Raw genomic sequence first — 43,887 nt, 5'->3', positions numbered from 1 at the left:
CGGTGGTGCCCCAGACGCCCGCCTCGGCGACCTGCACATGGAGCTCCGGCACCCGCGGGTGACCGGCCCTCGCCCGACCGCCGTGAGGTCACGCCTTCGCCGGGTCGACCTTGTAGGTCTTGGCGATGTCGTCCAGGACGGAGTTCGCGCCGTACAGACCCACCGCGCTCATCCAGATCTTGTCGTCGACCTCGTGCTTGGCGCCCTTGAGCTGCTTCCACAGCGGGTTCGCCTCGAACTTCTCCTTGGTCTGCTTGGAGAGGCCCGCCTCGTCGGCGTACACGGAGATGAAGATGTCGTTCGCGTCCATCTTCGCGATCTCCTCGTCCGAGATCTCGGTGTTGAAGCCGGTGCCGGTCGCGGCGGCGGGCTTGGCGAAGCCGAGGTCCTTGACGATCACGCCGACGTAGGTGTCCTCCTTGTAGATGCGGGTCGGACCGTCGACGAAACGGACCACCGAGACCGAGGGGTTGGTGCCCTTGGCCTTGCGGACGCTGTCACCGATGGTCTTCGCGCGCTTCTCGAAGGCGGCGATCCGCTCGTCGGCGGCCTTCTCCTGGCCCATGGCCTTGCCGACCAGGCGCAGGTTGTCCTTCCACGTGCCGCCGGTGGTCTCGGAGAAGACGGTGGGCGCGATGGCGCTGAGCTGCTTGTAGAGCTTCTCGTGGCGGACCTTGGCGGAGAGGATGAGGTCCGGCTTGAGCTGGACGATCTTCTCCAGGCTCGGCTCGTCGAGGGTGCCGACCGGCTTGGCGTTCGGGGCGTAGGTCTTGACGTCCTCGCCGAAGTAGGCGGGGAGGGAGCTGCCGCTGCTGGCGATGGTGGTGTAGCCGACCACCTCGCCCTTGAGCGCGAGGGTGGCGTCCACGAAGGTCATGTCCAGGGCGACGATACGCTTGGGTGCCTTCTTCAGCTCGGCCTTGCCCATGGCGTGTTCGACGGTGCGGGGGAAAGCGGAGTCCGAGGCGGCGGGGGTGTTCCCGGCCTTCGTTCCGTCGCCCTTCGCATCGGAGTCGGTGCCGCAGGCGGCGGTGGCGAGCAGACCGGCGGTGACGGCGACGGCTCCGGCGGTACGGCCGAGGCGGCTGAGCCAACGGGCTCTCATCAGGCGGTTCCCTTCTTTCACACGGGGGGTGCGGCTGTAAGGATAGGCTCACCTAACTTGTATGGGTGGGGTTCGGAGGGATCGTGACAGAAACGCTATCTGCGCCGCCTCGGGCGAGCCGGGCGCGGCGGTCCGCCGCGGCGGACCGCGCACGCAGACGCTGGACGGGCCTGCTGGTGCTGGCAGTTGGGCTGATCGTGGTGATGGTGCTGAGCATCGTGTTCGGCACCAAGTCGCTGACCCTGGCCCAGGTGTGGCACGGGGTGTGGAGCCCGTCCGGCACCGAAGGGGACGTCATCGTCCGCAACCTGCGGCTGCCGCGCACCGCGCTCGCCGTCACGGCCGGCGTCGCGCTCGGCGTCGCCGGGGCACTGATGCAGGGCCACACCCGCAACCCGATCGCCGATCCCGTACTGCTCGGAGTCAGCGCGGGAGCTGGCCTGTTCGTCACCGGCGGCATCTTCCTGCTCGGGCTCACGACGCTGTACGGCTACGTCTGGTTCGGCTTCCTGGGCGCGATGCTCGCCAGCGTCGTGGTCTACGTGGTCGGTACGGTGTCGAAGGGCGGCGCCACCCCGGTCACCCTGGCCCTCGCCGGTGCCGCCGTCCACGCCCTGTTCACCGCGCTGACGGCGGGCGTCGTGCTCTTCGACCAACAGGCCCTGGACGTCTACCGGTTCTGGACCGTCGGATCGGTGAGCGGACGCACCCTCGATCTCACGATCCAGATGCTGCCCTTCGTCGGGGCCGGACTGCTCCTCGCCGCCGCCAACGCGCCCGGTCTGAACGCCCTTTCCCTGGGCGAGGACGTGGCCAGGGCGCTCGGCGTCCGGATCGGCCTCACCCGGTTCACCGGCATGGCGGCGATCACCCTCCTGACGGGCGTGGCGGTCGCCGCCTGCGGGCCCATCGGGTTCGTCGGCCTGATGGCCACCCACATCGGCCGGTCCTTCACCGGCCCCGACTACCGCTGGGTGCTCGCGTACGCGGCTCTGCTCGGCGCGGTCCTCATGCTGGGCGCGGACATCCTGGGGCGCCTGGTGGCCCGGCCGGGGGAGCTGCCCGTCGGCATCATGCTGGCGTTCCTCGGCGCCCCGCTCTTCATCTACCTCGTACGCCGTAGGAAGCCGGTGCGACTGTGAGCGTGAGCATGGACGTCAAGAAGTCCGGGGCCGGGACGGCGTCCGCCGGGGCGGGCGCCGGGCGGTCCGTCGTGCCGGGACGCCGGCCCTTCCGGCTCGGCCCGGTCTCCGGGGTGTGGCGGCCCCGCGCGGTCCTCGTGCCCGCGGCCGCGGCCCTCGCGCTCCTCGCCGCCGTCGTCGTCAGCACCGGCCGCGGCGACTTCGCGATCCCGCTGCCGGACGTCGTCCGGGTCCTCCTCGGCGGCGGAACCGAGGCCGACCGGCTCGTCGTCCTCGACTTCCGCCTCCCCCGCGCCGCCACGGGCGCGTTCGTCGGGGCCGCCCTCGGCCTCGCGGGCGCCATCATCCAGGGCGTCGCCCGCAACCCCCTCGCCAGCCCCGACATCCTCGGCGTGACGGCGGGCGCGGGCACGGGCGCCGTGACGGTCATCGTCCTGGGCGGGGAGTACGGCAGCGTCAGCGGCCCGCTCGCCGAGATCGGCGTCCCGGCGGCCTCCGTCGCCGGCGGCCTGCTCGCCGCCGCGGTCGTCTACCTCCTCGCCGTACGGCGGGGCCTCTCCGGCTACCGCATGCTGCTGGTCGGCGTGGGCGTGCAGGCGATCCTGTCCAGCGTGATCTCCTGGCTCCTCGTCAAGGCGTCGATCGTCGACGCCGGCCGGGCGATCCTCTGGCTCACCGGCAGCCTCAACGCCACCACGTGGGACAACGCCCGCGCCGTCGGCTGGGCCCTTGCCGTGCTGCTGCCCCTGGCCCTGGTGCTGTCCTTCCCCTTCGGTGCGCTGAACTTCGACGAGGACACCGCCCGCGGCCTGGGCGTGCGGATGAACGCGAGCCGCGGCGGCCTGCTGCTCGTCGCGGTCCTGCTCACCGCGACCGCGACCGCCGCGGCGGGCCCCGTCGCCTTCATCGCCCTCGCCTGCCCGCAGCTCGCGGTCCGGCTGCTGCGCACCGGCACCCCGCCGCTCCTCGCCTCGACCCTGCTGGGTGCCGCCGTCACCGTCTGGGCGGACGTCCTCGGGCGCACCGCGTTCGGGAGGATCGAGCTTCCCGTGGGCATCCTCACCGCCGCCCTCGGCGCCCCCTACCTGCTCTACCTGCTCGTACGGAGCGGAAAGGCCCGGAGATCATGACCGAGACCGACCTCACGAAGCGGCCCGCGGCGACGGCGGGCGCGGCCATCCGGCTGCGGGCCGAGCGGCTGTCCCTGGCCTACGGCGAGCGGACGGTCGTCCACGACCTGGACCTGGACATTCCCGACGGGTCCGTCACCGCCGTGATCGGACCGAACGGCTGCGGCAAGTCCACCCTGTTGCGGTCCTTCGGCCGGCTGCTGCGCCCCAGGAGCGGCCACGTCCTGCTGGACGGGCGGCCCGTCCACACCATGCCGACCCGGGAGGTGGCCGGCCTGGTCGGGCTGCTGCCCCAGACCCCGGAGGCTCCCGAGGGCATCACGGTCGCCGACCTGGTGGCCAGGGGCCGGCATCCGCATCAGAGCTGGTACCGGCGCTGGTCCTCCGACGACGAGACGGCCGTGGCGGACGCGCTGCGCGCGACGGGGACGTACGACCTGGCCGAGCGCACCCTGGACGAACTCTCGGGCGGCCAGCGGCAGCGCGCCTGGATCGCGATGGCCCTGGCGCAGAACACGGAGATCCTGCTGCTCGACGAGCCGACCAACCACCTCGACCTGGCCCACCAGATCGACGTCCTGGACCTGGTCCGCGAGCTGCACCGGGACACCGGCCGCACGGTGGTGATGGTCCTGCACGAGCTGTCGCTCGCCGCGCGGTACGCGGACCGGCTCGTCGCGATGAAGGAGGGCCGCATCGTGGCTCAGGGCGCGCCCGCCGAGGTGCTGACCGAGGAACTGCTGCGCGAGGTCTTCGACCTGGAGGCCCGGGTCCGTTACGACGAGGAGTGCGAGGCGCCCGTCGTCGTGCCGCTCGGCCGTCATCGCCGGACGGCGGCGGCGGTGGCGGACGCCTGAGCCCACCGACCTGTTCGGTCTTCAACTTGCTTTGCGTGAGCGGCGGTTCCTGCGGGGGCCGCCGCTTCACGTTTTTCAAGATCCCTCTTGTAAAAGGTGAAGGTTAGGCTAACCTAACTGTCGAACCGGCTGGGGCGCAGACCCGGCCGGTGAGTCATGCCGTCGCGCGCACGACCCTCCCGCACCACGATCGAAGGGCACTTCGCCATGCTGCGTGCTCAGCTACTGGAACGTCAGGCGCTTCGCGAGTCCTCCGCCCGCACCTACGCCCGCTCCCTGCCGGTGGCGCCCGTCGCCGCCGCCGGAGCCGTCGTCACCGGCGCCGACGGCCGCACCTACCTCGACTGCCTCTCCGGCGCCGGAACCCTCGCGCTGGGGCACAACCACCCCGAGGTCGTCGCGGCGCTCCAGGCAGCCCTCGCCTCGGGCGCGCCGCTCCACACCCTCGACATGATCACCCCTCAGAAGGACGCCTTCAGCGGCGAGTTGCTCGGCCGTCTGCCGGGGACCCTGCGCGACACGGCCCGGCTCCACTTCTGCGGCCCGGCCGGCACCGACGCCGTCGAGGCCGCGCTCAAACTCGCCCAGCACGCCACCGGCCGCCAGGGCGTCATCGCCTTCACCGGCGCCTACCACGGCATGACCCGCGGCTCCTCCGCCGTCTCCGGGCCCGCCCGGATGCGGGAACTCGGCGCGGACGGCGCCCTTCCGGTGACCCGGCTGCCCTACCCGTACGGCTACCGCTGCCCGTTCGGCGTCGGGGCCGAGCAGGCGGGGGAGCTCTCCGCGCGACTCCTGGAGAGCTTCCTCACCGACCCCAGCAGCGGCGTGGCGACCCCGGCCGCCGTCATCCTCGAAGTCGTCCAGGGCGAGGGCGGCGTCGTGGAAGGGCCGGACACCTGGCTGCGGGAGATCCGCCGCATCACCGCCGAGCACGGCGTCCTCCTGATCATCGACGAGGTGCAGACCGGCATCGGGCGCACCGGGCACTTCTGGGCCTGCGAACGGGCCGGCGTCACCCCCGACATCCTCGTCACCTCCAAGGCCGTCGGCGGCGGCCTGCCGCTCGCCCTCATCGCCTACCGCCCCGACCTCGACACCTGGCGGCCCGGAGACCACACCGGAACCTTCCGCGGCAACACCCTCGCCATGGTCGCCGGAGAGATCACCCTGCGGACCGTCGCCGAGCAGCAGCTCGCCGAGCGGGCGGAGAAGCTCGGCGAGCGCATCCGCCACGGCCTCGACGAACTCGCCCGGGAACACGCCGCCTTCGGCGACGTGCGGGGCCGGGGACTGATGATCGGCGTCGAGATCGTCGACCCGGGCGGCACACCGGACCGCCTCGGCTCCCTGCCCGCCGATCCCGCCTTCGCCCGCGCCCTGCGGTCCGCGTGCCTGGACAACGGCCTGATGCTCGAACTCGGCGGCCGCGACGACACCGTCGTCCGCCTCCTCCCGCCGCTCGTCCTGACGGACGACCAGACCGACTCCGTCCTGGAACGACTGGCCGCGGCCGTGCAGACCGTGGAGCGTGCCGCGTGACACAGCAGTCCCTCGCACCGTCGGGCGGCGGCGTCCCCACGGCCGTGTCCACTGCCCTTTCCGCCGCGGTCCCGGGTGCCGTTTCGCGGGGTGGCCAGGTCTTGGGCGGCGGGGCGCCGGGCGGTGAGGCGCCCGGCGGGCAGGCTCCGACCGGCCAGGAGGCCGCAGGCCAGGCGCCGGCAGCCCAGGGCCCGACCGGCCAGGCACCGACCCGCCGGGCACCGGCCGGTGAGGCGCCCGAAGGGCAGGCGCCCGCGGGCCAGGGCCCGACCGGCCAGGCCCTCGCCGGGGGAGACCGGAACCCGTCCGGTCGGCCACGCGGCATCGAGACCGCCGTCGCCGGGAGCGGTGAAGGCCCGCATGTTCTGCGGTCGTTGACGTGGACCGTGCTGGGCGCGCTCGCCGAGGGGGTGGCCGCGCGCGGTGGGCCGCTGCCCGCCGGTGGCCCGGAGGCGGTCGCCGCCGCCGTCGACGCGACCTGCGGCCCGGTCCTCCCGGAGGAGGGCATCGGGGCCGAAGCCGCCCTCGGCGGCCTGGTCCGCGCGGTCGCCGCGGGCGCCGCCGACCCCTCCGACCCCGCCTGTGTGGCGCACCTGCACTGCCCGCCGCTCGCGGTCGCCGTCGCCGCCGACCTGGCCGCCTCCGCGCTCAACCCGTCGATGGACTCCTGGGACCAGGCACCCGCCGCCGCGGTCGTTGAGCAGCGCGTCACCGAGGCGCTGGCCGCGCTCGTCCACCCCGCCGCCTCCGACCCCGACGCCCTGATCACCAGCGGCGGTACGGAGTCCAACCTCGTCGCCCTGCTGCTCGCCCGGGAACGGGCCCGGGAGCGGGGAGCGCGGCCGGTGCAGGTCCTCGTCGGAGCCAACGCCCACCACAGCGTGCACCGCGCCGCCTGGATGCTCGGACTGCCCACCCCCGTCACCGTCGAGTGCCGTGCGGGCCGCATGCTGCCCGCCGCGCTCGACCGGGCCCTGACCGAACTCGGCACCGGCCCCTGCCTGGTCGTCGCCACCGCCGGCACCACGGACGAGGGCCTGGTCGACCCGCTCCCCGAGATCGCCGAGGTGGCCGCCTGTCACGGCGCGGAACTCCACGTGGACGCGGCCTACGGAGGCCCGCTGCTCTTCAGCGACCGGCTCGCCCCGCGACTCGCGGGCCTGGAGCACGCCGTCTCCGTCACGCTCGACCTGCACAAGCTCGGCTGGCAGCCCGTCGCCGCCGGAGTGCTCGCCGTCCGCGACCGCGCCGCCCTCGACGCGCTGACCCTGCGCGCCGACTACCTCAACGCGGACGACGACACCGAGGCCGGGCTGCCCGACCTGCTCGGCCGGTCGATCCGTACCTCCCGGCGGCCCGACGCGCTCAAGATCGCGGCGACGCTCCAGGCGCTCGGCCGCCGCGGGCTCGGCGCGCTCGTCGAGCACTGCGTCCGTACGGCCGAGGAGTTCGCGCACGCCGTCGACGCCCACCCGGCACTGCGCCGACGGCCCGGCGACATCGGCATCAGCACCGTGCTCTTCCGGCCCACCGCCGCCGACGCACTGCCGGGCGAGGAGGGCGACGCGCTGGTCGCCGCCGTCCGCCGGGATTTGCTCGCCGCGGGGCGCGCCGTCCTCGGCCGGGCCAGGGCCGAGGACGGCGACGGCACCCCGCGCCTGTGGCTCAAGGCCACCCTGCTCCATCCCCGTACCCGCGCCGCCGACCTCGACGGCCTGCTCGAGCTCGTCGTCGAGACCGCCGAGACCGCCGAGACCGCCGAGACCGCCGAGACCGCCGAGACGGCAGAGACGGCAGAGACGGCAGAGACGGCAGAGACGGCAGAGACGGCCGCCACCGCCACCACCGCCGCCACCGCCGCCGCCGCCGAGACCGCCGGCTCCCCGGCGACCGCCGTACCGGCCCGTACCACTGGAGGAACCCGATGACGCCCCCGCCCACCGAAGAGCCCCTGGACCTGCTGGGGGTGGGCGCAGGACCGTTCAACCTCTCGCTCGCCGCCCTCGCCGACGGCATACCGGGACTGCGCGGTGTCTTCTACGAGCAGCGCCCCGCCTTCCACTGGCACCCCGGTCTGCTCATCGAGGGAGCCACCCTGCAAGTCCCCTTCCTCGCCGACCTGGTGAGCCTGGTCGAACCCACCAGCCCCTGGTCCTTCCTCAACTACGTCAAGAACAGCCGCCGGCTCTTCCCCTTCTACTTCGCCGAGCAGTTCCACATCCACCGCGCCGAGTACGACCACTACCTGCGCTGGGCCAGCCGCGAACTGCCCTCCGTCCACTTCGGCCACCAGGTCGACACCGTGCGCTGGGACACCGAACACCGGGCCTTCGCCGTCGACTTCACCCGCGTGGACGCGGACGGCGACGCCCAGGCGGTCGGCCGCACGTACGCACGGAACCTCGCCCTCGGCATCGGCACCGCCCCGCACGTGCCCGAACCCCTGCGGGAGCTCGCCGACGACCCCGGCACCCTCGTGCTGCACTCGGCCGACTACCTCGCCCACCGGGACCGGCTGCTGACCGCCCGCCACATCACCGTGGTCGGCTCCGGGCAGTCCGGCGCCGAGGTCCTGCTCGACCTGATGCGGGCCCGCCCGCAGGGCCGGGAGGGTCTCACCTGGCTGGCCCGCACCCCCGCGTTCGCGCCCATGGAGTACAGCAAGATCGGTCTGGAGCAGTTCACGCCGGACTACACGCGCTACTTCCACGGCCTGCCCGAGGCCACCCGCGACCGGCTGCTGCCCAACCAGTGGCAGCTCTACAAGGGCGTCAGCGGCGAGACGCTCGGCGACATCCACGACGAGCTGTACCGGCGGAGCCTCGGCGGGACCTGGCCCGACGTCACCCTCACACCCGGCGTCGCCGTGCAGCGGGCCACCCGCGCCGGCGGCCGCATCGAGCTCGACGTCGAGCACGGCCTGCAGGAGACCCGCGGACGGCTCGTCACCGACGCCGTCGTCCTCGCCACCGGTTACCGCGAGCGGCCCATGGACGGCCTGCTGGGCGCCCTCGCGCCGTACATCCTGCGGGACGAAGCCGGCCGGCCCGAGGTCGACGAGGAGCAGCGGCTCCGCCTCGCCCCCGAGATCGACGGCGCCGTCTACGTCCAGAACGCCGAACGGCACACGCACGGCGTCGGCACCCCCGACCTCGGACTCGCCGCCTGGCGCTCCGCCGTCATCCTCAACTCGCTCACCGGCAAGGACTTCTACCTGCTGCCCGAGCGCACCGCCTTCACCACCTTCGGCCTCGACGGCCTGGCCGCGCCGGGCCCCGACGCCGCATTCGCCGGCACTACCAGCAACAGCGGCAGCAGCACCAGCAACACCCGCAGCACCCGCAGCACCCGCAGCACCCGCAGTACGACCACCAGCACCAGCATCATCAGCACCGGAGGACGTTCGTGACCGAGCAGATATCCCCGCGGGACCGTGCCCTCGCCTGGCAGCGGGCCGGCACCCTGATCACCGAGAAGATGCTCGGCGAACTCTCCTACGAGTATCTCTTCGAGCCGGTCGCCGACCCCGAGCCCGTCACCGAGGGCACCGAGCCCGCCTGGCGCCTCGATCTCCCCGAGGGCGTGACGTATCGTTTCCGCGCCCGCCACGGCGCCTTCCGCTGCTGGGTCGTCACCCCCGGCTCCGCCACCCGCCACACCGCCGACGGCGCGTCCGGACCCGCGAACGACCCCCGCATCCTCGTCACCGACGCCCGCACGGTCCTCGGCCTCGCCGGCATGCGGCTGGCCGACGTCCTCAGCGAGCTGACCGCGACCGTCTCCAACGAAGCCCTGCGCCTGGCCCGGCCCATCACCGCCGCCGAGCTCGCCGCGCTCCCGTACGACCGCGCCGACGGCCACCTCACCGGCCACCCCCGCATCGTCGTCAACAAGGGCCGGGTCGGCTTCTCCGCCGCCGACCGCGAACGCCTCGCCCCCGAGGCGCGCACCCCCTTCCCGGTGCGCTGGGCCGCCGTCCACCGCGAGCTCGCCAGCTTCCGCTCCGTACCCGGCCTCGACGAGAACACGCTGCTCGCCGAGGAACTGGACCCGGCCACCCGCGAGGCGTTCACCGCCCGAGTCACCGAGGCCGGCGGCGACCCCGCGGAGTACGTGTGGATGCCCATCCACCCCTGGCAGTGGGACGAGGTCGTCGGCACGCTCTACGCCGCCGAGATCGCCACCGGCCGCATCGTCCTCCTCGGCGACTCCGACGACACCTACGTGCCGCACCAGACCGTCCGCACGCTCGCCAACGTCAGCCACCCCAGCCGGCGCGACGTCAAGACGGCCTGCTCCGTCCGCAACACCCTCGTCTACCGCGGCCTCAACTCCGCCGCCACGCTGGCCGGCCCCGCCGTCACCGAGTGGCTCCTGAAGATCCACGAGAACGACGAGCTGCTGCGCGACGAGTACCGCTTCGACCTGCTCGGCGAGGTCGCCGCCGTCTCCGTGCGCCACCCCCTCTTCGGCTCGCTGCCGGACCTGCCCTACCGCTTCCACGAGACCCTCGGCGTGCTGTGGCGCGAACCGCTGCGCACCCGCGTCGGCGACGACGAGCGCGCCATCTCCCTCGCCACGCTTCCCTACCGCGACCAGCAGGGCGAGAGCGTCGTCGCCCACCTCGTCAAGACTTCCGGCATGACCCCGGAGGACTGGTTCGGCACGCTCTACGACCTCATCCTCACCCCGCTCCTGCACTGGCTCTACCGCTACGGCGTCGCCTTCTGCCCGCACAGCCAGAACCTCATCCTCATCACCGACCCGGACGGCCGCCCGCTCCGCGTGATGATCAAGGACTTCGCCCAGGGCGTCGACCTCGTCGACAGCGACCCCGTCCTGCCGATCCACGACACGCTCGGCGAGGAGGCGCGCAAGGACATGCTGCGCTGGCCCGCCCCGCTCATGGCGCAGTCCCTGTTCTCGTCCGTCTTCTCCGGGCAGATCCGTTTCCTCGCGGAGATCGCCCACGACGACTTCGGCTACCCGCGCCCCGCCATGTGGGAGCAGGTCCGCACCATCATCCGGGCCTACGCCGACCGCTTCCCCGAGGACGCCAAGCGCTACCCCGACCTCGACCTCTTCGCCCCCGACGTCGAGCGCGTCTGCCTCAACCGCGAGCACCTCGCCGGCGAGGGCTTCGAACGCGTCGACCGCGACGAGGAGTTCGACGTCCGCTTCGGCCGCGTCCCCAACCCGCTGCACGCCCCCGACCCGGAAGGCCGGTGGTGACCCCCGTGTCCACCCCCTTCTGGAAGCGCCCCGCCGGGCCGCGTACCCTCGCGGCCCGCGCGGCGGCGGGCGCCGGGATCCGCCGGGAGCTGACCGAGCGCGCACCCCGCCGGCTCACCCTCCTCGCCCCCGACCCGCACGCCCGCTTCGCCGCCGTCGACCTCGACGGCGACTTCGCCCTCGCATCCGTGCTCGACGGCGGCTACGGAGCCTGTACGTACCTGTACGCCTGGACGGTCGAGCGCGGCACCTCCGCCGCGCCCGAGCTCCAGCGCTACTACGACACCTTCTCCGACCTCGTCCTGCGCCCCGACCCGGCCACGCTGCTGCCGCAGCCCGGCGAGGACGGCAGTTGGTACGTGGTGTGCGACGCGGCCTGGCCCGACGGCACCCCGGTCGCGGTCGCCCCCCGCAGCGTGCTGCGCGACCGGCTCGCGGCCGCCGAGGCCCTCGGCATCGTCCCCTCGGTCGGCCTGGAGCACGAGGTCACCTTCTACACCGCCGACGGTGCCCCCCTCACCTCCCACGGCATCGACTACGCCCTCGGCGGCACGGAGCCGCTCGCCCCGCTGCTGCGCGACGTGCGCACCACGCTCCACGAGGCCGCGGTGGGCGTGGAGTCGGCGCGCGCCGAGTGCCACCCGGGGCAGTACGAGATCGTCCTGCGCCACCGGGACGCGCTCGCCGCCTGCGACGACGCCATGCTCCAGCAGACGCTCGTCCGCCAGACGGCCGCCCGGCACGGCGTCACGGCCTCCTACCTGGCCGCCGAGGGACCGGGGAAGGGCAGCTCCTGCCACGTCCACCTCTCCCTCAACGATCCCGAGGGCCGCAACCTCGGCCCGGCCGAGGGCGACCCCCGCCGGCCGAGCCCGCTGCTCGCCTCCTTCCTCGCCGGGGTGCTGCGGGCCGCCGCGGATCTCACCCCGCTGTGGGCACCGACCGCCAACGCGTACGTACGCCTGCGCACCGGCGACTTCGCCCCCACCGAGGTCCGCTGGGGCGTGGACGACCGCACCGCCTCCGTACGCCTCGCGGGCAGCGGGCCCTCGCTGCGCCTCGAGTGCCGCTTCCCCGGCGCCGACGCCCAGCCGCACCTGGCCGTGGCCGCCCTCCTCGCCGCCGGCCTCTCCGGCATCGAGGACGGACTGGAGCTCCCGGAGGCGGGGGAGCGCGTCGACCGGCTCGCCACCACGCCCTGGCAGGCGCTGGAACGATTCGCCACGGCCAAGCTCCCGGTCCGGCTCCTCGGCCAGGAGCTCGTCGACCACTACGCGGCGCTGTTCCAGGCCGAACTCGACGCCTGGTGCGAGGGCGTGAGCGACTGGCAGCGCCGCCGTGGAGCCCTGCGCTCATGAGCGCCGCCACCGGCGCACCGGCCGCGGCGAGCCCCCTGAGGGAGCTCGCCGCGGCCCCCGGCCTGCTCTCGCTCCTGGGCTGGAGCCTCGTCGGCCGCCTCCACCTCTCCGCCACCCTCGTGGCGCTGCTCGTGGTCGCGGCCGACACCACCGGCTCCTACGCCACCGCCGGACTGGTCTCCGGCGCCCTCGTGCTCGGCCAGGGACTCACCGCCCCGCTGCGGGGCCGGGCCGTCGACCGGCGCCCCGCCGCCGGCGTCCTCGTCTGGACCTCCCTGGTCTACGGGGCGGGTGTCGCCGCCCTCGCGGCCGTACCGGCGTCCGTGGGCTGGCAGGCACTGGCCGGTGCCGCGTTCCTCGTCGGCCTGGCCTGCCCGCCCTCGACCCAGGTGTCCCGCGCCAAGGTCGCCCAGCTCGCCGAAGGCCCGCTGCGGCAGCGGGCCTTCACCCTCCAGGCCACCGTCAACGAACTGGTCCTCGTGACCGGCCCCGGTGCCGCCTCCCTCGCCATCGCGGGGATGGGAGGACGCGGAGCGGTCGTGATCTGCGGCGTCCTCGCGGCCGTCGGCGGCTTCGGCCTGGCCGCCGCCGTCCGACGGGCGGGCGTCGACGCGCCCCCCGCCACCGGCGGGAAGGCGGCCGAGACGCCGGCGGGCTCCCTCCTCCGCAACCCCGCCGTGGTGCGGGCCGTCGCCGCCGTGACCGCGCTCATCGCCGGCTTCGCCGTCATCGACTTCGTCCTCGTCTCCTGGTCCCATCAGCGCGGCAGCCCCGCCCTCGGAGGCGTCCTCACCGGCGTCTGGGCCGCCGGATCGGCCGCCGGGGGACTCGCCGCCACCCTCTGGAGCAACGGCGCGGCACACCTGTGGCGGCGGCTCGCCCTCGTGGCCCTGGGCGTCGCCCTGCTCCTGCCCGCCCTCGCCCTGCCGCCGGCCGAGGCGACCCCCTGGACGGTCGCCGTGGCCCTCGCCCTCGGCGGCACCGTGATCCCGCCCGCCCTCGCCGCCCTCTACGACCACGTCGCCGACAGCGCCGGGCCGACGCGGCGCGCCGAGGTCTTCGGCTGGATCGCCACGGCCACGACCGCCGCGTCCGCGGCGGCCAACCCCCTGGCCGGAGCCGCGCTCGACCGCTGGGGGCCCCTGGCACCCGTCTGCGTCGCCCTGGCCGTCTGCTGCCTGGCCGCGACGCTCGTCGCCCGAGCCGGAAAGGACCCGGCCTCCCCGTGAACCGGCTCCTCGTACGTCCCCGCCGTGCCGCCCGCCGGTGCGCGCCGGAAGGGCACAGGATGGAACGGCCGGTCCGGGACCGGGAGACCGCCGCGGCGCCCGTGGCGGGCGGGGCGACCGTGGCGGTGGACAGGCCGGCGGGCGGGGCCGGCGGCACGGGTGCGGGGTGGGCACGGGAGGTGCGGCCGGGCACCCCGGTCGCGACGACGCCCGCCAGGGCCGCGGTCCGGGCCGACGACGCCCCGTACGCCGTACGGGCACCCCACCCGCCCCACCCGCCCCACCCGCCCCACGGCGCCGCGGACGAGCCGGAGGCATCCGCATGACCGCCCGGTCCCGCAACATCCTCACCCTCAGCACCTACGTCCTCTCCCGCACCGGCAAGGACGCCCGCGCCCGGCTCGCCGCGTGTCTGGACGCACGAGGGCTCAGGCTCTGGCACGCGACCGTCCTGTCGACGCTCGACATGATCGGCCCCCAGGCCAAGGGCGAACTGTCCGCCCGCCTCGACATCCACAGCACCGACCTGTCCCGCGTCGTCAAGGACCTCACCGCCGCCGGTTACGTCACCTGCTGCCCGCGCCCCGAGGACCGCCGCCTGAACGAGGTCTCCCTCACGGACGAGGGCCGGCGGGCGCTGAACGACATCAGCGCCGAACTGGCCGCCGTCGACGACGCCCTTCTCTCCCCGCTCTCCCGCAGCGAACGGCTGGTCCTGGAGTCGCTGCTGCTCCGTCTCTTCGCCCACATCTGCCGACCGACCTGAACCGCGTACGCGCGCGGCGCCGCCGGCGGTCCCCGACCCCTCAGGAGGGCGGCGGGCTCTCCGGCGAGGTGCGCCCGGGAGCGATGAAGTACCCCATGAGGCGGGCCGCGGTGACGGTGCCGAGCAGCGTCACCCGGGAGCCGTCGCGCTCGATGACCGCGACCAGGGGGCTGTGCGTACGGGCCATCAGCGCCGCGACCTCCATCGGCTGTGCGTCCGGGCCGACCACGGGCGGCGGATACAGCCGGCGCGGCGCCCACTCGGCCACGGTCAGCCCGGCAAGACGCTCGGCGAGCTCGCCGTCGCCCCGCCCGCCGAGGACACCCGCGAGGGCCGGGTCCTCGCTGACGTACGCGGGGATCAGCCGGCCGATGAGCTGCGAGCCGGGGACGATGGCATACGGCTGTCCGTCGGCGTCGAGGACCAGCAGGGCCGACAACGACTGCTCGGCCAGCATCCGGGCCGCGTCGATCGCATCGTCGTCCGTGGTCACGAAGGGATAGGGCTCGGCGAGATCGCATGCGCGCATGACCGCCTCCTTCAGCGTCCGCGCGCGGGCGCCCGGAAGCGGAGCGCGCGTACCCGGCTCGTACGTGCCGCTGAATCGCTTGACGCGTTCTTTACACACTATCCGCCGCGCCGCCGCCAGGACCAGACCATTCCGGAGAGCGCATGAGGGAGCGCGAGGAGCGAGCGGGGCCGTGCGCGGCCGCCCCCGCCCCCGCCTCCGGACGTGCCCACCGGCTCAGGGCCACAGCAGCTCGTGGCGCCAGGGAGCACCGGCGGCGTCCCTGCCGTACACCACGCGGTGATGGACCCGGTCGATGCCGGCCTCCCAGAACTCGACCTCGGTGGGGGAGAGGGCGTAGAGGGTCCAGCTCGGCGGGCAGGGCACCTCCTCCGGGTAGGCCGCGTCGAGCCGCGCGAACTCGTCGAGCGCGGCGCGGCGCCCGGGCATCGGCCCCGGCCGGTGCAGATGGGCCGACAGCCTGGAGCCCCGGCCCCGCTCGGCGAAGTCGCTCTCGGACGCGGCGCGCCCCTGGTCGACCGCGACACCGACGAGGCGGACCTGGCGGCCGACCGCGGGCCAGTAGAAGTGCGCGGCGACCCGCGGGCCGGCGGCGATCTCCAGGCCCTTGCGGCTGTCGGCCGGCGTCGCGAAGAAGACGGAGTCCTCGTCGATGTCCTTCACGAGCAGGACACGGCTGGACGGCACTCCGTCGGCCGAGACCGTGCAGAGGCTCATGGCATGGGGCTCGGCCTGGCCGGCGGCCCCGGCCGAGAAAATCCATTCCGCGATCAGTGGTACGGGATTCTCCGGAAGGTCCTTATCGGTGAACGCCGTCGTGCCGACGTTCGCGAATACCGGAAGGGACCTGAGTCGTTCGCGCACTGTCTCGTTCACCTTCCCGAACCTACCCGTCCGTCTCGGGCTCCGTCTCCGGATCCGGCTCCGGACCCGAGCCGGGTAGCGGCCTTCATCGCTGCCACAGGAACGCGGCCTCGCCGCACGGGCGGCAGCGAAAGACGTAGCCCAGACCGCCTCCGCCGAAGTTGGCCGAGGTCTCGAAATCGGCTCCCTCCTCGAATTCGGCCGTGAAGGTCATCGGCTCGCTGCAGGACGGGCAGGCCGGCGTCTCATCGCCTTGAAGCCAGTCGGGTTCGCCACCCAGCCTCCCCAGGACCGGCTCCGAGGTCGGGGTGTCGGCCGGGTGCGGGCACAGGGCGGTCACGGCGCCGAGCAGTGTCTCGCCCTCGGCCGGGACGGCGGCCGCCGACAGCGGGCCTTCGAAGACGAAGGCGCGATTGGCGCCGCCGGTGGCGTCCCAGTCGTCACACAGGCCCGGATTGTTCTGACAGAGGAAGACCGCGATCACGCCCCCTTCGAGGGGCAGATGAGCGAAGAACATCATGGACCCGCCACATTCGCGGCATCGCGGCCAGACGAACCCCTCCGGAACGAGCGGCACGCCACCCGTACGCAGCTCAGGAGCATCGGCTACGGCTTCCCCGCCGTGTATCAACAGCATGGCCCCAGACTAGGCGCCCCCTCCGCCGCCGAACCGAAGGCCCGTTCCCGCATCGACCGGATCACGCTGGTCTTCCGGCGGACCGCCCGCTCGACGGTCGCCGGTCACTAAGCTGATGCGGGCAACTTCAGAGACATCCGTCCAGGAGACGATCCGGCCCACCGCGTGCTCGGCGAAGGAGCGCACCCTCTCCTCCGGGGCCGCCCCGGGGCCGCCGGGTCCGGGGACCAGAACCAGCCGCTCGGCGGCCGGGGTGTAGGCGATCGGGTCGCCGGGCTCCTCCCGGGTCTCGCGCACCAGAGCCGTGACCACGTCCTCCCATGGACCGTCCAGGAGCCCGCTGACCAGATGCCAGCAGCCCGCCGCGTACACATCGCCGGCCCGCCGGGACAGCAGCACCTCGGGCCCCGCCGCCCCGTCGCGCACGGCGATCAGATGCACGTCGAGCGGCTCGGTGTGCCGCCGGCTGCCGGTCACGCGACACCGCCCGGCCTGCGGGCGAGCTGCACCGAGCCGGGGCTGCGGACGCGGCCCGTGTTCGCAGACTGCCGTCCGGGCCCATGCCCGGCAGGTGTGCTCACGTCGTTCACCAGCCCCACTGGGAGTACGTGCGGCCTTCGGCGATGGCGGTGAGAGCCGTCCGGGTGTAGGGGACGAGCCGCTCCGGGAGTGCGTGCGGCGGCCACCACCGCCAGGTCAGGCACTTGTCGGTTTCGAGGACCTGGGGGACGCCCTGCCAGCGGCGTGCTCGGAACACCAACTGCATCAACGGCTGTCCGCCCGGGGTGTCCACGGCGTGGACGACATGCAGCAGTTCCACGTCCGCCGGGTCGATGACCAGCCCCGCCTCCTCCCGCGCCTCCCACACCAGGCATGTGACCGCGGACTCCTGCTCGCACTTCCCTGCCAGGTAGTGCCACGTGTTCCCCGCGTACGCCGAGTCGGGGTGGCGCAGGCCCAGGAGCACCCGGCCCTCGTCGTCCTCCAGGTGGAGGTGGACGCCGATGCCGTTCAGCACGGTCCGGCTGCCCCCGTCCCATGGAGCGGGGACCGCAGCCGGCGTGCCATCCGGAGCGTGCTCGGCCGCGTGCCGGCGAATGAGGGCGCGCGTCGCGGGGCTCAGGCGCAGCCGGTCCAGACTTTCGTGAGCGTGGTCTTCCCTGACCCGTTCGCCCCTACCAGGGCCGTCACCTTCCCCCGGGGGGACCCGCACGCTCACGCTCCTCAGGGCAGGGGAGTCCGCTCCCGGGTACGTGAACGACACCGCCTCCGTCCGCACCTCCCGCACCGGGGCGGGCAGCGGCGTCCCGGAGTTCGGGATGGCGTTCTCCGCGGCGATCGTGATGGCGTCCTCGGTGTCGGTGAGGTACAGCAGCTCCTCGTACAGCCGGTTGACCTGCTGCACCAGCGACGTGAGCCGCGCCGTCGACGTGCGGATGGCGATCACCGCCGTGCCGCCGACGGCGAGCGGCAGACCACCGGACGCCAGGAGCCACCACAGCACGCCGTAGCAGGCCAGCGACGCCACACCGGCGAACGCCCCCGCGACCAGGTCCGTGGAAGCCTGCGCCCGGGCCAGGCGCCGCTGCTCCGCCTCCATCTGCCGCGACATCTCCTCGTAGCCGGACAGCAGCTTCGTGCCGGCGGCGTGCACACGGATCTCCGCGGCGGCGTGCGGGCGGGTCAGGTAAGCCAGCAGGGACGCGATCGCCCGGCGGTGGTCGACCCAGTGCAGCCGCGAGACGTACTCGCGGCGCGCCGAGCGGACCGCGCCCCACCCCTTGGGCAGGGCGATCGCCAGCAGCATCGGCAGCAGCGCCCAGTGGAGCGACGCCAGTACGACCGCGGCGGCCACCATGCCGATCACCACATTGCCCACGCCCACCGACAGCCGGAGCATGCTGCGGGCCGAGTCCGTGCCGAACTTCCCCGCCTCCAGGACCCGCTGGACCTCCGGCCGCTCGGTCGCCTCCACCTCGACGCGGGTCACGGCCGTGTAGTACCGGGCGGAGACCGCCCGCTCCACCTGCGGCTCCAGCCGACCCGACATCGCCGTCGACCACGCCGACAACACCGCGGTCGCCACCGCCGCGAGCGCCAGCACCACCAGCGACGGCAACGCCTCGCGGAGCTTGTCCCCGGTCGGGCCGTCGGCGAACAGCTCCGTCAGGACACTGTTGACCGCCACCAGCCCCCACCCGGCCGTCACCCCCTGCCCGAGCTGCGCCACCACGACCCCGGCGAGCGCCCGCGGGTCCGTCCGCCACCCGGTGCGCAGCACCATGGCCACCATGCGGGGCAGCGCGGCCGCCATGTGCCCGAACTTCAGCCGCGTCAGCGGGCCTTCATGGCGGACATATGCCTGGTCGTAGCGCAGCCGCCCGCCGTACAGCTCCCGCTCGGCGTCCGAGACGGCAGCCGTGTCCGCCTCCTCCTCCTCTCGTGCGTTCGTGGTCTCGTCGCTGTCCGGTTCGACCTGCGTCAATGTGTTCCCCCTCGAAGGCGTGGCGCTGTGGCGTCGGCCTGTTCAACGACGCCACCCCGATTTCGAACACGTGCTCTTTCGGACGGGTTGCGCACGCCGGGGTTGAGCGGTTCTCCGAAGGTGCGCGATGCACCGACCCTTGCCACGCAAGCGCCCGCGGCCGAGCCCGGATTGGCCGAAACGCCGACGCTCGTCCACGACGCTGTGGCCGTACGCGGTCAGGGGGCGCTCAAGGCGGATCCCTGACCGCGTCCGCCCGAGGCGGCGGGCAGGAACACCCCCCTGACCGCATGGTGAGCCGGTCTTGGTCCACGTTGTGGGCGGCCAGGTGGCGGATCTTGCTGCTCCGGTCGTCGAAAGCGCAGGTCAGAGCGGTGTGTACGGGATGTCAGGTGGCGCAATACTGCGGCAACACCATCGGAGGCGCTCGGCCGCTACGTTCACTGTCATGCCAGCCGAACCCACCCCCGCAGCCCGTCCGGTCGCCGCCGCGCGGCGGCGGCGGCTGCGCGCGGACCGGGCCAGGGAGCTCGCCGACGTGCTTCGCCACCAGGTCCTGGCGGGCGGTTTCCCCGGTGGGGTCCTGCCGCTCGAGGACGTCATCGCCGCCGATTACCGGGTCAGCCGCAACACCGTGCGGCAGGCCCTGGATCTGCTGCGCGGTGAGCGGATCGTCGACCGGCAGCCCGGCGTCGGCACCGTGGTGGTGTGCGAGAAGTACCCGCACGGTCTGGACCGGCTCCAGGGGCTGGCCGAGACCCTGTACGAGCACGGCCGGGTCACCAACGAGGTCCGCACCGTCGGGCCGGTCGCGGCTCCGGGCCCGGTGGCCCACCGGCTGGGCCTGCCCGACCACACCGAGGTGCTGTGTATCGAGCGGCTGCGCCGCCTGAACGGACTGCCGCTGTCCCTGGACCTGTCCTACCTGCCCATGGACGTGGGCGGTGAACTGCTCGGCTGTGACCTGGAGAACACGGATGTCTTCCGGCTCCTGGAGTCGTTGACCGGCGGTCCGCTGGGACACGCCGAGATCACCCTGGAGGCCGTGAACGCCGACGCGCACTCCGCGGCGGTGCTCCAGGCCCCGCGCGGGGCGGCCGTACTGATGCTGGAGCGGCTGACCCATCTGCCCGACGGACGGCCGGTGGACCTGGAGTTCATCCGGTTCCGCGGCGACCGCATCACCATGAGCGGCGTGCTGCGCCGCTCTCCCTGACCCTCCCCACCCCGGGGTCCCGGCCGGCCCCGAAACCCTCCCCCCGTAACCCGTTCCCCCGCCCTTTCCCCGGGCCTTGGAGACAGCCATGCCTCTTGTGCCGCAGCGCGCGGACGTACCCGTGACCATCGACGAGTCCAAGTGCATCGACGGCTGCACGCTCTGCGTCGACATGTGCCCGCTCGACTCGCTCGCGATCCGCGAGGACAACGGCAAGGCGTACATGCACGTCGACGAGTGCTGGTACTGCGGCCCGTGCGCGGCGCGCTGCCCCACCGGCGCGGTGACCGTCAACATGCCCTACCTGCTCCGGTGAAAGGCCCGATCCCCATGACCTCCAGGAGAATCCCGCTCCTTCCGCTGCTCCCGGCCGCACTCCTGCTCTCCCTGACCACCACCGCCTGCGGGGGCGTGGCAGGCGCCGGGGACGACGGCGACCCGTCGACGGTCACGGTGACCGTCGGATACCAGTCCAAGACCATCAACACCGTCACCGCCGGCACCCTGCTGCGGTCCCTCGGCTACTTCGAGGAAGAGCTCGCGGCCCGGGGGAAGAAGGACGGCGTCACCTACCGGGTCGAGTGGCAGGACTACGCCACCGGTGCCCCCATCACCGCCCGGATGACGGCCGGGAAGATCGACATCGGTTCGATGGGCGACTTCCCACTGCTGATCAACGCGGCCCGCGGCGAAGAGCTCAAGCAGCCGACGCGGCTGGTCGCGGTCACCGGCTACAACCTCCGCGGCGGCCTGAACACCGTGGTCACCCGCCCCGGCTCCCCCCTGCGGTCACTGGCCGACCTGCGCGGCAAGAAGGTGTCCACGAGCGTCGGTTCGGCCGCCGACGGCACCCTGGTGAGGGCCCTCCAGCGGGCCGGCGTCGACCCGGGCAAGGACATCCGGAAGCTCAACCAGCAGCCCAGCGTGGGCGCTTCGGCACTGGCGGCGGGCAGCGTCGACGCGCTCTCCCAGTTCGTCGCCTGGCCCGGGCAGTTGGCGTTCGAGGGCAAGGCCACCGCCCTGTACGACGGGGCGGAACTGAACCTGCCGACCTTCCACGGCGTCACCGTCCGGGAGAAGTTCGCCAAGGAACGGGCCGGAATCCTCGACGACTTCCTCCGGGCGCAGCGGCGGGCCACCGACCATCTGCGCGCCCACCCGGTCGCCGCCGCCGAGTCGGTGGCGCAGGCGACCGGGCTGCCGGCAGAGGTGGTCTACCTGTACAACGGCGCCAACGGCATCGCGACCTTCGACCCCGAGCTGCGCCCGGAGCTGATCGCCGCGTTGAAGGAGGACGTGCCGGTACTGAAGGCCGCCGGTCTGGTGCACGACGTCGACGTGGACGGCTTCGTCGACCCGGCGCCGCTGAGGCGGGCCGTCACGTCCCCCGCGTATCCGGTGAGCGCCGCCGCGAAGCCCGAGCTGTGGCTGAAGGGCGCGGCCGGCACCCGTACCTTCGACAGCCCCGAGGAGCTGCTGAGGGCCGTCAAGGGCGCGGACGTGCGGGCCGCGTACGTCCCCGACGCGCTGACCGGCACCCGCTGGTTCGCCGACAAGTCGGTGTGGGTCGCGGACGGCGCTCGGCTGCGCGCGTTCGTCACCCGGGCGAACGCCGAGAAGTACACCGGCACGCGCCCCGGGGCCCGCGTCATCGGTTACGCGGACGCCCTGGAGCTGGCGTCATGAGGGCCGGCCGCTGGCTGGTGCGCGCCGCCTCGCTGGCCGCCGCCCTCGGGCTGTGGCAGGTGCTGACCTCCCTGGACGCCAGCCTGTGGCTGCGGTTCGAGCTGTTCCCCACGGTCGGCGAGGTGGCGTCCGCCTTCGCCGACCGGGTCGGCACCGTTCCCTACTGGCAGGACCTCGGCCACAGCCTGCGCCGGATCCTGGTCGGCTTCGCGCTGGCCGCGGTCCTGGGCGTGGCGGCGGGCACCGCCATCGCCCGGTCCCGGTGGGCCGCCGACCTGCTGGGGCCGCTGGTGGAGGTGGTGCGGCCGGTGCCGGCCATCGCGCTGGTGCCCGTCGCCATCCTGCTGCTGCCCACCAATGAACAGGGCATCGTCTTCATCACCTTCACCGCCGCCTTCTTCCCCGTCGTGGTGTCCACCCGGCACGCGGTCCGGGCGCTCACGCCGGTCTGGGAGGAGGCCGTGCTCACCATGGGCGCCGGCCGGCTGCGGGTGCTGTTCTCGGTGGTGCTGCCGGGTGCCCTGCCGGGCGTCTTCGGCGGCCTGTCGGTGGGCATCGGCGTCTCGTGGATCTGTGTGATCTCCGCCGAGATGATCTCCGGCGAGTACGGGGTGGGCTACCGCACCTGGCAGGACTACACCATCGTCGACTACCCCGGGGTGTTCGTCGGCATGGCCACCATCGGCGCCCTCGGCTGGCTCACCTCGACCGCCGTCGAACTGCTGGGCCGCCGCGCGACCTCCTGGCTGCCCCGGCCCGCCTCGGGGCAGGCCGGCGCCGCCTCGCACGCCCGACCCGCTCCGGGGCGGGCCGGTGCCGCCTCGCGCCGGGCGCCGCGCGGACCCGGCCGCGCCCCCTCGGTCCCCGGCGCGGACACCAGCGCCGATCCCACCGCACCGCACCCGGCGGCGAACGACGCCGCCGACCGGAAGGAGCCGGTCTCATGAGCACCGCCACCCCCTCCACCGCCGCCACCCCCTCCACCGCCGCCACCCCCTCCACCGGGAGCGTCCCGGCCGGCGCCGAACTCGCCCTGCACGACGTGCGGCTCGGCCACCCGGACGGCGCCGCCGTGCCCGGCACCGTCACCCTGCGGATCGCGCCGGGCGAACTGCTGGCCGTCGTCGGGCCGTCCGGCTGCGGCAAGTCCACGCTGCTGCGCACCCTCGCCGGGCTGCTCCCGCCGCTGGGCGGGCGGGTCACGCAGGACGGCGAGCCGGTCGTCCGGCCCGGCGCCGACCGGGCGCTGGTCTTCCAGCACGACGCCCTGCTGCCGTGGCGTACCGTCCGCGCGAACGTGGAACTGCCGCTGGCGATCCGCCGGGTCCCCCGGGACGAGCGGCGGCGGACGGCGGCCGACTGGCTGGAGCGGGTCGGTCTGGCCGAGCACGCCCACAAGCTGCCGTACCAGCTCTCCGGCGGTCAACGCCAGCGGGTGCAACTGGCCCGCGCCCTGGCCGGACGGCCCCGCGCCGTCCTGATGGACGAACCCTTCGGCGCGCTCGACGCGCACACCCGCGCCGGGATGCAGGACCTGCTGGTCGACATCCTGCGGGGCACCGGCGCGACCGTCGTCTTCGTCACCCATGACGTCGACGAGGCCCTCCACCTGGGCGACCGCGTCCTGCTGCTCGGCTCCGGCCGGGTCCTTGACGTCCCGCACCCGCGCCGCCGCGACGCGCAGCACGCCCCCGAGACCGCCGGTGTGCGCCGCAGCGTCCTCGCATCCCTCTGACAGTCACCCTTCTGCAGCCACCCGAAAGGCACCTGACGTGGACACCCTGGTGGACACCCCCCTGGCCATCCCCGATCTCGCCGAGGCCACCGAACTGACCTGCGACGTCCTCGTCATCGGCGGCGGCACCGCCGGCACCATGGCCGCGCTGACCGCGGCCGGGCTCGGCGCCGACGTGCTGCTGCTGGAGAAGGCACACGTCAGGCACTCCGGCGCACTCGCCATGGGCATGGACGGGGTCAACAACGCCATCATCCCGGGCCGGGCGGAGCCCGACGACTACGTCGCCGAGATCACCCGCGCCAACGACGGCATCGTCGACCAGTCCACCGTCCGGCAGACCGCGACGCGCGGCTTCGCGATGGTCAAGCGCCTGGAGTCGTACGGGGTGAAGTTCGAGAAGGACGAGCACGGGGAGTACGCGGTCCGCCAGGTGCACCGGTCCGGCTCGTACGTCCTGCCGATGCCGGAGGGCAAGGACGTCAAGAAGGTGCTCTACCGGCAGATGCGGCGGCGCGAGATGCGGGAGCGCATCCGTATCGAGAACCGTGTTATGCCGGTCCGGGTGCTCACCCACCCGGACGACGGCCGGGCCATCGGTGCCGCCGGATTCCACACCCGCACCGGCGCGTTCGTCACGGTGCGCGCGGGGGCGGTGATCCTCGCGACCGGGGCGTGCGGCCGGCTGGGGCTGCCCGCCTCCGGTTATCTGTACGGGACGTACGAGAACCCCACGAACGCGGGCGACGGCTACGCCATGGCGTACCACGCGGGGGCCGCGCTCACCGGCATCGAGTGCTTCCAGATCAACCCGCTGATCAAGGACTACAACGGTCCCGCCTGCGCGTACGTCGCCAATCCCTTCGGCGGGTACCAGGTGAACCGGCACGGCGAGCGGTTCGTGGAGTCGGACTACTGGTCGGGGCAGATGATGTCCGAGTTCGCGGCCGAACTCGCCTCCGACCGGGGCCCGGTCTACCTCAAGCTCAGCCATCTGCCCGAGGAGACCATCACCGCCGTCGAATCGATCCTGCACACGACGGAGCGGCCCACGCGCGGCACCTTCCACCAGGGCCGGGGCCACGACTACCGCACCCACGACATCGAGATGCACATCTCGGAGATCGGGCTGTGCGGCGGGCACTCCGCCTCCGGGGTACGGGTGGACGCGCACGCCCGCACCACCGTGCCCCGGCTGTACGCGGCCGGTGACCTGGCCTGCGTACCGCACAACTACATGATCGGGGCGTTCGTCTTCGGGGATTTGGCCGGCGAGGACGCGGCGCGGTACCGGGCCTACGAGGGGGAATTGCCCCACGACCAGTTGGCGGCGGCGCACGAGCTCGTCTACCGGCCGCTGCGCAACCCCGACGGGCCTCCGCAGCCGCAGGTGGAGTACAAGCTGCGGCGGTTCGTCAACGACTACGTGGCGCCGCCGAAGAGCGGGGCGAAGCTGTCGCTGGCGGTGGAGGCGTTCATCCGGATGTCGGAGGAGATCGCCGGGATGGGGGCGCGCACCCCGCACGAGCTGATGCGGTGCGCGGAGGTCACCTTCATCCGGGACTGCGCGGAGATGGCCGCCCGGGCCTCGCTGGCCCGCACCGAGTCGCGGTGGGGGCTTTACCACGAGCGGCTCGACCACCCGGGGCGGGACGACGAGGGCTGGCTGCACCACCTCGACCTGCGCAAGTCCGCGTCGGGGGCGATGGAGTTCACCGCGCGGCCCGTGGAGCCGTACGTGGTCCCCGTGCCGGAGTACGCGCCCGCGGCGGGCCCGGAGCGGCGGCTGGGCGAGGTCACGCTGGTTCCGGTGGCCACGGGTGGCCCGCGGGACGCCGCGCCGAGCGCCCGGCCGACCGCGCCCCAGGCGGCCGAGGCCGGGGTCGGGGCGCCGAGGCCGACGGCTCCGGCCGCACCCGAGGCCCCCGAGGGTCACGAGGTCCACGAGGTCCACGAGGTCCCCGAGGTCCACGAGGTCCACGAGGCCCCCGAGGCGTCAGCGCCCAGCCCCGCGCTCCTCCGCCTGCTCTCCCTGGCCGAGGAGTCCCCCGACCTGGAGGCGCTGCGCCCCTATCTCGCCGACACGGACCCGGCGGTACGGGCGGCCGCCGTGGCCGCGCTCGGGGAGACGGTGCCGGCCGGTGCCGGGCCCGCGCTCGCCGAGCGTTTGCGGGACACCGCACCGCAGGTCCGGGGCGCCGCCGCGGCCGCGCTGCGCGAACTCGTCGAAGTCCTGCCCGCCGAGGCCGGGCTGGGGGCCGGGCTGCGCGAGGCGCTGGAGGTCGCCGACCGAACCGTCCGGGCGGCCGCGCTCGACGTGCTGCGCGCCCTGCGGCTGGGCGATGCCGGGGTGTACGCCGCCGCGCTCGACGACACGGAGATCGAGGTGCGGATCACCGCCGTACGGGCCCTGGTCTCGGTGGACGCGGTCGCGGAGCTGGCGGTGGCCGCCGCCGACCCGGCCCGCGAGGTGCGCGTGGCGGTCGCCCGGGGCCTCGCGGCCGTGCACGCCCCGGCCCCCGACCCGCTCGACCCGCTGCTGGACGACCGGGACCCGCTCGTCCGGGGCGCCGCTCTGTCCGCGCTGGCCGCCACCGGCTGCCCGCCCCGGTACGCCGCGCTGGCCGCGGCCGCCCTCGACGACCCGGCCTGGCAGGTCCGTGCGGGCGCCGCGACCGCCCTCCGCGCGGCCCCGCCCGCACCGGCCGTCGCGGCCCTCGCCGGGGCCCTGGCCGACCCCAACGCGGACGTCCGCAAAGCCGCCGTCCTCTCCCTCCTCTCCCACCGCGCCACCCCCGCGGCCCGCACCGCCCTCGCCGCGGCCGCCACCGACCCGGACGCCGACATCCGCGCCTACGCCTCCCGCCGGGACGCGTGACGGCCGGCCGACCCCGCCCGGCGGGTCGACCGTGTCGGCGGCGGGAGCCGATCCGTACCCGCCGGGGCCGGGGACTTCACCGAGCCCGGCGGGCATGGTCGGTCGGCGCCGCCCCGGTGTCATGGACGGCGGCGGCGCCATCGGCGGTGGAGGCTTCCGCGCCTCCACCGCCTTGCCTCAGTGGCGATCGACCGGGACGTACCGGGCATGGGTGTCCACCGTCACCGCCATCGCTCCACCGTCGCGCCGCGGTGGGTCAGGTGCGGGTCCAACGCTGGTTGCTGCCGCCCGAGCAGGAGGAGAGCTGGATCAGGGTGCCGTTGGCCGTGCCGTTGGCGGCGGTGGCGAGGCAGAGGCCGGACTGGACGCCGACGATGGATCCGTCGGAGTCGAGGCGCCACTTCTGGTTGTCGCCGCCCCAGCAGCTATAGATCTGGACCTTGGTGCCGTTTCCGGTGCCGGCGGCGTCCAGGCACTTGTTGCCGTAGACCCTGAGTTCGCCGGCGGCGGTGTACGTCCACTGCTGGTTGGTGCCGTTGTGGCAGTCCCACAGTTGGAGCTGGGTGCCGTCGGCGGTGCCGGCGCCCGGCACGTCCAGGCAGCGGCCCGACCCGACGCCCTTGATCTGTCCGGAACCCGAAGGGGGCGTGGTGGAGCTGCCGTTGAGTGCGTTGAGGACGGAGGTGTAGGCGGGCTTCTTGCTGCCGTCTCCGTTGAACAGCAGCGGCGTCTGCTCCGGTCGCCAGGAGTCGGTGTCGCGCACACCCCAGACGGTGATGCCGAGGCAGCGCGGGACGGCCAGGCAGTCGTTGGTCACGTTGGCGTACGTCGTGGGCGAGGCGCCCTCGATGTCGAGTTCGGTGACGGCCACGTCGACGCCGAGGGCGGCGAAGTTCTGCAGGGTGGTGCGGAAGTTGCTGTGGTAGGGGCTGCCGCTGTTGAAGTGCGCCTGGAAGCCGACGCAGTCGATCGGCACGCCGCGCTGCTTGAAGTCGCGGACCATGGCGTACATGGCCTGGGTCTTTGCCCAGGTCCAGTTCTCCACGTTGTAGTCGTTGTAGCAGAGCTTGGCGGCGGGGTCGGCGGCGCGCGCGGTGCGGAAGGCGACCTCGATCCAGTCCATGCCGGTGCGTTGCAGGTTGGAGTCGCGCCGGGCTCCCGAGCTGCCGTCGGCGAACGCCTCGTTCACGACGTCCCACTGGGCGATCTTGCCCTTGTAGTGGGTCATCACGCCGGTGATGTGGTTCGTCATCGCCTGGCGCAGGGCGCTGCCGCTGAGGTTCTGCATCCAGCCGGGCTGCTGGGAGTGCCAGGCCAGGGTGTGACCGCGCACCTGCTTGCCGTTCTGTACGGCCCAGTTGTAGACGCGGTCACCGGCGGTGAAGTCGAACCGGCCCTGCTGGGGCTCGGTGGCGTCGATCTTCATCTCGTTCTCGGCCGTGACCGAGTTGAACTCGCGGTTCGCGATCGTCGTGTACGCCGAGTCGCCCAGCCTGCCCGAGGAGATGGCGGTGCCGAAGTAGCGGCCGCTCTGTGCCGCCGCGCGGCCGAGCGTGCTTTCGGCGGCGTGTGAGGCCGGCGGCGCCACCAGCACGGCGGTCGAACCGAGGACGCCGACGATGAGGGCCGTACAGAGACCGCCGATTTTCCGGCGGAGGGTGGTGGGGGGAATTGCGTTTAAGCGCATGACTGAGCCTCCGGGTCAGAAATCACGGAAGGATGTGAGCGCGGCGGAAAGAAATCCGCGGAAGCGGCGCACGCGTCCATTGACGAAGGACGTTCGGGTTTCAGTCTGGAAATCTGACGGAAGCATGTCAAGACTTTCGAAAGGGTTTCGAGAATCCAGTCCTTTCAAGGAATTCGATGGTCATTCCCGTCGGCTCGGGTACGTGATGTCGAAACTCGTGAAATGGGCTTGATGGGCCGACGGGCGGCCGTTGGAGGTGGCGTAGAGGCCGAGCTGGACGCTGGTGAACAGCGGGGTGAGGAAGGTGGCTTCGACGGTCGTGAGGTCCTGCCAGGCGCCGCCGGGTGTCGCGTGGGCGAAGGTGTGGCTGAAACCGCGGACGCGCACGCCCAGGCGCACGGGGCCCGGCGGGACGGGAACGCCGGCCAGCACCTCGGGCCCGCGGCGGAGGGTGAGCCCTTCCGTGGTGCGGAGGAAGAGGAGGTGGGCGTCGTCGTCGAGGACCACGGCGAGGCCGGCCTCTTCACCCGGTGCGGCGGGGGTGAAGCGCAGCTCGGTGGAGACGTCGCAGTCGGGCTGTTCCTGGGGGCGGACCAGCAGGGAGGGGACGGTGCGTTCGCCGAGGCGTTCGGGGCGGAGCCGGAGACGGAGCCCGTCGCCGGTGGTCCAGAACGGCGCGCGGGGAGTGCGCAGGGTGCTCCAGTCGGCGGAGAGGGTGGCGAAGTCCTCGTGGAGGGGCCGGCGAGGGCCGGTGTGGACGACGGGGGAGAAGACCGGCCAGCCGTCGTCCCAGGTGACCCGGCTGAGGAAGGTCTCGCGGCCGAGGGCCGAACCCGGGCGGACGCCCAGGAGGACGGCCCGCCAGTCGCCGTACGGGGTCTGGACGAGGTCGGCGTGACCGGTGCAGGTCACCCGGCCCGTGGCGGGTGGGAGCACCGGGTTGCCGGGGGCGCCCTCGTAGGGGCCGGTCACGCGGTCGGCGCGGGCGGCCACGACGCTGTGGTCCACATCGGTGCCGCCCTCCGCGGTGAGGAGGAGATAGCTGCCGTCGATCTTGTACAGGTGCGGGGCTTCCGCCCATCGGGCGCCGGGGTGGCTCCCCGACCACAGGACGTGCTCGGGTCCCGTGAGCCGTCGTTCGCGGGGAAGGTATTCGCGCATCCAGATCTCGGTGTGGCCGGCGGCCTCGTCCAGCACGCGGGCGGCGGTGAACCAGGCCCTCCCGTCGCCGCCGACCGCCCCGTCGCCGCCGTCCGTCCCGTCGTCGAAGAACAGCGACGGGTCGAAGCCCTCGCCCTCCAGCCAGTGCGGTTCCGACCACGGGCCCGCCGGGTCGGTCGCCGTGACGACGAAGTGGCCGGGGCCGTCCATCAGCGTGCAGACGAGATGGAAGACCCCGTCATGGTGGCGGATCGTCGGTGCGAACAGGCCCCGTGAGGGCGCGCACCCGTCGAGGTCGAGCTGGGACGGCCGGTCGAGCGCGGAGCCGAGGCGCCGCCAGTTCACCAGATCGCGGCTGTGGAACACGGGAAGGCCCGGGAACCATTCGAAGCTGGACGTCACCAGGTAGTAGTCCGCTCCCACCCGGCAGACGGACGGGTCGGGCCGGAAGCCCGGCAGCACGGGATCGCCGAACGACGCGGAATTGCGGGCCGTCATGGCACGGGGACGATCGCGACCGGCACGGACAGCACCCGGTCGGTCCCCGGGTGACGTACGGGGCCGTGCAGGGTGAAGGACCCCTGGAGCGGAAGGTCGCCGCTGGACCGTCCGACGGCCACGCGGATCTCCCCGGGCTCCACTCTTCTGCGCAGGTCGATCCCGGTGAAGGAGGTCCGGTCGGCATGGACGGAGAAGGTGATCCGGGCGGCCGCCCCCGGCTCCAACTCGACCCGCCCGAAGCCGGCGAGCCACCGCTGCGGCCGGACGACGGACGCCACAGGGTCCGAGAGGTAGAGCTGGACCACCTCGGTCCCGGCCACCTCGCCGACGTTGCGGACGGTGGCCGAGACGGTGACGGTCCCGTCCGTCGCCGCGACGGGGTCCACCGAGAGCTCCTCGTAGCCGAAGCTGGTCCAGCTCAGCCCGTGTCCGAAGGGGAACAGCGGGGTCGGGTCCACCGAGCTCCAGTCCGTGTGCCCGCCGAGCGTGGGGTGCAGGTAGGTGCCGGGCTGGCCGCCGGTGTGGCGGGGGACGGAGACGGGCAGCCGTCCGGACGGTTCCGCGGCCCCGCTGATGATCCGGGCGAGTGCCGTCCCGCCCTCCTCGCCGGGGAAGAAGGTCTGCACCACCGCCGACGCCCGTTCGGCCAGCGTACCGAGCGCATAGGGCCGTCCCGAGACGAGGACCAGGACGGTCGGCACCCCGGAGTCCAGGACGGCGGCGGCGAGCGCGGCCTGGTCACCGGGCAGGTCGAGGGTCTCGGCGTCGCAGCCCTCTCCGGAGGTGCCCCGGCCGAACATGCCGGCCCGGTCCCCGAGCACCAGCACGTTCACGTCCGGATCGTCCGCGGTGACCGTGAACCCGGCGGCGGTGAGCGCCTCGCCGAGCGTCGGTATCTCGAGCCCGAGGTCGCCGGGCAGCGCGACATGATTGGGGAAGGAGTAGCAGCCGAGGAAGGACTGCGGGTCGTCGGCGTACGGCCCGCCGACCGCGACCCGGCACGGCCGCAGCGGCAGGGTGCCGTCGTTGGCGAGCAGCACGGTGGACCGTTCGGCCAGGAGCCTGGCCAGGGCCCGGTTCTCCGGCGGGTCCAGGTGGACGGGTTCGGGCGTGACGGGTTCCCAGTCGGGGTCGAGCAGGCCGAGTTCGGCCTTCTGCAGCAGGACCCGTTCCGCGGCGCGGTCGACGAGCTCCTCGGCCAGGGCTTCCGACCGCACGAGTTCGGTCAGCGGCTCCCCGTAGCAGCGGGCCGTGGGCAGCTCGACGTCGATCCCGGCGGTGAGCGCCAGCGCGCCGGCCGCGCCGCGCGATCCGGCGACGCCGTGCCGCGTCTCCAGGAAGGAGACGGCGTAGTAGTCGGCGACCACCACACCGCCGAACCCGAGTTCACCTCTGAGCAGGTCGGTCAGCAGCCGTTCGTCGGCGGCCACCGGGACGCCGTCCACGTCGGTGTAACTGTTCATCACCGACCGGGCGCCTCCCTCCCGCAGTGCCCGTACGAAAGGCTCGACCAGCACGTCGGCGAACTCGCGCGGCCCCGAGGAGACGGGGGCCATGTTCCGGCCGCCGCGCGAGGCCGAGTACCCGGCGAAGTGCTTGAGCGTGGCCACGATCCCGGCGCCTTCCAGCCCCTGCACATAGGCGGTGCCGATCGCTCCGACGAGATAGGGATCCTCGGCGATGCACTCCTCGGTCCTGCCCCACCGGTAGTCGCGGACCACGTCGAGGACCGGAGCCAGCCCCTGGTGGACGCCGACCCGCCGCATCCCCGCGCCGATGGCGGCGGCCATCCGCCGCACCAGTCCGGGATCGAAGGACGCGCCCCAGGCGAGCGGCCCGGGGAAGACCGTCGCCCCGAGGGTCATGAACCCGGTCAGGCACTCCTCGTGAGCGACCGCCGGGATGCCGAACCGGCCGGATGCGGTCACCTGACGCTGGAGCGAGGCGAGCCGCTCCATCCCGGCTTCCACGGTGATCGGCGCGGTGCCGTACACCCGGGTGAGCTGGCCGAGCCCGTGGGCGACGATGTCGTCGAAGCCGGGCGCGGACTCGCCGGAATCGTCCTCCATCGGCGCGACAGGTGCTCCCGGATCGGTGGGGAGGGCCCAGAAGCCGGTGAGCTGCCCCGCCTTCTCCTCCACCGTCATCCGTTTCAGCAGATCGGCGACTCTCGTGGACGCGGGGAGGAGGGGGTCACGCCAGGGCTCGGTCAAGGGGTTCTCCTAGGGACGGGGCGGGGCGGTGGAGTGCCGGACCTTGAGCTCGGTCGAGAGCTCCATCCGGGGACTGACCAGGGGTTGGTCCTCCAGAAGCTGGAACAGGGTGCGGGCGGCGAGCCGGCCCATCTCCTCCAGCGGCTGGCGGACCGTCGTCAGGGGAGGTGACAGCCATTCGCCCATCGGCAGGTCGTCGAAGCCGACCACGCTGAGGTCCTGCGGGATGCGCAAGCCGACCTGCCGAGCGGCTTCGTAGACGCCCATCGCCTGCTGGTCGCTGCTGGCGAAGATGGCGGTCGGCGGCTCGGGGAGGGCGAGCAGTTCCTGGGCGCGCCGGAACCCGCCCTCGTGCTGGAAGTCGCCGAACCGGATCAGATCGCGGTCGAATTCGATCCCGGCCCGCTCCAGCGCGGCCCGGTACCCGTCGATGCGGGCCTGGCTGCAGAGCATCTCCTTGCGGCCGCCGATCACGGCGATCCGGCGGTGCCCGAGCTCCAGCAGGTGCTCGGTGGCGGCGAGGCCGCCCGCCCAGTTGGTCGCGCCGATGCTCGGAACACCGTTGCCGGGGAGGTCGATCGGGTCGATGACGACGAGCGCCACCCCGGCCCGTTCGACCTGGTCGCGCTGGGCCTGGGTGACCGAGGCGGTGACGAGGATGACGCCGTCGCTGTGGTGCAGGACGGGCAGCGCGGCCCAGCTCGACGGCGTGGCCTCGCCCGGCGGGACGAGCGACACGACGGTGCCGACGCTCCGCTGGGCGCACTCGGCCTCGACGCCGCGCAGGATCTCCACCGCCCACGCGCTGTCCAGGCCGCCGATGATCAAGTCGACCAGGCCCGACCTGCGGGCCCTGCCCTGCCGGCCGGGGGGCAGGTAGTTGTGGGATCGCAGCAGGGTCTCGATCCGTTCGCGTGTCGCGGGTGCGACATCGGAGCGGCCGTTGATCACCTTGGACACGGTGGCCTGGGAGACCCCTGCCTCCGCGGCGATGACGGCCAGGGTCGCACGCTGCTCGCTCAACTTCTCTCCTCTGCCCGGACGCCTGGGGCCGGTGACAGGTACCGCAAACTTTTCGAAGAGTTTCCGGTCGTCCTGATCGGCTTGTCAAGCCCCAATAGGGCTGCGCTTGTTGGGCAGTTCGGTGAGAAGTCTTGACCGAGAAGCCCCGCGTTCCTACGTTGTGGCAGCGCAGAGATCGAGAGAGTTGCGAAATGTTTTCGAGAACGAACCGGCATCCCCCACCCCGGAGGTCCCATGGCCAGCACCCTCCCGAGCCGCCGACGCTTCCTGGCGCTCTCGGCCCTGACCGCACTGTCCGCCCCGCTGGCCGCGGCCTGCGGCGCTGACGACTCCGACGGCGAGCCGGCGGCCGACGGCAAGGTGACCTTCGCGTGGTGGAACATCGCCACCACGGAACCGGGCAAGTCCCTCTTCCCGCGGATCGCCTCGGCGTACATGGCCGCTCACCCGGACATCACGATCGAGACGACCTCGTTGGAGAACGAGGCGTTCAAGTCCAAGCTGACCGCCACCACCGCGTCCGGCAAGCTCCCCGACGTCTTCCAGACCTGGGGCGGCGGCGTGCTGCGGCAGCAGGTCGACGCGGGTCTCGTCGAGGACCTCACCGACGCGCTGGGCTGGTCGTCCGAGCTCACCCCGGTGTCGCTGCAGGCGTATCAGGTCGAGGGCCGGACCTACGCGGTTCCCTACGACATCGGCATGGTCGGCTTCTGGTACAACAAGAAGCTCTTCGCCGAGGCCGGGATCACGGCGCCGCCGGTCACCTGGGCCGAATTCCTCGACGTCGTCCGGAAGCTCAAGGCGGCGGGCGTCACTCCGATCGCCCTCGCGGGCAAGGAGAAATGGCCGGGCCACTACTACTGGGCCTACCTCGCCATGCGCGTCGCCGGCCTCCCCGCGCTGCAACGGGCCGCGACCACGGGGGACTTCACCGGCCCCGGCTTCGTCCGGGCCGGTACCCACCTCAAGGAGCTGGTCGACCTCCAGCCGTTCCAGACGGCCTTCCTCGGCGCCGGTTACGGCAGTCCCGGCGGCCAGGCCGCGACGATGGGCAACGGCAAGGCCGCCATGGAGCTGATGGGGCAGTGGGCACCGTCGGTGCAGCAGGACGCGGGCGCCGGCCTCGGAGCGGACCTCGGCTTCTTCCCCTTCCCGACGGTCGACGGCGGAGCCGGGCGGGCCACCGAAGTGTTCGGCGGCGGTAACGGTTTCGCGCTGCGCAAGGGCGCCCCCAAGGAGGCGCTGGACTTCCTGAGGTTCTTCGTCCTGGACAACCAGTCCAAGCTGCTGGCCTCGGGCGGCTACCTGCCGGTGGTCAAGGGCGCGGAGCGCCGGCTCACCGACGCCACCAAGAAGGTGGTGGCCGACAGCCTGGTCAAGGCGACGGGCTTCCAGCTCTTCCTCGACCAGGCATACCCGCCGGCGGTCGGCCAGGAGGTCAACGACAGCGTCGCCGACCTCATCGCCGGCAAGAAGACGCCCGAGCAGGTCACTCGGTCGATCACCGAGGCTGCGAAGGGTGCCTAGCTCCGTGGCCACCCCGACCCAGGACCCGGCCCAGGATCCGACCGAGGACCCGACCGAGGACCCGACCCAGGACCCGACCAAGCAACGGACCGAGCACGCCGTACCGGTGCGGCGCTCGCCCGCCCCGGCCCGGTCGCTCCTGCGCGGGCTCGGAAGCTGGATGTCGGTCGCCTGGTTCCTCGTCCCGGCGCTGGTCCTCTTCCTCGTCTTCGTCCTCGCCCCGATCGCCGTCGCCGTCCACACCAGCTTCTTCAAGTGGGGCGGCGTCGGCCCCCTGGGCGACTTCGTCGGCTTCGAGAACTACGCCAGGCTGTTCGCCGATCAGGTCTTCCTCGGCGACATGGGGCGCGGGCTGTACCTGATCGTCCTGTCGGTCACGGTGCAGTTGCCGTTCGCGCTGTTCACCGCGGTCCTGCTCAACCAGAAGCTGCGCGGCCGGGCCGTCTACCGGATGCTGTTCTTCGCGCCGTACATCCTGTCCGAGGTGGTCACGGCGGTCCTCTTCACCATGATCTTCCTCCCCGGCGCCGGCATGGCCGACCATCTCGCCGCCGCCCTCGGCCTGGAGGGCCTCCAGGGCAAGTGGCTCGCCGACCCGTCGACGGTCATGCCGACCCTGTTCGTGGTCATGACCTGGAAGTACTTCGGCTTCCACATGATGCTTTTCCTCGCCGGGCTGCAGAGCATCCCGCGCGAGGTCCTCGACGCCGCCTCCATCGACGGCGCCGGCGCCTGGCAGCGCTTCCGATACGTGACGCTGCCGCTGCTCGGCCCGACGATCCGGATCAGCGTCTTCCTCTCGATCATCGGGGCCATCCAGCTCTTCGACCTCGTCTGGGTCATGACCGCGGGCGGGCCCAACCACTCCTCCGAGACGATGGCGATCTCGATGTTCCAGTTCGGGTTCAAGCGCTACCAGGTCGGCTACGCCAGTGCGATCAGCGTGGTGCTGTTCATGATCAGCCTGGTCTTCTCCCTCTTCTACCAGCGTTACGTGCTCCGCCGTGACCTGAGCGGGGCCGTCACCACGGGAGGTGCCCGATGAACGCCCGCAAGGCGGCACGCGGCCTGTCGCTGCACGCCGTGGTCTGGCTGATCGGCGCGTTCGTCGTCGTACCGCTGATCTACGCGGTGATCTCCGGGTTCAAGAGCACCGGCGAGCTGACGACCAATCCGTTCGGACTCCCGGAGCACTGGAAGACCGCCAACTACACCGGCATTCTCGGCGAGGGAATGTTCTGGCGGCAGATCGCCAACAGCGCGGGCATCGCGATCGGCACGGCCTTCTGCACGGTGGCCGCCTCCGCCATGGCGGCGTACGTACTGGCCCGTTACGCCTTCCGGGGCAGGGAGCTGTTCTACACGCTGTTCACCATCGGGCTGATGTTCCCGTTCGCGGTGGCCGTCCTGCCGCTGTTCCTGCTGCTGCGCACCTTCGGCCTGCTCGACAACCCCCTCGGAGTGATCCTCCCGCAGGCCGCCTTCGGGCTCCCCATGACGATCATCATTCTGCGCGGCTTCTTCCGGACCATCCCGGCGGAGGTCGAAGAGGCGGCCGTCATGGACGGCTGCGGCAGATTCCGCTTCTTCTGGACGATCCTGCTGCCGATGGCGCGCCCGGCGCTCGGCACGGTCTCGGTGCTCGCGATCGTCGCGAGCTGGAACAACTTCTTCCTGCCGCTGCTGGTGTTCAACGACCCGAAATGGCAGACGATCCCGGTCGGCGTCCAGCAGTTCCAGGGCCAGTACTCGACCGACTACGCGCTCGTCCTCGCGTACATCGTGCTCGCCATGGTCCCCGCCCTCGCCTTCTACGCAGTCGCCGAGCGGCAGTTGATCGGCGGCCTCACCGCGGGCGCCACCAAGGGCTGACCCGTTCCGCGTGACCTCCACCCCTCTCCCGTCCCCGTCCCCGACTCCCATCTCCCACCTCCCAAGGAGTTCCTCCGATGCGGTTTCGCCCTCCACCTCTGGTCCTGAGTCTCGTCCTCGCGGTCCTGTCGTCCTTACTGCTCGGGGCCGCTCTCGTCAGTGCCCCGCCCGCCGCCGCGGCGACCGTGGACCCCCACGCCTCCTATGTGCTGGTCAACCGCAACAGTGGCAAGGCCCTGGACGTCCACAACCTGGCCACCACCGACGGCGCCCGCATCACCCAATGGACCAGGAACGACCAGAACCAGCAGTTGTGGCAGTTCGTGGACGCCGGCGGCGGCTACTACCGCATCAAGTCCCGGCACTCCGGCAAGGTGCTGGACGTCCAGAGCGGGTCCACCGCCAACGGCGGCCCGATCGTCCAGTGGACCGACCTGAACGCCACCCACCAGCAGTGGCGGCTGATCGACAGCCCCGGCGGCTACGTGAGGCTGATCGCCCGCCACAGCGGCAAGGCCCTCGAAGTGCAGGGCGGCTCCACCACCGACGGCGCGAACATCGTCCAGTACGACGACTGGGGCGGCGGCAACCAGCAGTGGCAGCTCGTCCCGGTCGGCACCGGCGGCCCCGGCGCCTGCGACCTTCCGTCGACGTACCGCTGGACCTCGACGGGCGTGCTGGCGCAGCCCAGGCCGGGGTGGGTCTCGCTCAAGGACTTCACCGTCGTCCCGTACAACGGCAAGCAGCTCGTGTACGCGACGACGCACGACACCGGGAAGAGCTGGGGTTCGATGAACTTCACCCCGTTCACCGACTGGTCGGAGATGGCCTCGGCCGGCCAGAACGCGATGCCGAACTCCGCGGTCGCCCCCACGCTCTTCTACTTCGCTCCGAAGAACATCTGGGTGCTCGCGTACCAGTGGGGTGGAACCGCCTTCTCCTACCGGACATCGAGCGACCCCACCGACCCGAACGGCTGGTCGGCGCCGAAGGAGCTCTTCAACGGAACGATCACCGGCTCCTCGACGGGCCCCATCGACCAGACGCTCATCGCCGACGGCGCGAACATGTACCTGTTCTTCGCCGGTGACAACGGCAAGATCTACCGGGCGAGCATGCCGATCGGGAACTTCCCCGGCAGTTTCGGCACGAGCTCCACGGTGGTCATGAGCGACACGACGAACAACCTGTTCGAAGCCCCGCAGGTGTACAAGCTCAAGGGCCAGAATCGCTACCTCATGATCGTCGAGGCGATCGGCTCGCAGGGCCGCTACTTCCGCTCGTTCACGGCCACCGGTCTGAACGGCTCGTGGACACCCCAGGCCGCGACCGAGACCAACCCCTTCGCCGGCAAGGCCAACAGCGGCGCCACCTGGACCGACGACATCAGCCACGGCGAACTGATCCGCACCGGCCCCGACCAGACCATGACCGTCGATCCCTGCAACCTGCAGCTCCTCTACCAAGGACGCAGCCCCCACTCCGACGGCGTCGACTACGGCCTCCTGCCCTACCGGCCGGGTCTGCTGACCCTGCGGCGCTGACGGCGGGACGCGGGTCCGGCTCCGACGCGGAGCCGGCGTGCGGGCTCGGCGGAAGGCCGAGCCCGCACGGGCGTGCCCGACGGTCCCCCTCAGCAGGCGGACCGGAGCCCTCTGGCGGCGACCCTCCGTCGCTCTGGCCGGGCGGTTCGCGTCCCGCCCGTGCTCACCCGACTCGTATGATCTCGCGGTGAGGATCTGGACGGAACACCCTGCTCAGGCGGACGTGGAAGCTGTCGTTCGCCGCTACTTCCGTCTGCTCCGAGCCGGAAGGATCCCTCAGGCCGAACAGCTCATCGACCACGGCCCGGTCCGTCATGTGCTCAAGTCGCTGTGGGCCGGGTCCGTCGAAGCGAGCGCGGAGGGGGACCGGGCGAGCAGTAGCCCTGTTGCCGATGAGTGGGAGCGGGATCTGGCCTGGCTCGGCGAGCTCGATCTCGCGGATTTCCACTGGGGTGACACCGGCACCCATTGCTATGTCGAGATCACCTACCGCGCGCAGATCATCGAGGTGGCCCTGAGCTTCTGGGTCAAGCCCGTCGCCGCCGGCTGGGTCATCGCGGGACCGGCCACCCTCTGGTAGGACACACGTGTCCCGGGACGGTGAGGGTCACGCCTCGCTCAGGTCGCCGTCGTGGAGTCCGTGCTCGCCCGACGCGCGGAGGTCCGGGGGAGCGTACGGGCCCCGGAGGCATGCGGCAGGGGCGCGAGGCGGGTGGACCGTACTCCTCAACGGCAACTCGTCGAGCGACCGCCGCATGAGGTAATCGGTCAATGAGCTACTTCATGTACGACGTCATGGGCGGGACGGTCGACGAGCCTGACCCGGAGACGATGAGGCGGGTGCTCGACGGCCTGGCGCAGGCCGATGACGAGCACCCTGACGTCTCGCTCACCCATGAGAGCGGGTGGTGCCTCAGCGTTTTCGGTGGCGGTCTGCTGCTCTGGGAGAACCCGGACGAGGAGGCGGTGGCCCCGGGTGAGATGCGCAATGTCGGTCGCGAGGAGATTCTGCGGCTCTTCGGACTGCTGGCGGCGGGTGACATCTCATCGATCGAGGCGCTTCCCTGGCAGAGGTGACCGGCCTTACCGACAGACTCGTCCCCAGGCGAAGATCGCGCGCGACCTGACGTGCCGCGAGGTGGCGCACGGGCCTCCGGTGGCGACATCTGCCCGTATCTCGTACGGAGGGACCACGGCGCGGCCGTCGCCCTGCGCCGGCATGGTGACGGACCGGCCGGGGTTCACCGAGCCACCGGTTACCGCCAAGGCTGTCGGCCCGGTCCGGTCGGGTGTGTGCCGGTGACGCCCATGACCACCGAGTACAGGCTGGTCTCCGCGGTGATGAAGAGACGGTTGCGCTTGGCGCCGCCCCAGGCGATGTTGGCGACCGTCTCGGGGACGTGGAGGCGTCCGATCAGGGTGCCGTCGGGGTCGTAGCAGTGCACGCCGTCGTATCGCGGCGACCCAGAGCCGACCGCTGTCGTCGAAGCGCAGGTTGTCGAAACGGGCCTTCCCGTGCGCCCCGGCCTCGGCGAAGACCTTGCCCTCGGACAGCGTCCCCCCGTCGCGTACGTCGAAAACCCGGATGAACCCCGCTCGGGTGTCGGAGACGAAGAGGTGCGTTCGTCGGGCGAGAAGACCAGCCCGTTCGGCGCGCCGAAGCAGTCCGCGATCAGGCGCACCTCGCCCGTGGCCGGGTCGATCCGGAAGACGTTGTCGGAGCCGATCTCGCTTTCGGCGCGGTATCCCTCGTCATCGCTGGTGATGCCGAAGTCCGGGTCGGAGAACCAGATCGAACCGTCGGACTTCACGGCCGCGTCGTTCGGACTGTTCAGCCGCTTGCCCTGCCACCGGTCGGCCAGCACGGTGACGGTGCCGTCGTGCTCGGTCCGGGTCACGCGACGGTTGCCCTCGTCGGCAGCAGGGCTACTGCTCGCCCAGTCCCCCTCCGCGCTGCGGAACGGTGGAAGACTCCGACGGAGCCGGTCTCCTCGTCCCACTGCAGCATCCGGTCCTGGGGATGTCGCTCCACACCACGTGGCGCCAGGCGGGCACGTAGGCCGGCCCCTCGGCCCAACGGCACCCGGTGTACAGGACCTCCAGCGCGGCATCGCCGTTCATGCACCGCCCCGTACGGAACCGGTCGTCCAGGCTGTCGGCCTGTCCGCCGGCGCCGCCCACGAACGGGTGCGGAAGCTGCGCGTGCGCGGCGTCAACCGGCGTACCACCGTGGAGGTCGACCCGGCCGCCGTCGGCAGCGCCGTCCTCGCCTACGTGATGATCGACTCGACGTCCTGGATAGGGGATTCGGCGCAGGGCTTCGCCGCGCTCCCCGAGGTCCTGGAGGCGCACGTCATCGCCGGCAGCGCCTCGGTGCTGATGAAGGCAGGGCCGCGACCACCGAGCGACTGCAGGACGTGCTGCGCCGGATCCATGCCATCGACGGCGTCAGCGGAACGCAGGTCACGGTGGTCCTGGAGACCTTCTTCGAGCGACCCCTCTCTCTGGAGACCGGGGAACGGCCGTGATCACCTCGCCCGTGAACGCCGCGCCCACGGAGACGAGGCGGTCGAGCTCGGCCTCGATCCGGTGGACGGAGTGCCGCAGGCGCTCGCCGCCCTCACTGTGCCGACCTGCGTCGCGTCCAGCGGTGCGCACGACAAGAAGCGTCCCGAAGCCGTAGCTCGTAGAGGAGCTTGCCTTGCCGCAGGCAGCAGCACCGGTGACTGATGGAGTCGCAGTCGCAGAGGGCTCACATGTACTCGAAGTACCGGTCGTGCCAGTACGCCTGTCCCACCCCTTCCTCATCGTCCTCGTCTTCGTTCACCTCGCCCGCGGCCACGAGCGCCGCGACCAGTTCCTCGTCTCGGTGCGCCTCCAGCACCGACGGTCCGTCGTACGGCTCACGGAGCAGCTCGGCCGGGACGAAGGTGCACCCCGCCGCTGTACAGATGCCGTCGAGCCACGTCGTGAACTCCTCGGTCAGGCTCGCCTCGCCGCCGGGTACCCCCTCTTCGACCACTACTTCAGCGGTGACGAAGTAGCCGCCGAAGTTGCTCATCTCGACACGGATGGGCCGGCCAAGGCCCGTCGCGGCTGCGGGGACGTTGACGACACCGTAGAAACTGGCGTCCTGAGCCAGGCCCCCTGAGCAGGACGGCCCGAAGCGTTCCCGCAGGGCGCTCACGAGCCGGGTGAAACATTCCCGCGAAGTGTCCAGGTCGAAATCCGCGGGGCGTTCCAGGTGGTGAGGGTCGTCGTGCTTCAGCAGCAGCGTCCGGATCTCGTCCATCGGGAGCATGTGGTGTCCTTCCGTCAGTTCAAGTGTGGGGGAAGGCGGTGTGCCCGGGACCGGGGCCCAGCACTCTATGAGACCAGGAGCACCGACTCGCCCCCCGCCGTCGAAGACCTCGCCGCCAGGCAGGCAGGTGCTGCGCAGCGTGCCGACGATCAACACCGATCCTGGCGAACGGTCATGACGGGGCGGCCGACGTCACGGCGTCCCGGGCCGTGGCGACTCCAGAATGGCTTCGGGCCGTTGGAGGGGGACCGCGCCGTGGCGGCGGTTACGGCCGGCGTAGTCCTCCAGAGCGGCCCACAGGTCGCGCCGGTCGAAGTCGGGCCACAGGGTGTCGGTGAAGTGCAGTTCGGCGTAGGCGGCCTGCCAGGGGAAGAAGTTGGAGGTGCGCTGTTCGCCACCGGTGCGGATCAGCAGGTCCACGTCCGGCAGGTCGGGCTGGTGGAGGTAGCGGGCGAAGGCACGCTCGGAGACGCGGGAGGGGTCGACGCGGCCGGCGACCGCGTCCAGGGCGAGCGTCGCGGCGGCCTCGGTAAGCTCGGCACGGCCGCCGTAGTTGAGGCACACGGTGAGGTTCAGTCCGGTCCGCGTACACGTGTCGCGTTCCAGCGCGGTCAGGGCCGCGGCGAGCTCGGGAGGGGCGCCGGCCGAGATCCCGGCCCAGCGGATCCGTACATCCATCGCGGGGCGGCCGGCCCCTGCACGGCCACCAGGTTGCGCAAGGTGCCCATCCACCCGTTCAGGTCCATGTGCCCGAGCCGGACCGGGACGGACATGCCGGCCCCGTTGAGCACCAGGGCGCCCTGCATGACGTACAGGGCGTTGACGGCCTGGGAGTAGCCGCTCCACTCGTCCCAGGTGGCGAAACGACGCCCCTCGATGTCCTGGTGGTGAGCGGCCAGCACCCGGTGCCAGCCCGCGGCGGGGAGATTCCACTGGTGCAAGGTGTGGACGACGGCACACCGCACCGGGTCGTCGCTGGTTCCCCGACGGAGATCTTCCTCCAGATCGGCCACCCACCGCTTGAGCCGGTCCGCGCGCTCCCGCGGATCGTCCGGGCCGCTGTCGGCGAGGTCGTCGGTGACCCGTCCGCACGCGTACAACGCCCACATCGCCGGGCGGAGTGCGGGCAGCATCAGATGCGAGACGGCGTACTCCACGCCGCCCGCGCGCCGGGTGATCAGGCGACAGGCTTCATAGGCTCGGATCAGCCGGGGGTCTTGGACGGCGGCCTTGCGGTAGACCGAGGACAACACGAGGGCTCCTTACGGCTCGGCCACCAGGGGCACGGCAGGCGCCGGGAGGCACGAGCGGGGTCATGCCGGTTCAGGGAGGCGGGACCGGTCGACGACGTGAGTCCGAAGCGACCGATGAAGGGATGAGGCACACGCAGGTGGTCCACCCCGCGAGGGCGCTTCCTTCGTCGCGCGGTGCCAAGGAACTTGAGCTTTCCGGCGGCGCGCAGAGTGTGCAGTCCCCAGTCCCCTGCCCGTGCAGGTGCTGACGTCACTGGTGGGTGTGGCGCTGCCGGACAGTGTCGTGCCCTTGAGGACGCCGGAGCCGGCCGCCACGAGGCGCTGGACCTGACGGCCCTGCGGGCCCTGAGGGAGGAACGCCTGCGCAACCTTGGTGGGCGTTCACCACGTCGGCCCACCGGGCCCATACCACGATGAAACCGCTACGCGCGCCGCGGCGAAACCGAGACGCCGCACCCGGCGCGCGAGCTCGGTGAGCAGGCGACACCGCCCACAGCGACCCGGACCCCACCGCGGCGGGGAAGCCGGCCTCTGAGCGCAGCCGATGCTCGCCCCGGTGCGGTGGCGCGCACCGGCGATGCTCCGGCCCCACGCCACCGCGTGGAGTGCGCTGTCCGGGAGTGGACTGCACCGTGGGGGCCGTGGGGGAAGGCGCGGCATCGGTAGGGGCGATGGCCGCGCGTCCACCCGGTGCGCACCCGCCCGCATGGTGGTGCGGTCACCGGGGCAGAGCCACCGGAGCCCCCTCACCGCGCAGGCCCGTGCGCGGGCTCTGGCGAAGGTCCGGTCCTGTGGGCAGTCACGGGAGGACTGAACAATGAGTGAACAGACTGTTTTTCGTGCCGCAAGAGGCGAACGGCTGTGCTGTCCTGTCTGAGGAAAGGCAATCTGTCACTGGCTCTGAGGGGGAACCAAGATGCGGGTCTCGCAAGCGCTGTCCGCCGCCGGCCTGGCGGCTGCATTGACATGGGGTGTGACGGCGACCGCGCACGCGCAAACCACTGCTTACCCGGAGACCGCGTACAACGTCCAGTACGGCAACTCCTACGTCAAGGGCAACCTTATCTGGTACAACCGCTCGGTCCAGGTGGGCGGCCAGCTCCGGGCCGCCTCCGGGTGCCGAGATGTCGTCTATACCGCTTACGCGGGCGACGTCATCAAGGACCGAGAAGTGCGCAGTACCTGCAATGACACCGTCGGGCACGGTTTCACCCTCTCCGCCGATGTCGCCGGGGGCGCCACGGCGGTGTACGTCGACCTGTACGAGAACGGCACGCTGCGCAACTGGGCCATCTGCACACGGAGCGGCTGCGTCTGACGCGGACCGTCGCCGACCGGATCCCGCCGGACCGCTGCGCCTCGGCGGCAAAGGCGCCGACGTCCGGCCGCTCGGCGTCCTCCTCGCCGTCGTGTC

At 72.4% G+C, this 43,887-nt stretch carries 39 protein-coding genes and 1 pseudogene; 25 read left to right on the top strand and 15 right to left on the bottom strand.

Going from position 1 to position 43,887, the window contains the following annotated elements; translation table 11 throughout:
- Positions 1–88: 88 nt before the first annotated feature.
- The gene (locus ABZ135_RS34150) at positions 89–1,105 is read right to left on the bottom strand and encodes an iron-siderophore ABC transporter substrate-binding protein (protein ID WP_356701470.1); all 1,017 of its coding nucleotides are present in this window, start codon (positions 1,103–1,105) and stop codon (positions 89–91) included.
- Positions 1,106–1,281: 176 nt separating this feature from the next.
- On the opposite strand from ABZ135_RS34150, the gene ABZ135_RS34145 reads away from it, so the two are divergent.
- The 11 genes from ABZ135_RS34145 to ABZ135_RS34095 all read left to right on the top strand — a co-directional run bounded on the left by ABZ135_RS34145 (position 1,282) and on the right by ABZ135_RS34095 (position 14,361).
- On the top strand, positions 1,282–2,247 hold the full coding sequence (locus ABZ135_RS34145; protein ID WP_356701469.1) for an iron ABC transporter permease: 966 nt from the start codon (positions 1,282–1,284) through the stop codon (positions 2,245–2,247).
- An 8-nt stretch (positions 2,248–2,255) separates the two neighbouring features.
- Positions 2,256–3,377, top strand: a complete 1,122-nt coding sequence (locus ABZ135_RS34140; protein WP_356701482.1) for an iron ABC transporter permease — start codon at positions 2,256–2,258, stop codon at positions 3,375–3,377.
- Positions 3,374–4,234, top strand: a complete 861-nt coding sequence (locus ABZ135_RS34135) for an ABC transporter ATP-binding protein (RefSeq protein WP_356701467.1) — start codon at positions 3,374–3,376, stop codon at positions 4,232–4,234. Before ABZ135_RS34140 ends, ABZ135_RS34135 begins: the two co-directional genes overlap by 4 nt.
- A gap of 207 nt (positions 4,235–4,441) precedes the next feature.
- Positions 4,442–5,776 (top strand): diaminobutyrate--2-oxoglutarate transaminase family protein, encoded by a 1,335-nt coding sequence (locus tag ABZ135_RS34130; protein ID WP_356701465.1) that lies wholly within the window; start codon positions 4,442–4,444, stop codon positions 5,774–5,776.
- 365 nt (positions 5,777–6,141) lie between these two features.
- Positions 6,142–7,704 (top strand): aminotransferase class V-fold PLP-dependent enzyme, encoded by a 1,563-nt coding sequence (locus ABZ135_RS34125; RefSeq protein WP_356701480.1) that lies wholly within the window; start codon positions 6,142–6,144, stop codon positions 7,702–7,704.
- Complete coding sequence (locus tag ABZ135_RS34120) at positions 7,701–9,185, top strand: SidA/IucD/PvdA family monooxygenase (RefSeq protein WP_356701463.1); 1,485 nt, start codon at positions 7,701–7,703, stop codon at positions 9,183–9,185. The genes ABZ135_RS34125 and ABZ135_RS34120 overlap by 4 nt, the downstream gene beginning before the upstream one ends.
- The gene (locus ABZ135_RS34115; RefSeq protein WP_356701462.1) at positions 9,182–11,008 is read left to right on the top strand and encodes an IucA/IucC family protein; all 1,827 of its coding nucleotides are present in this window, start codon (positions 9,182–9,184) and stop codon (positions 11,006–11,008) included. The genes ABZ135_RS34120 and ABZ135_RS34115 overlap by 4 nt, the downstream gene beginning before the upstream one ends.
- Positions 11,009–11,013: 5 nt before the next feature.
- Entirely contained in the window at positions 11,014–12,366 is a 1,353-nt protein-coding gene (locus ABZ135_RS34110) for a hypothetical protein (RefSeq protein WP_356701460.1), read from the top strand.
- Positions 12,363–13,595: an MFS transporter gene (locus ABZ135_RS34105; protein ID WP_356701459.1), complete on the top strand. Its 1,233-nt coding sequence runs from the start codon at positions 12,363–12,365 to the stop codon at positions 13,593–13,595. Before ABZ135_RS34110 ends, ABZ135_RS34105 begins: the two co-directional genes overlap by 4 nt.
- A 59-nt stretch (positions 13,596–13,654) precedes the next feature.
- The gene (locus ABZ135_RS34100; RefSeq protein ID WP_356701457.1) at positions 13,655–13,921 is read left to right on the top strand and encodes a hypothetical protein; all 267 of its coding nucleotides are present in this window, start codon (positions 13,655–13,657) and stop codon (positions 13,919–13,921) included.
- Positions 13,918–14,361: a MarR family winged helix-turn-helix transcriptional regulator gene (locus tag ABZ135_RS34095; RefSeq protein WP_356701455.1), complete on the top strand. Its 444-nt coding sequence runs from the start codon at positions 13,918–13,920 to the stop codon at positions 14,359–14,361. Before ABZ135_RS34100 ends, ABZ135_RS34095 begins: the two co-directional genes overlap by 4 nt.
- A gap of 40 nt (positions 14,362–14,401) precedes the next feature.
- Here ABZ135_RS34095 and ABZ135_RS34090 read toward each other — a convergent pair whose 3' ends face one another.
- The 6 genes from ABZ135_RS34090 to ABZ135_RS34065 all read right to left on the bottom strand — a co-directional run bounded on the left by ABZ135_RS34090 (position 14,402) and on the right by ABZ135_RS34065 (position 17,582).
- Complete coding sequence (locus ABZ135_RS34090) at positions 14,402–14,890, bottom strand: CBS domain-containing protein (protein WP_356701453.1); 489 nt, start codon at positions 14,888–14,890, stop codon at positions 14,402–14,404.
- Between the two features lie 216 nt (positions 14,891–15,106).
- The gene (locus tag ABZ135_RS34085; RefSeq protein WP_356701478.1) at positions 15,107–15,754 is read right to left on the bottom strand and encodes a pyridoxal 5'-phosphate synthase; all 648 of its coding nucleotides are present in this window, start codon (positions 15,752–15,754) and stop codon (positions 15,107–15,109) included.
- A gap of 85 nt (positions 15,755–15,839) precedes the next feature.
- A complete protein-coding gene (locus ABZ135_RS34080; protein WP_356701451.1) occupies positions 15,840–16,391 on the bottom strand; it encodes a hypothetical protein in 552 nt (183 codons plus the stop codon).
- A 9-nt stretch (positions 16,392–16,400) separates the two neighbouring features.
- Complete coding sequence (locus ABZ135_RS34075; protein WP_356701449.1) at positions 16,401–16,868, bottom strand: NUDIX domain-containing protein; 468 nt, start codon at positions 16,866–16,868, stop codon at positions 16,401–16,403.
- 109 nt (positions 16,869–16,977) lie between these two features.
- Positions 16,978–17,409 (bottom strand): NUDIX domain-containing protein, encoded by a 432-nt coding sequence (locus ABZ135_RS34070; protein ID WP_356701476.1) that lies wholly within the window; start codon positions 17,407–17,409, stop codon positions 16,978–16,980.
- A gap of 101 nt (positions 17,410–17,510) precedes the next feature.
- Positions 17,511–17,582, bottom strand: coding sequence for a hypothetical protein (locus ABZ135_RS34065; protein ID WP_356701474.1), 72 nt, complete (start codon positions 17,580–17,582; stop codon positions 17,511–17,513).
- Between the two features lie 1,742 nt (positions 17,583–19,324).
- Here ABZ135_RS34065 and ABZ135_RS34060 point away from each other — a divergent pair.
- The 6 genes from ABZ135_RS34060 to ABZ135_RS34035 all read left to right on the top strand — a co-directional run bounded on the left by ABZ135_RS34060 (position 19,325) and on the right by ABZ135_RS34035 (position 26,391).
- Positions 19,325–20,092, top strand: coding sequence for a GntR family transcriptional regulator (locus ABZ135_RS34060; RefSeq protein WP_356701447.1), 768 nt, complete (start codon positions 19,325–19,327; stop codon positions 20,090–20,092).
- A gap of 88 nt (positions 20,093–20,180) precedes the next feature.
- Positions 20,181–20,408, top strand: a complete 228-nt coding sequence (locus ABZ135_RS34055) for a ferredoxin family protein (RefSeq protein WP_125741086.1) — start codon at positions 20,181–20,183, stop codon at positions 20,406–20,408.
- A gap of 14 nt (positions 20,409–20,422) precedes the next feature.
- Entirely contained in the window at positions 20,423–21,778 is a 1,356-nt protein-coding gene (locus ABZ135_RS34050) for an ABC transporter substrate-binding protein (protein WP_356701445.1), read from the top strand.
- Positions 21,775–22,725, top strand: coding sequence for an ABC transporter permease subunit (locus ABZ135_RS34045; protein WP_356701443.1), 951 nt, complete (start codon positions 21,775–21,777; stop codon positions 22,723–22,725). The genes ABZ135_RS34050 and ABZ135_RS34045 overlap by 4 nt, the downstream gene beginning before the upstream one ends.
- A complete protein-coding gene (locus ABZ135_RS34040; RefSeq protein WP_356701441.1) occupies positions 22,722–23,513 on the top strand; it encodes an ABC transporter ATP-binding protein in 792 nt (263 codons plus the stop codon). The genes ABZ135_RS34045 and ABZ135_RS34040 overlap by 4 nt, the downstream gene beginning before the upstream one ends.
- Before the next feature lie 37 nt (positions 23,514–23,550).
- Positions 23,551–26,391: a fumarate reductase/succinate dehydrogenase flavoprotein subunit gene (locus ABZ135_RS34035; RefSeq protein WP_356701439.1), complete on the top strand. Its 2,841-nt coding sequence runs from the start codon at positions 23,551–23,553 to the stop codon at positions 26,389–26,391.
- 256 nt (positions 26,392–26,647) lie between these two features.
- On the opposite strand, the gene ABZ135_RS34030 is transcribed toward ABZ135_RS34035, so the two are convergent.
- The 4 genes from ABZ135_RS34030 to ABZ135_RS34015 all read right to left on the bottom strand — a co-directional run bounded on the left by ABZ135_RS34030 (position 26,648) and on the right by ABZ135_RS34015 (position 32,976).
- Positions 26,648–28,078, bottom strand: coding sequence for an endo-1,4-beta-xylanase (locus ABZ135_RS34030; protein ID WP_356701437.1), 1,431 nt, complete (start codon positions 28,076–28,078; stop codon positions 26,648–26,650).
- A gap of 180 nt (positions 28,079–28,258) precedes the next feature.
- Entirely contained in the window at positions 28,259–29,737 is a 1,479-nt protein-coding gene (locus tag ABZ135_RS34025) for a family 43 glycosylhydrolase (protein ID WP_356701435.1), read from the bottom strand.
- Positions 29,734–31,953, bottom strand: a complete 2,220-nt coding sequence (locus ABZ135_RS34020; RefSeq protein ID WP_356701433.1) for a glycoside hydrolase family 3 N-terminal domain-containing protein — start codon at positions 31,951–31,953, stop codon at positions 29,734–29,736. Before ABZ135_RS34020 ends, ABZ135_RS34025 begins: the two co-directional genes overlap by 4 nt.
- A gap of 9 nt (positions 31,954–31,962) precedes the next feature.
- A complete protein-coding gene (locus ABZ135_RS34015) occupies positions 31,963–32,976 on the bottom strand; it encodes a LacI family DNA-binding transcriptional regulator (RefSeq protein WP_356701431.1) in 1,014 nt (337 codons plus the stop codon).
- Positions 32,977–33,210: 234 nt separating this feature from the next.
- Between ABZ135_RS34015 and ABZ135_RS34010 the strand changes: the two genes are divergently transcribed.
- The 6 genes from ABZ135_RS34010 (at position 33,211) to ABZ135_RS33985 (ending at position 38,996) form a co-directional block, all read left to right on the top strand.
- On the top strand, positions 33,211–34,503 hold the full coding sequence (locus ABZ135_RS34010) for an extracellular solute-binding protein (RefSeq protein ID WP_356701429.1): 1,293 nt from the start codon (positions 33,211–33,213) through the stop codon (positions 34,501–34,503).
- A 106-nt stretch (positions 34,504–34,609) separates the two neighbouring features.
- Positions 34,610–35,548 (top strand): sugar ABC transporter permease, encoded by a 939-nt coding sequence (locus tag ABZ135_RS34005; protein WP_356701472.1) that lies wholly within the window; start codon positions 34,610–34,612, stop codon positions 35,546–35,548.
- Positions 35,545–36,375: a carbohydrate ABC transporter permease gene (locus ABZ135_RS34000; protein ID WP_356701427.1), complete on the top strand. Its 831-nt coding sequence runs from the start codon at positions 35,545–35,547 to the stop codon at positions 36,373–36,375. The genes ABZ135_RS34005 and ABZ135_RS34000 overlap by 4 nt, the downstream gene beginning before the upstream one ends.
- 77 nt (positions 36,376–36,452) lie before the next feature.
- Positions 36,453–37,919 carry a non-reducing end alpha-L-arabinofuranosidase family hydrolase gene (locus tag ABZ135_RS33995; protein ID WP_356701425.1) on the top strand — a complete coding sequence of 489 codons (1,467 nt, stop codon included), beginning with the start codon at positions 36,453–36,455 and terminating at the stop codon, positions 37,917–37,919.
- Between the two features lie 187 nt (positions 37,920–38,106).
- Complete coding sequence (locus tag ABZ135_RS33990) at positions 38,107–38,499, top strand: hypothetical protein (RefSeq protein ID WP_356701423.1); 393 nt, start codon at positions 38,107–38,109, stop codon at positions 38,497–38,499.
- Positions 38,500–38,702: 203 nt separating this feature from the next.
- Entirely contained in the window at positions 38,703–38,996 is a 294-nt protein-coding gene (locus ABZ135_RS33985) for a hypothetical protein (protein ID WP_356701421.1), read from the top strand.
- A 179-nt stretch (positions 38,997–39,175) separates the two neighbouring features.
- Here the strand turns inward: ABZ135_RS33985 and ABZ135_RS33980 are convergent, their stop codons facing one another.
- A complete protein-coding gene (locus ABZ135_RS33980) occupies positions 39,176–39,817 on the bottom strand; it encodes an SMP-30/gluconolactonase/LRE family protein (RefSeq protein ID WP_356701419.1) in 642 nt (213 codons plus the stop codon).
- A gap of 253 nt (positions 39,818–40,070) precedes the next feature.
- Between ABZ135_RS33980 and ABZ135_RS33975 the strand changes: the two are divergent.
- A pseudogene (locus ABZ135_RS33975) lies at positions 40,071–40,447 on the top strand (Lrp/AsnC family transcriptional regulator); the annotation flags it as partial.
- Positions 40,448–40,671: 224 nt separating this feature from the next.
- Here the strand turns inward: ABZ135_RS33975 and ABZ135_RS33970 are convergent.
- From ABZ135_RS33970 to ABZ135_RS33960, 3 genes are read right to left on the bottom strand one after another with little or no spacing between them, the layout of a single operon-like run.
- Positions 40,672–41,373 (bottom strand): hypothetical protein, encoded by a 702-nt coding sequence (locus tag ABZ135_RS33970; protein ID WP_356701417.1) that lies wholly within the window; start codon positions 41,371–41,373, stop codon positions 40,672–40,674.
- A 39-nt stretch (positions 41,374–41,412) separates the two neighbouring features.
- Positions 41,413–41,898, bottom strand: a complete 486-nt coding sequence (uppS, locus tag ABZ135_RS33965; RefSeq protein WP_356701415.1) for a polyprenyl diphosphate synthase — start codon at positions 41,896–41,898, stop codon at positions 41,413–41,415.
- Complete coding sequence (locus tag ABZ135_RS33960; protein ID WP_356701413.1) at positions 41,832–42,473, bottom strand: squalene/phytoene synthase family protein; 642 nt, start codon at positions 42,471–42,473, stop codon at positions 41,832–41,834. The genes uppS and ABZ135_RS33960 overlap by 67 nt, the downstream gene beginning before the upstream one ends.
- Before the next feature lie 916 nt (positions 42,474–43,389).
- Here ABZ135_RS33960 and ABZ135_RS33955 point away from each other — a divergent pair.
- The gene (locus ABZ135_RS33955; protein ID WP_356701412.1) at positions 43,390–43,791 is read left to right on the top strand and encodes a hypothetical protein; all 402 of its coding nucleotides are present in this window, start codon (positions 43,390–43,392) and stop codon (positions 43,789–43,791) included.
- The last annotated feature ends 96 nt before the right edge of the window (positions 43,792–43,887 follow it).

Source organism: Streptomyces sp. NPDC006339 (genome assembly GCF_040612775.1).
Lineage (GTDB): Bacteria > Actinomycetota > Actinomycetes > Streptomycetales > Streptomycetaceae > Streptomyces.
The sequence above is the reverse complement of the archived record's forward strand: the minus strand, read 5'-3'. Positions and strand labels throughout refer to the sequence as shown.

Bases quoted from the DNA above. Each gene is read 5' to 3' on its own strand.
- ABZ135_RS34025 (WP_356701435.1), bottom strand. From the start codon at position 29,737: ATGACGGCCCGCAATTCCGCGTCGTTCGGCGATCCCGTGCTGCCGGGC.
- uppS (WP_356701415.1), bottom strand. From the start codon at position 41,898: ATGGATGTACGGATCCGCTGGGCCGGGATCTCGGCCGGCGCCCCTCCC.
- ABZ135_RS33985 (WP_356701421.1), top strand. From the start codon at position 38,703: ATGTACGACGTCATGGGCGGGACGGTCGACGAGCCTGACCCGGAGACG.
- ABZ135_RS34105 (WP_356701459.1), top strand. From the start codon at position 12,363: ATGAGCGCCGCCACCGGCGCACCGGCCGCGGCGAGCCCCCTGAGGGAG.
- ABZ135_RS34055 (WP_125741086.1), top strand. From the start codon at position 20,181: ATGCCTCTTGTGCCGCAGCGCGCGGACGTACCCGTGACCATCGACGAG.
- ABZ135_RS34135 (WP_356701467.1), top strand. From the start codon at position 3,374: ATGACCGAGACCGACCTCACGAAGCGGCCCGCGGCGACGGCGGGCGCG.
- ABZ135_RS34130 (WP_356701465.1), top strand. From the start codon at position 4,442: ATGCTGCGTGCTCAGCTACTGGAACGTCAGGCGCTTCGCGAGTCCTCC.
- ABZ135_RS34030 (WP_356701437.1), bottom strand. From the start codon at position 28,078: ATGCGCTTAAACGCAATTCCCCCCACCACCCTCCGCCGGAAAATCGGC.
- ABZ135_RS34120 (WP_356701463.1), top strand. From the start codon at position 7,701: ATGACGCCCCCGCCCACCGAAGAGCCCCTGGACCTGCTGGGGGTGGGC.
- ABZ135_RS34045 (WP_356701443.1), top strand. From the start codon at position 21,775: ATGAGGGCCGGCCGCTGGCTGGTGCGCGCCGCCTCGCTGGCCGCCGCC.
- ABZ135_RS33955 (WP_356701412.1), top strand. From the start codon at position 43,390: ATGCGGGTCTCGCAAGCGCTGTCCGCCGCCGGCCTGGCGGCTGCATTG.
- ABZ135_RS34100 (WP_356701457.1), top strand. From the start codon at position 13,655: ATGGAACGGCCGGTCCGGGACCGGGAGACCGCCGCGGCGCCCGTGGCG.
- ABZ135_RS34090 (WP_356701453.1), bottom strand. From the start codon at position 14,890: ATGCGCGCATGCGATCTCGCCGAGCCCTATCCCTTCGTGACCACGGAC.
- ABZ135_RS34010 (WP_356701429.1), top strand. From the start codon at position 33,211: ATGGCCAGCACCCTCCCGAGCCGCCGACGCTTCCTGGCGCTCTCGGCC.
- ABZ135_RS34040 (WP_356701441.1), top strand. From the start codon at position 22,722: ATGAGCACCGCCACCCCCTCCACCGCCGCCACCCCCTCCACCGCCGCC.
- ABZ135_RS34150 (WP_356701470.1), bottom strand. From the start codon at position 1,105: ATGAGAGCCCGTTGGCTCAGCCGCCTCGGCCGTACCGCCGGAGCCGTC.
- ABZ135_RS34140 (WP_356701482.1), top strand. From the start codon at position 2,256: ATGGACGTCAAGAAGTCCGGGGCCGGGACGGCGTCCGCCGGGGCGGGC.
- ABZ135_RS34060 (WP_356701447.1), top strand. From the start codon at position 19,325: ATGCCAGCCGAACCCACCCCCGCAGCCCGTCCGGTCGCCGCCGCGCGG.
- ABZ135_RS34050 (WP_356701445.1), top strand. From the start codon at position 20,423: ATGACCTCCAGGAGAATCCCGCTCCTTCCGCTGCTCCCGGCCGCACTC.
- ABZ135_RS34095 (WP_356701455.1), top strand. From the start codon at position 13,918: ATGACCGCCCGGTCCCGCAACATCCTCACCCTCAGCACCTACGTCCTC.
- ABZ135_RS33995 (WP_356701425.1), top strand. From the start codon at position 36,453: ATGCGGTTTCGCCCTCCACCTCTGGTCCTGAGTCTCGTCCTCGCGGTC.
- ABZ135_RS34080 (WP_356701451.1), bottom strand. From the start codon at position 16,391: ATGCTGTTGATACACGGCGGGGAAGCCGTAGCCGATGCTCCTGAGCTG.
- ABZ135_RS34000 (WP_356701427.1), top strand. From the start codon at position 35,545: ATGAACGCCCGCAAGGCGGCACGCGGCCTGTCGCTGCACGCCGTGGTC.